Below are 57671 nucleotides of genomic sequence, written 5' to 3' on the forward strand. Positions count from 1 at the left end.
GCACGTCGCCGGGGGCGTAGTTCAGCGGGTCCATGCGCTCGGCCTCGGTGAGGTTGGCGTTTTCCAGCACGACGAGCGGGCGTTCGTCCGTACCCAGCCGGCCGGACTGTTTCAACCGGGCGCGAATCTCGTCGGTGACCCAGGCCCCTTCGAGATGCGTCGGCGCAATCGCCAGGACCGACTGCCCCTCGGCGACGGCGGCGACATAGTCCTCGGCCAGTTGCTGGTAGCGCTCAGTGTCGCCGACCTCGCGTATCCACCCCAGCCGGTCGAGTTGCCTGAACCCATCTTCCGTCCGCCCCTCCGAAAGCGCCCGCACGGCTTCCTTGTAGTCGCCGCGCTGGCGGCGGATGTTGCGTATTTCGGCGGGGACCAGTCCGGCTTCTTCTTCCAACAGCCGCAGCGCCGCGCCTCTTTCAACACTCGAATGCTGTCGCCGGTCGCCCGAGAGAATGACTCGTGCGCCTTTGCGTTCGGCAAGGTCGAAGAGTTGCGCCATCGTGCGCGATGACAGCAGTCCGGCCTCATCGATCCACAGGACCTGACCGGCGACGCGCGCCTGCAATGCTTCATCTACCAGCAACCGCGCCACCGTGTCGGCGTCGGCGAATCCTTCCCGCCGCAGCACGCCGCGGCTGGCGTCGGCCGACGGCGCGAAGGTGAAGACGCGCTTCCCGTTCGATTCGATGCCCTCGACCGCTTCCTGCATGAGCGTCGTCTTGCCGGTCCCGGCGACGCCGCGCACGAGGATGACGCGGTCGGGTGACTCCAGCACGTGCCGCACCGCCCGGCGCTGGTCGTCGCCCAGCCAGTCGCGAGTGAACTGGTGGTCTGCCTTGCCAAGCGGGCGGCACGCCCCGCGTCCCTCGCGCGCGAAGGCGAGCATCCGGTCTTCTTCGGCCAACACCTCGCGCGTCGTGGCGAACCGGCGCCCGTCGCGCTCGGCGACGATGAGTTCCTCGCGTGCCACCGCCTGCGTCACCGCTTCGGGAGTAGCGCGGCCGACGGCGCGCTTCATGGCCTCGGCAAGCACTCGTCGTTCGGGCAGCACGGCGCTCCGCTCGAAACAGTGCTGGATCGCCTGGCGTGCCGCCTCCCTGGCGGCGAGGTTGTCCCTGGCGATGCGTTCGCTTCCGACGCGATCCGCGACGGCCTCAATGGCCCGCGATTCCTCCGGGGTCATGCGCGACCGCCACTCGTCGCGCAGTTCCGGCAGTGTCAGTTGCTTCGCCTTGCGCTCGCGCGTCTTCGCGCCGAGCGCGCCCTTGGCGTCGGGGTCGGTGATGCCGGACTCGCGCGCCAGTTCCTCGATGAGCGCCGTGCGCCGCGAAAGGCGTCGGATGACAGTATCGGGAACACCCGCCAGTTCCCAGCCCTGCTTCGTGCGCACGGTGGGAACGCCCAGTTCCTCCACGCGCCGCGCCAGCCGCGCGTGAAACACTGCCTCGAAATACGGCCCGTCGCGCTTGAGCCCCGCGAACTGCCCGGCCTTCCAGCGAGACTCTGTTTCGTCCCAGGTGGCATTGAAGATAAAGCAGTGACTATGAAGGTGAGGGTCCGGCACGCCGTTTACGGGCCGCGCCGTCGTGTGGATGAACTCGCCCCAGACCATGTTGCCGGTCGTGCGGTCCTGGTTGCGCCCGCCTGCGCGCACGCGCGTCTGCATCTCGGCTTCGATGTCGCGCATGGTGGCGTCCACCGACTCGCGGAAGGCGTCGAGAATGCGCGCGTCACCGGTCAGTCCGTACAGGAGCGACAGGCTCTTGGGGCAGTGGAAGTTGAAGTCGTAACCGACGCGCCGGTCGGACTTGGTGCGCGCCGTCAGCGGCTCGCCGGTCGAAGGATTGCGGTTGTCGCACAGCGCGTCCCAGTCCTCGCGGTGCACCTCGCCGGACAGTCCCAGTCGCGCGGCGGCATGGCCACGCCAGACGCCGGCGAGTTCCTGGCCTTCCGTGTAGTAGTCGGCGGTCGAGTAGTAGCTCTTGGCGCCGGCGGGCGTGCTGTTCTGAATGATGCGCAGCATGGGAGGACACTCTCCTACGCCTCATTCGTCGTGGTCAATCGCCGGTTCGTTGGACGGAGCCGTTTCTTTCACGGGGTTTCACGGCGCGCCTGCGGCCCTGCTGCGGATGGGTCATCCATTCGCGCGCGGACTATCCCGGCCGCGGCACGGACGCCGGTGTTGCATTGCCCCTGAGCCCAGCCAGGCGCGATGCGGACCATTGCCAAATCGCCCTCGTCTGCTTCCCATCGGGCAACGTGGGGTCGCCCGGGCGTTGACGTGCCGGTGCGTCTCTGCTTTTCCCCGGTCTCCTGCGCCCAACACGGCCTGATTGACGGCATCGCTACAGCCGCCGCCGGTCCGGTCAAGCGGAAAACCGGTTCCTCCCAACATCTTCACTGCGTTGCAGACGCGGGTCCCTCCCGTTTTCCGCTGTGACCGGTGCGCTCCGCCCCGGCCTGGAGCGGCTGGTTTCCGCGTGCCATCAGGCCGCGATGGGCGCGGCCGGAAACCTCAGAAAGGAGACTCACATGTCCGACACGAACAACAACGCTTCCAAGGCTCCCACGCACATCGCCTACCAGGTGCGCGACCGGGAGGGCAAGAAGGGCTTCTGGACCCGCATCGGGTCCGCCTGGCCGCACAACGACGGCAAGGGCTTCAACATCCAGCTTGAAGTCGTGCCGCTCGACGGCCGCATCACGCTCCGCGTTGCGAGCGACAAGAAGGACTGACCCATCCGCAACCGGGCGGGCCGCAAGGCCCGCCCTTTCTTCATCGAAAGGAGTACACGACATGACTACCGTCGCTCTCATCAACCCGTTCTTCGCGGCGCGTCTCCGCCGCAAGCCACTCTTGGCCTCCGCCAGGGTCGCTACCGCTCCCATCGAGAAGCGCGTCATCGGCAACGCCACGCTGTATCGTGCCGACTGCTTCGACATCCTGCCGACGCTCTCCGGCATCGGCGCCGTCGTCACCGACCCGCCCTACGGCATCGGCTTCCAGTATCGCAGCTACAACGACGCGCCCGAGAAGTACGACGCGCTGATGGAGCAGCTCGTGCCCGAACTCGTCCGCATTACCGGCAACGGCCCGTGCTTCGTCTGGCAGAGTCCGCTCACGGCCGAGCGATGGCACCACTACTTCCCGAAGGGCTGGCGCATCATCGCCGCCTGCAAGGTCTATCCCGAGCGCGGCCGGCAGCGCTGCCTGAGCTGGGACCCGGTCATCTTCTGGAGCGGCAGGTCGCTGCTCAAGGACGAACTGCCGCGCGACTGGCACGTCGCCGACCTGCGGCCTTGGACGGAGAGCATCAGCGACAACCCCGTGCCCTGCCCGCGTCCGCTTGACCAGATGCGCTGGTTCTGCGACTCGATTCCCGCCGACTCCATCCTCGACCCGTTCATGGGCTCCGGCACCACCGGCGTCGCGGCGGTGCTGGCCGGCAAGCGCTTCGTCGGCATCGAGCGCGACCCGGTCTACTTCGACTACGCCTGCAAGCGCATCGAGGCGGCGTGCGTCGATGCTCCGCTAGTGTCTTAGCGCGAGTCGAACCGAAGGTTCAGCACGCGATTGTCAGCAAGCTCCACTGCATGCTGCGCCGAGCTTCGCTCCGGCCACTGCTCCCGCTTTGCCTGCGGCCACGGCGCCAGCCGGACCGCCGGCGAGCAGGCCGAAGAACCCGCAGATCACGGTACCTGCCACGGTTGCCACGACGACGGCCGCGGCGGCGTCCACAGCCTTTTCTGCGACACGGTCCCCGAATGATTCCGACCCGTTGTTTTCGCTCGATGCCATACTCGCCTCCGTTTGTGGTATGTACACCTACACCGATAATTCATACGGGCACCTGCACTGGTCGGTTCCGCAAGGCCGCACGCATCGTTCAACGGCCGCGGGGTGGTTTGCTCTCCCTTCGTGCCCGCTCGGCCCAATACTCCGCCGCGCCCTCGCGCCGATTCGGGTACGCCATGAGATCCACGCGGAAGAGGGACGTTGAGGTCTTCGACTTGAACTGCTCACCGGAGCGCAACAGCAGAAGCTGGAAGCGTCCCGCTTCCGGGCGATACCCGGAATCCGTCTGCAGCATTGCCGGTTCCCCGGTCCTCGGACACCGGACTGCTAATCCGAGCGCCCGCAGGTCGGCATTGGCTTCGCGCGTCAGATCCCGTTTCTCTGCAAGTGTCTCATGCGGCTGCGCCGCCAGATGCGCGTTGAACGCCGCGGCGAAGCGCTCCGCCAGCGCGTCGTGGAACAGTTCTCGCGCCTCGGTCAGCCGGGCGCGCAGCGACTCGTAGTCGTCACGTTTCCGCTCGGCGAACAGTTGTTCAATGCGACGCAGCTTCGCGTCGATGCCCTTCGGCTCCTTCTCCGTCACGTTCCCCCCGCGTGCGTGATTATTCCTGCCTTTCACCCTACCACTGCGCCGCACCGGGCGCAAGAGCATGTGCCGCGCCGGGCCGGGCATCGCCTCCCTTCCCTGACTCCGGCGTGCTCGCCATGACGCGCGGCTGTGTCTCACGGGTTCCTTTCCGTGGGGTTGACCTGTTTGATGCACATCCTGGCGTCCGCCGCCCCCGCGTACGGCCTGCGGCCTCAAGGGGACCGTGTTGTCGCTTCGCTCCTGCCCGCACCATCCCCTTGACGCGGCGGCTTTCCACGGCCGCCGTCCGGTGTGCATCGGTCAACCAGCCACGAAAGGAGACTCAACCGATGGACACACCGCTCACCCATGCCAACCTCCGCCAGTTCACCGGCGATCTCACCATCCGCGAAGTGCCTCCCTCTCGCCTAGCCACCGGCACATGGTCACACGAACTCGACCGCCAGATCGGCGAGGGCGACATCCATGCCTCCTACAGCGCCGACCGCATCGGGATGGGGCAGCCGATGCGCCGCCCGTTCACATACGAAGGAATCCGCTGGGTCTGCGTAGGCTTCCGCCCCGGCCCGCAAACCGAAGCCTACCGGCTCGTTCATCCGGCGGCCTTCGATGGAACGCCGACTACCTATGCTGAGAAGGTTCGTCCCAATGGCGGCGAGGATGCGCGCTCCGACCCGATGGGCTTCTATCACGGCATGACGGTGTGTTCGGGCGGCGAACAACTCATCCTTTGCGGCCCGCCCGTCCGGTTCGTCCCCGGGCAAGAGGCGCAGCGCTCACTATTCGACTGACCGGCTCACCGCGCAGGGGTTGTCCCTGACTGCGGTGTCGCACGAGGCGAGGCATCGCCGTCGCATCTCGCTGCAAAGCGCGAGCGAGGAACCCTCGGACTCCGGACCATACCGGCAGGCGGGGGCTGGGCGATGGGTGCCCGCCGCCCGTCGCCGTCGTGTCCCAGCCGCCGGTGAGGACCCGACGACGACGGCCGTATACGGCAGGCACAACTTCGCTTGAACGACTGACTCAGTCGTCCAATCTCCGGTGAGCACGAATCCATCCCTGCAAGCATTTGACATGCAGACGCCTCCCCTAAGCGTTGCTTAGGCAGGATTTCACCGTGAAACGGCCTGCTGGTTCTCGTGCAGTCTGCGAAGCCGCTTAGCCTCCTGCTTCTGTTCGTACTCTGCCATGAAGCGGTAGATCTTTCCCACCGTCGCCAGCGAACAGGATCGTCCTCTACGCAGGTCGAACACGAACCGGGAATCGTTCATCGCCCAGAGGCCGAAGGTCGTCGGGGACAGACCGTGGCGGGCGATGAACGCTTCTACCTGAAGTTGAAACTCATCGTCGGTCATGCACTTGCAGATAATGGGCGCGCACCAATCGGTCAACACGATTATTGTTGGACGTTTCCAATGACGTGCCCTCACGTGTGTGGCGCGGAATCCGCGCGCTGGCACGAATTGGATACCGCCAACAAATGAGCTGTTGCATCGTGGGTTTGCATTCCTATCTTTGATGGACTGTCAGTCACGAGGACGCATGCCGACGCCAGAGACACAACGCATCCTGCTCACCAAGGAGGAGGTAAAGAAGCTCCTAGGCATCGGCGACGCCACCTTTTCCGAGCTTGGCGTGGATTACATCCAGCTTGGCCGACGGCGGCGGTACGTCATCGAAGACGTATACAGGGCGATCAATGAACGGAAGCAACCGGGAGCATGTCACTTACCAAAAGGAAGGATTCGCCGTTCTGGTGGTACGACTTCACCGTCCACGGACATCGGTTTCGAGGAAGCACTCAAACGAGCGACCTGAGCCAAGCGAAGGCCATCGAAGCGAAGCTGCGCACTGACGCGCTGATGAGCGGTCACTTTGGAGGGCGGAAGGAGCAGGTAGCGCTCGATGCACTCCTTGGACGCTATTGGCTCGACTACGCACGATATCTCAAGTCGGGCGACACGGCGGTGCGCCACCATTGCCGCCATATCCTCGACCACTTCGGCAAGGCCACGCTCTTGCACGAGATCGACGACGCCGGTATCGCCGCGCTCAAGGCGAAGCTGCGCGGCCGTGTCAGCGACAGCACCGTCAACCGTGTGCTGTCAACGCTGCGGAAGATTATCAACACAGCTACGCAGGAATGGGGCTATGAAGGCCCGGATGTCCGCGTCGGTAGGCACATGCTGCCAGAACCCGAAGCACGCACGCGCTGGCTCACTCCGGCAGAGGCACAGCGACTCATCGCCTGCGCCGCCGAGCATCTGAAACGTCCGATCCGGTTCGCGCTGCTCACTGGCGTCCGGCTGTCCAACATCCTCAACCTTCGGTGGGAGGACGTGAGCTTCGAGCACGGCGAGATTGAGTTCAAGGTGAAGAGCAGCCTTCCAGGCGGCAAGTTGCTTGTTCTGCCGATATCGAGCGAACTGCGGCTGCTGCTGGAGGAGTGCGGACCACAGCCGGAGGGACTCGTGTTTGTCCGCCGTTTCAAGAACGGCAGCAGGGCACCCGAACCGATCCGCAAGTTCCGGCGATCTTTCAAGACCGCCTGCGACCGTGCCGGCATCGCCAACTTTCGGTTTCACGACCTGCGGCATACGGCCGCCACCTGGATGATCCAGCGCGGCGTGCCGATTGACCTGGTGCAGGAAGTGCTCGGTCACAGGGACATCGCCACCACCAAGAAGTACGCCCATCGGGACTTCGCCGACAAGCAGGCGGCCATGGAAAGGCTCGCCTCGACACGAATACGACACGCTGAGCTCTATCGCGGCGGCACGCCGCGGGCTAACCCTTTGAAAATGCTGGTCGGGGCGAGAGGATTTGAACCTCCGACCCCCAGTCCCCCAGCCATGCCGAGGGTGCCGAAAGAGCCTGATGATTCAAGCACATAGCGCGTCATGGCGATCGCCAACGTGCCTCCAAAACCCAAGGTGGGTCGAGCGCCGTTTTTGCCCGGCGGCACGATTGCGACACGCGAACACCCGAGTGTGTCAACCGAGAACAGGCCTGCTCCACAACGGCATATTGCCTTCGTTTCCCAACGTCTCGTCGAAGCCTCCACTGACATCCGACAAGGCCCACCGGAGCGCGCCGAGTTCCTGCACACTGTGCTCTGTCACGTCGGCTTTCCGCGACAAAGGACTGACGCGCGAGTCTTTGAGCGCACCAGCGGCAACGTGAGCGTCCGCCTGGAAGCAGGCACGCTGTACACGGGTGACGGCTGGCGTGCGCAGCCCCTTCCCTACGGCACCGTCCCTCGCCTCATCATGGTCCACCTGTCATCGGAGGCAATCCGCACCAGGCGGCGCACCGTCGAACTCGGCGACAGCGTTCGGCAGTTTCTCGCCAGGCTCGGCATGTCCGCCAGCGGCGGACCGCGAGGGGGATACGCGGCATTGGCCAGGCAGCTTGCGGCGCTGGCCGCGTGCCGGCTCACGCTCGGCATGCAGGAAGCAGGCCGCGTCGTCACGGTGGACGCCAAGCCGATCAAGCGCTTCGAGGCATGGTTGCACGGGGACGGCACGCAGCGGACGCTCTGGCCTGCCGCGCTGGAACTGTCCGAGGACTTCTACGGAACGCTCATCGAACACGCGGTCCCGCTCGACCATCGCGCCCTCGCCGCACTCAAGCACTCGGCGCTCGCCCTCGACGTGTACACGTGGCTCGCTCACCGGCTGTGCCGCGTGCGCGGTCATAGCGTGCGGCTGAGCTGGCAGAATCTTCGCGAGCAGTTCGGCCAGGAGTACCAGGACACCCGCAACTTCAAGCACGCCTTCCGCGCGGCGCTGAGACAGGTGCTCGCGGTGTACCCGGATGCTCGCGTCAGCACGGTCCCCGGCGGACTGGAGTTGCGGCCGTCGCGCCCGCCGCTCAACCCGAAACTGTCGTGATTCGACGCATCCTCGATGCACGCACTGTGAGTAAGTCGGTTGACTTACCGACTTATCCACGCTGAATCACCACCCCCTCATGCGCTGAATCGCCACCCCCTCGCACGCCATTCGTGCGCTGAATCACCACCCCTAACCTGTAGTAGATACCTATAGCTCTTCCTGTAGTTGGCAGGCAGGCGCCTGTGGATAACGGGCAGGAACGGCGCGGGTTCACTTCGTCCGGTCGGCGTGCTCGGCATCCTCCTTCATTTGCAGGTGCAGGCATTCTATCGGATCGAGGACCCGCTTGATCTCGGCATCGGTCAGGCCGGTCTTCTTCAGCCGCCTCCGGTACTCGGCGAGTCTGGACTCGGCCTGTTTGATTCGGGTTCGTGTCGTTCCTTGTTTGCTCATTCGCCGCACTCCATGCGGTGAATACGCCGCCTATTCGCCGCGCTTGTCAAGTTTTACAGCAAGAAAACTTGACAAGCACCACTGCCCGAAAGGGCGCGTCACGCCCGCCGGCGGCGACGCGCCCCGGTCAGGCCCATCAGGGAGAGCAGGGCGAGCGAGCCGGGTTCGGGTACAGCCGTGATGATGCGGATTTCGTCGTAGGCCGCGCCGAACTTGAGGGTGAAGTCCAGCCGCGTCCGGTCCGCGGAAATCTCGAAGGTGTCGAGCGAGCCGGGCGGCAGTTCCAGCCGCCTGCCGGGGCTGTTGCCGTAGGTCACGCCCGGGCGGCCGAGGAAGTCGTCCGTGCCGTTCATCGACGCCGTCTTGATGAGCACGCCGAGAATGGGCGCGTCGAAGACGACGTAGCCCGAGAGCAGCGCGTCGAAGCCGTCCACCGAGTCGGCATGGAACAGGTAGCTCTGCACCGCCGTCCCGGCGGAAACGAAGCCCGGCACGAGCAGCGATTCATGGTCCACCAGCCCGGTGTTGACGTGATCGAGTTCCAGGTCGGCAAGCAGCGTCGTCTGCCGCTCGAAGAAGCCGCGGATCTCCGTGTCGCTCTCCCACTGGTTGAGCGCGATGTTGGCCGGCGGCTCGGCGATGACGGCTGCCCCGCCGACCTCGATGATGTCGGCAAGGGCGGGTGAGGCGGACAGGGCGGCGATGGCGCCGACGACGACTGTGGACAAGGTGGTGTGGTAACGCATGGGCAGAGTGATCCCGTTCTCGTGATGCTGAACAATGCGGCGGAGCGATACGCGCGCTCTCCAACTCCACGCAAACGGTAATTCATGATGGCTTTCCGGCCAGACGGCATTTTCGCTGTCGGTGATCTCGCCGACAGCCGCAGTGCGGGCACGGCTCGTCCATCAGCAGTTCCCACGCCAGCGCGAAGACGCGGCTCGTCACTTCGGCGCGGTTCGCGCCGTCGAGCCCCAGGCGATCGAGCGCGCGCTCGCGGTGCATGCGCACGGTGCCGTACCGGATGCCGAGCTTGGGCCCGATCTGCTTATCGCCGAGGCCGTGCATGATGAGCGCGATCACTTCCGCCTGCCTGTCCGACAGCCCGGCGAACTCGACCACCCGCCGCCAGGTGGCGGCGTCGATGACCGGCGGCGTGAGTGCCGGCAGCGGCTCGGGTTGGATGGGCAGCGCCTTGCGGGCGGCGCGTGCTCGGCGAGGCATGGTCAGCGTCCCGACAAAAAGGGAGCGTCGAACCAAGGACGCCTCGGGAGCCCCCGCCAAGGGGCATGGAGAACGTGCCCTGGCCGACGCCCCTTTGCGGGGCGCGGCCTTCAAGGCACTGCCTCTCCAACTGAAACTTGGCGGTTTTCCCGAGAGCAGCGGCTTGACGCTCGCGCGTCGTTCAGATTGTCGCCGGGGCCACCTTCTGACTCCGGCACAGCTATTCTACGCGGAGAACGGGCCGGGCCGAAGGGCGGACTCCGGCCCTCGACCGGGGCCGTCTCAGGCCCGACAATGACCGCCAGGCTCGTTCGCCGTTGACAGCCACGCGGACGGGTGCTACGCCGGATCAGGCAGAACCACTGGTCGGCGCCGCATCGGCCAATCCCCGCTCAGAACCCGATCCGGGGGCGGTTTGCGGATACCCTTGCGGCAGGAAGCACAAGGTGCCATGACTGAGCCGACAATTGTCTGTCCATCCTGCAAGGCCGAGATCAAGCTGACCGAGTCACTGGCGGCTCCGCTCATCGAGTCCACGCGCCGGCAGTACGAGCAGCAGATCGCCAAGAAAGATGCTGATATTGCGAAGCGAGAGTCTGCACTCAAGGAACAGCAGGCGGCACTTGCGAAGGCCAAAGGGGAGATCGACGATCAGGTTGCTGCCAAGCTGAAAGCGGAGCGCGCCACCATCGCCGCTGAAGAAGCGAAGAAGGCCCGGGTTGCGATCGGCAATGATCTTGAGCAGAAGGCCAAAGAGCTCGCGGAACTCAACGAGGTGCTCAAGCAGCGTGACGAGAAACTCGCCGAGGCGCAGAAGGCCCAGGCCGAGTTGATCCGCAAGCAGCGTGAGCTCGATGACGCCAAGCGCGAAATGGAACTGAACATCGAGAAGCGCGTCCAGGAATCACTCGGCGCAACACGCGAACAGGCGAAGAAGGAGGCCGAGGATTCCCTCAAGATGAAGGTCGCAGAGAAGGAACAGACCATCGCGTCCATGCAGAAGCAGATCGAGGAGCTGAAACGCAAAGCAGAGCAAGGGTCGCAGCAACTCCAGGGCGAAGTTCAGGAGCTTGAACTGGAAGCGATGCTCCGTGAGAAGTTCCCACAGGATTCAATCGAGCCGGTCGCCAAAGGCGAACATGGCGGCGATGCCATCCAGCGCGTCATCGGTCCGATGGGTCAACCGTGCGGGACGATTCTGTGGGAGTCGAAGCGCACCAAGAACTGGACCGACGGCTGGCTGGCCAAGTTGCGCGAGGACCAGCGCGCCGCGAAGGCAGAACTTGCCGTTATCGTCAGCCAGGCATTGCCGAAGGATGTGGAGACCTTCAACCTGATCGACGGTGTGTGGGTCACGTCCTACCGCTGCGCATTGCCGGTCGCTGTGGCGCTCCGTCACTCGATCATCGAACTCGCCGCGACTCGGACCGCCAGCGAGGGACAGCAAACGAAGATGGAGCTTGTTTACCAGTACCTCACCGGTCCACGCTTTCGCCACCGCGTTCAGGCCATAGTCGAGAAGTTCACCGACATGCAGGAGGACCTGGAAAGGGAGCGCAAGACCATGACGCGCCTCTGGGCAAAGCGCGAGGAGCAGATTCGCGGCGTCATCGAATCCACCGCCGGCATGTACGGCGACCTTCAGGGCATCGCAGGGAAGACGCTGCAGGAGATTGAGGGGCTGGATTTGAGAATGCTTGAGAGTAGTGACGGACAGTATGTGGACTGAACGCAGCACTGAACAAGGCTCGAAATAGGAGGCAACGCGACCAGTGCAAATCCAGTCCGTCAATAGCCTGCTCACTCCCGCCGGACTAGGCCCACCGACACTCCGCGCGCTGATTCCCAACGTCGACAACTACACTGTGCTTCTCCTGCAACCAGAAGGACACATCGAGGCCAGTCCCGCCGGTGTGCGCCATCAGGACCGTGCGCTTGCACACAGCCAGTTCCGAGGTTTCTTGAATGATGCTCGCACCAACAACGTCGCACTCGCGGTCACACCTGAGTACTCAATGCCGTGGGAGACTTTGTCGGAGGCACTTCAGACGGGCTGCACCCCTTCGGACGGTTCGCTTTGGGCACTTGGTTGCGAAAGCATCAGATACACCGAGCTTGAGGCTTTGAAGCAGACTCTTGCTCCTCATGCCACTGTTCTCTTTGAGGCACTTCAGGCCGACGACCACCGGTTTGTCGATCCACTCGCATACGTGTTTGTTGCACCTCCGACGAAGCCCAGCGGTGCAAGCAGGGTGGTCCTGCTTGTCCAGTTCAAGACCTGCCCGATGGGGGACGACGGCCACTTCGAGGTCAATGGAATGCAGCGGGGAACCCGCGTCTACCAGTTCGGCGGCGATTCCGGAAATCCACGCCTGCTTTCTCTGATTTGCTCGGATGCGTTTGAGTTCCTGGACCCCGAGGCTGCACAGGTCTATGACCGAGCCCTTGTACTTCACATTCAGCTCAACCGGCAACCACGTCAACATCAGTACCGGCAGTACCGTGATCGGCTCTTCCGATTCCGTGGAGGCGCTACCGAAATACTCTGTCTCAATTGGGCGAAAGATGTACGAGAAGCATGCGGCGGCGCCACCCATTGCTGGAACAACATTTCCGGCTCAGCATGGTATCTCCCGGACACATTTGACGAGCCGGACACGACCCTGTCACTCAACCATCGCAACGGCCTGTACTATACGTGGTTTCAGGCAATGCGATCCCACGCGATGTTCTTCAACTACGAGCCGGCTGCCTATTTTGTCACGGCGAGCAAAGTCGTGCATCGCGGCGTAACCGCCTCACTCTCTCGACGGCGCGGACCTCAACTCACTGCAATGCACACCTGGGATAACCATGCATCGGCCTGGGTGCATCATCCCGGCCCCACAGACGGCTTCGCGACAGTTGTCGCGGAAAGCGGTAACGCGCAACACGACATCGCCCACCTGGCAGATGTCAACCCGTTTAATGCCGAGCGTGTTCTAGCTCTGTGCGCTGGAAGTATCGGCACTAACGCCAATTGGTATCACCTCAGACAACTTGACTCTTGCGGCATCGAGACATCGGAAGTCATACGACGCATGACCTTCTGCCAAGACAACGATCACAGCGCCCAGACGTTTCGTGTACGGCGCCTCAGGCGATGCAGACGGCTATGGGACATCCTGAATACGCCCGACCACCTACCGCCCGCGCTTGACGATCTCAAGAACGGCTTCCGTCTTGATTGGGCTCCGCATCAGAACGTCATATCGTCAGCCGGCCGGCGAGCTACAGCTATCTATATGGGTGAAGACGCCAGCGATGTCGAGATCGAGTCGGTCGGGAAGCGGATGGCCGAATATCTTCACAGGGCGTCACCCGATCCAGACGCAGCAATTGAAGCCCGGCAGCGGCTTCACCTCTGGTATCGCCAGGACGATGGAGCACTCCGGTTATTCGACCGCTCTCGCTACCTGAGAATCGACGAGCCTCGATCTGCTTCGGAATTTGACATCGCGAGGACGTTCTGATGCTCGATATTGGCCAACTGCGCGAGAGACTTGCTCATCGCTTCCCGGATGCAGAACAGGTGGAAGACAGCGTTATCCGTTTCACGCGTAGATCGAATGGCCACCCATACGCCATCTACTACATCGATATCAGCGCGAATCTACCTGCTACACGCGAGGCGATAACGGACTATCAGGATCGCGTGATAGGCAAGCGGTACTTTGATGGCAGGAAGAGCCTGCAATGGAGCAACTATCTCTATTTTGTGGTCAGCGACGAGCTCGCTCGCACCGGTTCGGTTGAACAGGCCAAACAATTGATAGAGCTAGATCGCACCTATGCTCGCAAGTTCGTCATTGCTGAAAGCGAGCTGGATGCTGCGTTCGAGGCTCCTCCGTCGGCATCGCCGGACGCACTGCCAGAAGCCAGCATCCACTCGGTGTGGCTCGCAAAGCTGACGGAGGCTGGTCTTGATAAGGTGGTACTGAGCGACAAATCCCTTCCCAGTCGCTTGTCACTGATTGAGGCGGCATCCAGTACAGCGTCGCCCCAACCCAAGGCGCGACCACCGCATTCATCCGTCAGCCCGCTGCCGTTTCTGAAATCACTTCAGCTTGCGAAGTTCCGTGATTTTCCTCAGCAGCGCAGCTTTGACTTTGGCAAGGTAACTCTTGTCGTGGGCGCCAACGGTTCAGGGAAGACCTCACTCCTTGAAGCCATCGAGCTTCTGTATTGTGGACGGAACAAGCGCAATCCTGACGCGAACGATGCGTACAGCATCGCCGCCGTATTCGCGGACGGCAGCAAGGAGACTGCGACGCGCTCACGACCTCAGAAGATCTTCAGAGAACGGAACCTGAAGTGGTACGGTCAATCAGAGATCAAGACGAACAATCTCTTCATGAGCTTTGGACTGTTCAACTTTCTCGATACCGATGCCGCAGTGGGCCTCGCGGAATCGACGGCACGGCTTGAAGACAATCTCTCCAATCTGCTCGTGGGGTCTGAGGCGTCCAAGACGTGGCGTGAGATCGAGCGAGTACATGACGCCACTACAGCCAAGCTCCGCGAACTGCGGCCTCTTGAAGCCCAAATCAAGAGCGAGCTAGACACGCTTGACGCTCGTCTCAAGGAGTCGGCAGGTGTCAAGCAGGAATCCGACGCGATACTCACGCGGATCGAGGAGATGGTGCGCCGTCTCAAATGGCCTGTGCCCAGCAAGGACAGATCCGCGTATCCCGAACTGCTTCTCGAATCTCTTCCGGAACTTGAATCGCTCGCCCTGCAGGCTGCCGCGTTTGAATGGGCGGAAGCTCCCGTTTCAGTGGACAGACTGAAGAAATACAGCGGCGACGCGACGAAGACATGCGACAGGGTCGAAGCAGAGATGGAGCGCCTGGATGAGCATCGAAAGAAGGAACGGAGACTCGTAGATACGGCCCGCCGTGTCCAGAGCGCCTTGACGTTGATAACTGAGGCGGCGCGCATGGTAGACGCCGGCCTGCCCACTCGCGCGGAGGAACTTCGCACGCTGCAGAACACCGTGACATCCAATGGCGGATTGCTAGCCGGCTGTGCCGACGCGTTTTTGACCGTACTCGCGAAGAGCCACCCTGAGGCGTCAGTTGTCGCACTCACCGCGGCTTCCAAGGAAGCACGCGTGGCTGCACAGAAAGCAGTGAACGCCGCGAAGGAAGAACACGCAAACTTCAGACAGCTTCGCGATCACTCAGTCAACCTGGCGCAACAGCTTCGCGACATCGCAGCCCAGATCCTCAAGGACAGTCCTCTATCCGAAGAGTGTCCCCTGTGCCATACTCAGTTCGCCCCGGGAGAATTGGCCAAGCACATGCAGCTTGGCGTGGATCAGCACGTCGAAGCTCGCGGACAGGCTTTGCTGTCGCAGTTGCGGCAGCGCGAAGAGGCACTGCGCGAAGCCATGGTCGTTGAGAATGCGTCAGCGTGGCTCGGGAAGTTCTGCGAGCGGGCAGCGATCGATAGAGAGGTCACTGTCGTGGCCGCACTGTCGAAGATCAATGGAGCACGGCAGGCGCTTGTCGAGGCACAGCAACGACTTGAGGCATTGAATAAGGAACTTGAAGCTCTGGAATCCCAAGGCCTACCCGTTGCCAGGTTGGATCAACTCCTCGCCGGCTTGCGCGAGTCTGGCTACGCTCTGCCCGATTGGACGAAGCAAAATATCGACCAAGTGCGCGCCACGATTGAGCGGGAACAAGCGAACACCGCCAAAGCGCTGGAGAAGGAACGGGCGAATGCCGACACACTTCGGCGAGCACTTGAGGCAAGCTTGGGATTGCGGGAATCCAATGCAGAGGGCCCGAAGGTAGCCATATCCCAACTCAAGGAGCGCCGCGCGGTTGCAGACAGCCTTCGGGAGAAACTCGGCACTCTGCTCAAGTCGTTTCCCTGGCCGGGAGACAGACCGCTTTCTGAGCTGGTAGTTGAGACCGATTCAATCCGCAAAGTCGCAGCGGAGTTCCAAGCCGCGGTTGGCAGGGAGCAGCAGGCGAAGACCATTGTCGCGGACTCCACAAAGCGGAGGGAGCAACTCGCTAAACAACTGGCGGAAGTGAGCCTCCGCATTGAGCGGTTTGTCAAAGCTGACAAGGCTCTGGAGGTCATCCAGCAGAAGCACTCTCTGACCGGCGCGATGGAAGCGGCGCTCAAGCGGAACCGTGCGCAGATCGAGGCGATCTTTGGCCGTATCCACGCGCCCGCAGAGTTCTCAGGACTTGGGGGGCGTCTTTGCACGCTCGTCAGAAAGAATGGAGCAGCCGAGGCTACGCTGAGTGAGATCAGCACCGGTCAACGCGCCGCCTTTGCCCTGTCGATTTTCTTAGCTCAGAATGCACAGCTTCGAGTGGCCCCGCCTGTGGTTTTGATCGACGACCCGATCGCCCATGTCGATGATCTGAATGCGCTGTCGTTTCTGGACTACTTGCGCGAGCTTGCTTTAGTGGGCGGTAGACAGATCCTGTTTGCAACTGCAAGCGAGAAGCTCGCCGCGCTCTTCGAGCGCAAGTTCGATTTCTTAGGAGATGACTTCCGCCGCCATGAACTTCGCCGGTAAGCTTCGCCGTTGTCTTGATGACACGACACTGTGCTCACCACTCGAAAGGCTGATGCCGCGCCAGCGGTGCAGTCATCACACCAGCTTCACCAGCAGCCGGTACATAACAACCAGTTCCATCCATGGTATTGCGTCCACTTCCAGAGATGCGTCACAACTCGCGTCAGGCAGTGGGTGCAGACCCACATGACGCTCCTGACCATGAGCACGCCAGCACCGGCCGCGTGCAATCACTGTGACCTTTCATCGGCGTTGACGTAGCCCGCACGCGATTCTGCTTGTCCTGGCTTTCATCCGCGGCGCTCCCGGCCGTCACCGCTTCGCTTCCCGCCTCCGAGTCTTGCACGCCTCACGCCGTCGCCGCAGGGCGCCCTGCGGGTGCGCTCCGTCATTCGGCCTGCTCCGCTGACGCGGGACTCTCCGGCGTGCCGCCGGCCTTCGCGCCGCTTGCTCCTTGTCACCCCCGACGTGGTCCCTCGTGCCTGGCGAAGGGACCGCACGTCGCGGGGCCCGACAAGGAGCAGAACCATGAAAGCCGAACATGCAAAGAAGATCGCCGACCAGGCCCTCGAACAACTCGCCGACGCGCTCGCGCACGGCAAGAGCGAAGCGCTCACCCGCTACCTCGCCATGCTGGCCAAGTTCCACAAGTACAGCTTCGGGAACGTGCTGATGATCCTCTCGCAGCGTCCCGATGCCACGCACGTCGCCGGCTTCCACACCTGGCGGCAGATGGGCCGCTTCGTCAAGAAGGGCGAGAAGGGCATCGTCATCATCGCCCCGATGCTCATCCGCAAGCGCGACGAGCAGGCCGACGACGGCGCCGAAGAATCAAAGCCGGTGCTGCGTTTCCGCGGTGTCTACGTCTTCGACGTGTCGCAGACCGACGGCGAGCCGCTGCCCGAGCCGGCGCGCGTCAACGGCGACCCGCGCCACCACACCGACCGCCTCAAGGCGCTCGTCGGCGAGCGCGGCATCACGCTTGACCACATCGACGTGCCCCACGATGCCCTCGGCGTCTCTCGCGGCGGCCGCATCAGCATCCGCCCCGACCTGGAGCCGGCCGTCGAGTTCTCCGTCCTCGCGCATGAGCTGGCCCACGAGCTGCTCCACCGGGGCGAGGACCGCCCGGCCAGCAAAACCGTCCGCGAGACCGAGGCCGAGGCGGTCGCCTTCGTCGTCTGCCAGGCGATCGGCCTGGAGACCGGCACCGCCGCCAGCGACTACATCCAGCTCTTCGACGGCAAGGCCGAAACGCTGGCCGCCTCCCTCGACCGCATCCAGAAGACCGCCGCCGAGATCATCGCGGCCGTCCACGGCGCCGCCGCTGAGCCGGCGGAAGCCGCCTGACCCGGCGTCCGCACCCCGGCGGGTGGCCGCCGGGGTGCTCTGCGGGATTGGCTCAGGGAGTCGCGCAATAACCCAAATCCTGACCCGAATCCGACCGAGGCACGCACCGGAAATGCCGTCTTTTCAGGGAGTTACGGCACGGCCATTTGGGTCGGGGAGTCGCGCCAAAACCCAATTCCGACCCAAAACCTCACCTCGATCGACGGCTGCCGATTGCGGAACTGAGTCAGCCGACCCGCAATCCCTCCCGCAATCCGACCCGCGTCCGGCACCGGCAAGTGCCCGGATTCGCAGTGTCTTCTCGATGTTCCGATTGCGTGGGAGAGTCGCGGGACGCATCCGGCCAGGCCGTCGCACCGGGTCGCCCGGCCACGGCCAGCCAACTCCGGCGTTGACATGTCTATCATGCTCCGATAGACAGGTAGCGGCGGTCAGGAGGCCCCGCGGATGCTGTACGAACGATCCCTCGAAATTGAACGCCGACTGGAAGCCGTGCTCGGCATGATCCGCAAGGGCAGCTATTCAACGCCGCGCATGGCCGAGGAACTCGGCGTGTCCATCCCGACCGTCTCGCGCGACGTGACCGCGCTTCGGCAACGTGGCCACGACATCCGGGCCGAGCGGGGACCCAACGGATGGCGGTACGTGCTTGGGCGTGCAAACCACAATCCCCGCGCCCACGGCGACTCGACGGAGGCGCGCGGCTCATGACGGACTATCACGCGAAATACATCGCCCACGAGCTGACACGGCGCTGCGCGTCCGACAGCGTCGAGAAGCTCACGGCCGTGCTGTCCGACGCGCAGGTGGACCTGAACCCGCACCAGATCGAGGCGGCGCTCTTCGCGTTCCGCAACCCGCTCTCCCGTGGAGCGATCCTTGCCGACGAGGTCGGTCTCGGCAAGACCATCGAGGCCGGCCTGCTCATCGCGCAGAAGTGGGCCGAACAACGTCGGCGCTTGCTCGTCGTCGCACCGGCCAACCTCCGCAAGCAGTGGAGCCAGGAGCTTGCTGACAAGTTCTTCCTGCCGTCCGTGATTCTGGAGGCTCGAACGTTCAATGAGTGTGTCCGCGCCGGGAACCTCAATCCCTTTCGGCAGGATGCCGTCATCGTGTGCTCCTACCAGTTCGCACGAAAGATGGAGCCCTACGTTCGGCAGACGCCTTGGGATCTGGTCGTGATCGACGAAGCCCATCGGCTCCGCAACGTGTACAAACCGACCAACAAGATTGCCAACGCCATCAAGCAGTCCGTCGCGCCGTTCCGAAAGGTGCTGCTCACCGCGACGCCGCTGCAAAACTCGCTGTTGGAACTGTACGGCCTGGTCAGCATCATCGACGAGTACTCCTTCGGAGATATCAAGACGTACCGATCGCGCTTCACTCGGCTTGGAAACGACGAGGACTTCAGCGACCTGAAGGAGCGGCTCAAGCCGATTTGCAAGCGCACGCTCCGAAAGCAGGTTCTGGAGTACGTCAGGTACACCAACCGGCACGCCATCGTGCAGGAGTTCGTGCCCACGCCCGAGGAGCAACGGCTCTATGACCTCGTGACGGAGTACCTCCAGCAGCCGACGCTCTACGCGCTGCCGGCCAGTCAGCGCTCGCTCATGACGCTCATCTTGCGCAAACTGCTCGCCTCTTCGACCTACGCGATCTCCGACACGCTGAACGGTCTCGCGGTCAAGCTGGAGACGGCAGCGCGCGAGGCGGAGGCGATTGATGCGCCGCCTGAGCAACTCATTGACGATTGGGAGGAAATCGACGAGCTCGCAGACGAGTGGGAGCCAGACGAAGACGAAGGTGAACCGTCGGCGAAACCGGAATACACCCCCGAGCAGCTCGCTGACATGCGCAAGGAGATGGCAAAGCTCCGAGAGTTTCATGCGCTGGCCAAGTCGATCGCGAAGAACTCCAAGGGGGAGGTGCTGCTCACGGCGCTTCGCCGTGGCTTCGCCGCCGCCGCCAAAGCCCGCGAAGGCGAATCGGCGATCCAGCAGAAGGCGCTGATCTTCACCGAATCCCGCCGCACCCAGGAATACCTCTTCCGCCTGCTTCAACAGACCGAGTTCGCCGGAAAGGTCATGGTGTTCAACGGCACCAACAGCGACCCGCAATCGAAGGACATCTACCACCGCTGGCTGGAGCGCCACAAGGGAACCGACCGCGTTTCCGGCTCGCCGGGGGCGGACATGCGCGCCGCCCTGGTCGAATACTTCCGCGACGAAGCGTCAATCATGATTGCCACCGAAGCGGCCGCCGAGGGCATCAACCTCCAGTTCTGCAACCTCGTCGTCAACTACGACCTCCCCTGGAACCCCCAGCGCATCGAGCAGCGCATCGGCCGGTGCCACCGCTACGGCCAGAAGTTCGACGTGGTCGTCGTCAACTTCCTGAATAAAGCCAACGCCGCCGACCAGCGCGTCTACCAACTGCTCGACGAGAAGTTCCGCCTCTTCAACGGCGTGTTCGGGGCGAGCGACGAAGTGCTCGGCGCCGTCGAGTCCGGCGTGGACTTCGAGAAACGCATCGCCTCGATCTACCAGAAGTGCCGCACGCCGCAGCAAATCGAGTTCGAGTTCGACCAACTTCAACAGGAACTTGACGCGGAAATCGCCGCCGGGCAGCAGGATGCCCGCGAGAAACTGCTCGACAACTTTGACCAGGAGGTCGTCGAGAAGGTCCGCATCCAGTCCACCGGGCTCCTGGACCGTTTCAACGAACGGCTCTGGCTGCTCACTCGCCACCTGCTCAACGGCTTTGCGAAGTTCGACGAGAACGAATACAGCTTCTACCTGACGCAGAACCCGTTCGCCGGTGAAGCGATCCACCCCGGCCCCTATCGGCTCGGCAAGCACGTCGAAGACGCCAACACCTACCGCGTGGGGCATCCGCTCGCCCAACGAATCCTTGCGCAGGCGAAAGCCCTCTCTGTCGGGCCGGCGGAGGTGACCTTCAACTACACCGAGAGCGGAAAGAACATCGCCATCCTGGAGCCGCTGGTCGGCGCTGGCGGCTGGCTTTCGTGCTTTCGCCTGACGGTCCAGTCCCTGGATGTGGAAGAGCACGTCATGCTCGCCGGAGTGACGGACGCCGGCGGGATCCTGGACGACGCCCAGTGCCGGCGGTTTTTCGATCTGCTCGGTGCCGCGAACGGCCCGATCACGGTCCCGACTGATGTTCACGCGACACTTTCAGAGGCGTTCAGGCGCCGCCAGAACGAGCTGCTTGCCACGCTGGCAACCAAGAGCGGTCAGTGGTTCGACACGGAGATGGACAAGCTCGACCGGTGGGCTGAGGACCGGCGTACGGCGCTCAAGGCCGAACTTGACGAACTGGACGCCAACATCAAGGAGACCAAGAAAGCCGCCCGGCTCGCCCCCAACCTGCCGGAAAAGCTCGAACTTCAGCGCAAGCTGCGCACCCTCGAAACCAAGCGCGATGAGGCATGGCGCGCTTACGACGCCGCCAGCCGCGACGTGGATCGGCAGAAGGACGCTCTGCTCGATGAGATCGGCCGTCAATTGGAGCAGAAAACCGAATGCACCGAGTTGTTCACCCTTCGCTGGAGGGTCGCATGAGCAAATTCGCAAGGCGAGTCCAGCAGACAAAGGACTTGGCGGACGTGCCACAGTACAAGGAGCTTGTCGCCGACATTCTGGCAATGGTAAAGAGGAAGCGTAGAGGACTCGCCGCCGGACGGTTGGAGGCATTTGACACACTCGCAGCCGAAAGCGGCCGGCATTCGCCGCCGGCTCGCAAGCGCCGCACAACCGCGAAGACGCACTTGATGAAGGGACGCAGGAAATGACGCGAGTACAGGTCAGACCTGAGCTGATCCAATGGGCCTGCGATCGCGCCGGCTACGGCGCAGCCGCGCTCTCCAAGCGATTCCCGAAGCTCGAAGCGTGGCAACGGGGTGAGGCCGAACCGACACTCAAGCAATTAGAGACGTTCGCCCTGGCCACGCACACCCCATTCGGATACTTCTTTCTAGCGGAGCCGCCAGTGGAGCAGGTTCCGATCCCGGACTTCCGCACGATCGGCAACGAACTCATTGAGCAGCCCACGCCGAATCTGCTGGACACGATCTATGTGTGCCAGCAGCGGCAGGAGTGGTATCGCGAATACTGCCGAATGACCGGCGAGCAGCCGCTGCCCTTCATCGGTTCCGTCAGCCGGACCGATGACGTTGTGGCTACCGCTGAGCGCATTCGCAGCGCCCTCGGATTCAGCATTGAAGAGCGTCGGCAGATTGGAACCTGGACCGAAGCCCTTCGCCGGTTCATCGAGCAGGCGGACGCGCTCGGCATCCTCGTCATGGTCAACGGCGTCGTCGGCAGCAACAACCGCCGCAAACTCGACCCTGCGGAGTTCCGGGGCTTTGCACTCTCCGACCCGCTCGCCCCCTTGGTTTTTATAAACGGCGCCGACACCAAGGCAGCGCAGATGTTCACGCTCGCCCACGAGCTGGTTCACCTGTGGCTTGCCGAAACGGGTCTTTCCGACGTTGGCCCCGTTACCACCCCGTCGCACGACGTGGAAATCTGGTGCAATCGCGTCGCGGCGGAATTGCTGGTTCCGCTTACGGCGCTGCGCCGGGAGTATCAGCCTCACGCCAACCTCCAGGAGGAAGTCCCCCGGCTCGCTCGCGCGTTCAAAGTCAGCACGCTTGTCATCCTGCGGCGCATACACGATGCCGGTGGACTCACTCGCGAACAGCTTTGGGCCGAATACGAGGCCGAACTCTCGCGCTTGCGCCAAATCGCTCGATCCAGTGGCGGCGACTTCTACCTCACGACCGCGGCACGCGTCGGCAAGCGATTCGCACGCGCCGTCGTCAGCGCGGCATTGGAAGGCCGCTCGTCCTTCACTGAAGCCTTCCGCCTGCTCGGCTTCAAGAAGATGTCCACGTTTCATGAACTGGGCGTGAGCCTGGGGGTGGACGCCTGATGGCCTATCTCCTCGACGCCAATGTGTTCATCAGCGCCAAGCGGCTGCATTACGGCTTCGACTTTTGCCCGGCCTTCTGGGACTGGATCGTTCGCGCTCATCGCGCCGGCACCCTGTTCAGCATTGAGAAAGTGGGCGATGAGTTGTCGATCGGCCAGGACGAACTGGCGCAGTGGGCCGACACGCTGGGCGACGGATTCTTCCTGAGGCCCGACGCGGCCACGTTGCCCGCGTTCAACACGGTCACGACATGGGTGAACGGGCAGGCAACCTACAGCCCCGCGGCTAAGAACACGTTCCTGCAAGTCGCGGATTACTACCTCGTTGCTCAAGCTCTTGCCGGGCAGCATACCGTCGTCACTCACGAGCGACCGAACAACTCGATTCACGTCGTCAAGATTCCGAGCGTCTGTTTGGGCGTCGGCGTGACGTTCATGAATCCCTTTGAAATGCTCCGCCGTGAGCGCGCCCGATTCGTACTCGATGGAGCATGAGCAGACGACAACCGACAGATAGGCTGAAAACCGATGACCGAACCCGAAAAACTTGACCTCCGCTCGCACGACATCGCCGCCGACAGGATGGCGGAGTTGCTGCGCCTGTTCCCGGAGATCCGCACCGAGGGACGTGGGCAAGGAGCGCTACGGAATGAACTGGCCGGGCAAGGCCGAGTGCTTCAGGACGATCCAAACGCCCAGCGTCGCCACGCTCCGCCCCTGCCCCGAGGAGAGCGTCAACTTCGACACAACGGAGAACCTCATCGTCGAGGGCGACAACCTGGAGGTGCTCAAGCTCTTGCAGAAGTCGTATCTCGGCAAGGTCAAGATGATCTACATCGACCCGCCGTACAACACCGGCAACGACTTCATCTACCCGGACGACTACGCCGAGTCGCTGCGGACCTACCTTGAGTACACCGGCCAGGTCGATGCGGAAGGTCGCAGGTTCGGCACGAACACCGACGCCGACGGACGCTTCCATTCCAAGTGGATGAACATGATGTACCCGCGGCTGTACTTGGCAAGGAACTTGCTGCGCGACGATGGCGTGATCTTCATCACGATCGACGATACAGAGGCTGACAATCTGAAGAAGATTGCCAACGAGGTCTTTGGGGAGGAGAACTTCGTTGCAAATGTCGTGTGGCAGAAAAAATACGCCGTGTCTAACGACGATCCCGGTATTGCACCTATGCACGACCATGTTCTCGTCTTCCGGCGCTCCGAGCACTTTGAGCGCAACCTGCTACCGAGAACAGAAAAACAAACGCAGCGATATACGAATCCCGACAACGATCCTCGCGGCCCCTGGAGTTCAGACAACTACATCAGCAACAAGTCACGCCAAGAGCGTCCAACGCTGTGGTACGCAATTCGTCATCCGAAGACGGGTGAGGAAGTGTGGCCGGAAGAAAGCGCTGTATGGCGCTACTCGCGTGAGAGACATCAACAGATCGAGGCGGAGGGACGGCTTTACTGGGGGCCGGATCAAGGCTACAAACGCCCGCGATTGAAGCGGTTTCTTTCAGAGATACAGGATGGTGTGGTGCCATCCACTTGGTGGACCTTTCAAGAGGTTGGTCACAACGACGAAGGGCAAAAGGAAACGGCAGAGCTGATCGGCCCCAAGATCTTCAGCACACCCAAGCCGGTGCGCCTCATCCGGCGGATGATCGAACTTGGCTCAGGCAAGAACGACATTGTCATGGATTTCTTTGCTGGCTCTGGCGCCACCGCCCATGCCGTTCTCAACGCCAATCAGGAGGACGGTGGCACAAGACGATTTATTCTCGTGCAATTGCCGGAAGCATGCGACCCAGACAGTCCAGCAGCAAAGGCCGGTTTCAAGACCATCGCCGACATCTGCAAAGAGCGCGTCCGCCGCGTCATCAAGAAGTTGAACGACGAGGAGGCCGACAAGCTCGACATGAGCGGCGGCTCGACTCCGGATCGCGGCTTTCGCGTCTACAAGCTCGCCGAATCGAACTTCACCGAGTGGGATGCTCGCGTCGAGCACGAGGCCGGGGCGCTGGAGAAGCAGCTTGAGCTCCATGTCGATCACATCCGCGACGGCCGTTCCGCCGACGACATCCTCTACGAACTCCTGCTCAAGAGCGGCTTCCCGCTGACGACCCCCGTCGAGAAGAAGACATTGGCGGGTAAGACCGTCTACTCCGTCGCCGGCGGCGTGCTGATGATCTGCCTCGAGCGGGAACTGACGCTGGAGCTGATCCGCGCCATCGCCGACGCCAAGCCGGAGCGTGTCGTCCTGCTCGATGCCGGGTTCGCCAAGAACGACCAGCTCAAGGCCAATGCCGTGCAGACGTTCCGCACCAAGGGCGTCACCAGCTTCAAGACCGTGTGAGGGAGATGAGCAACGCCATGCCGAGAGCAGGAACAACCAGCCGCCCCTTCGGAACCGCCGAGGGAATCTCATTGGAGTTCAAGCGAGCAACCGACAGGTTGCCGTCGAACCTCTTTGAGACGATCTGCGCGTTTCTCAACATGGACGGCGGCCTGATCCTTCTCGGCGTCGAGGATGACGGCGAGGTGTCGGGGGTTGACCCGACGGCCGTCGAACGATTGAAGGCCGACATCGCCAATCTCTCCAACAACCCGCAGAAGCTCGACCCGCCCTATCTCCTGTTTCCCCAGGAAGAGCAGGTGGCCGGCAAATGGGTCATCAAGGTGCAGGTTCCGGCCAGTTCGCAGGTGCATGAGACGACGGGCGCCGTATTCCTCCGCAGCGAGGACGGCGATTACCGCGTCAAAGGCGTGAATCAGCTCGCTGGCCTTCTCAATCGCAAGCTCGGTATTTTCACCGAGCAGAAGGTGTTTCCCCACCTGGGAATAGCGGACTTCGATCCCGCCCTGTTCGAGAAGGCCAGGCGGCTGATGCTGACCCGCCAGCCGAAGCACCCCTGGGCCGGTCTACCGCCGGAGGAGTTGCTGAAAGTCGCGGGCTTCGTCCGCAAAGACCCCGACACCGGCAAGCCCGCCTTCAACCTCGCAGCAGGCTTGATGTTCGGGTTGGACACGACGATTCAGGAGCTTGTGCCGGGCTACAAATTCGATGCGCTGCTGAGGCGCAAGGACACGGAGCGTTACGACGACCGGCTCATCGTCCGCACGAACCTGATCGACGCCTTCGACCAGCTCATGGGGTTCGTCGAGAAGCACCTCAACGATCCCTTCTATCAGGAGGGCGTGACGAGCATCAGCCTCCGCACCGTCATCTTCCGCGAGTTGGTGGCCAACATCATCGCCCACCGCGAATACACCAGCGCCGCACCGGCCACGATGATCATCTACGCTGACCGCGTGGAGTTCAAAAACCCCAATGTGCCGCACTACTTCGGCCGCATCGACCCGAACCGCTTCACGCCGTATCCGAAGAATCCGACCATCTGCAAGTTCATGCTCCAGTTGGGGCGGTACGACGAGCTCGGCTCCGGCGTCCGGCGGGTCAATCACTACCTGCCGCTCTACGCGCCCGGCGCGGGCAAGCCGGTCTTCGAGGACGGGGAGATGTTCACCGTCATCGTGCCGATTGCGACCGCGGCCCGAAAGACGACCCCCGATGTCGCCCCCGAAGTGACCCCCGAAGTGACCCCCGAAGTCAGGAAGATGCTGACGGTCCTCAAAGGGGACATGGGGCGTCGGGAGATTCAGGCGAAGCTGGGGCTGACGGACGAGAAGCACTTCCGGGAGTTCTACCAGCAGCCCGCCATCGCGCAGGGCTTGATCGAAATGACCATTCCAGACAAGCCCAAGAGCCGACTGCAGAAGTACCGCCTGACCGAGAAAGGCCGTGGATTCCTTGCGCAACATCGGGGGGCCACGCCGTGAAACTCCAGTTCGACGCCAACCAGCCGTACCAGCTCGACGCGATCGACGCTGTCACGTACTTGTTCGACGGTCAGCCGCAGGGCGCGCCGGAGTACTCGGTCATCCAAATGGGCGACTGGGGCGAGATGTTCGCCGGTCAGGAGCGGACCGAGCTTGGCGTCGGCAATCAGATGCTCCTTTCGGCCGACACGCTGTTGGCCAACACCCGTGCCGTCCAGGCTCGCAATGACATCGAGATCGTTGACCCGGCTGCGCCGCTGGAGGCGTGGGATCTGTTCGACGCCCCGGCCAACGCCGCCCGGACCTGTCCGCACTTTTCGGTCGAAATGGAGACCGGTACGGGCAAGACGTACGTCTACCTGCGCACGATCTTCGAGCTATCGCGCCGCTACGGCTTTCAGAAGTTCATCATCGTCGTGCCGAGCGTCGCCATCCGCGAGGGGGTGCTCAAGAACATCGAGATCACGGCAGAACACTTCCGGGCGCTCTACAACAACCTCCCCTTCGAGCACTTCGTCTACGACGCCAAGAAAGTCAATCGCCTGCGGCAGTTCGCCGTCAGCAACACGCTCCAGATTCTCGTCATCAACATCGACGCCTTCCGCAAGAACTTCACCGGCACCGAGGCTGAGCAGAAGAGCAACGTCATCTACAAGGAGAGCGACCGACTCTCCGGCCGGCAACCCATCGAGTTCGTGCAAGCGGCGCGACCGATCGTCATCATTGACGAACCGCAGAGCGTGGACTCCACCGAAAGGGCGCAGGAGGCCATCCGGGCGCTGAATCCCCTCTGTACGCTGCGCTATTCAGCCACGCATCGCAACCCCTACAACCTCGTCTATCGCCTGGACCCCGTGCGGGCGTTCGAGCTTCGACTCGTAAAGCAGATCGTGGTGGGCAGCGCCGTCGCCGACGGCGGCGCCAATGACGCCTTCGTGCGCGTTGAAAAGATCGACTACAAGACCGGGATCAAGGCGAAACTTCGCATCCACGTTCAGACACCGGACGGCCCGAAGGAGAAATCAGTCACGGTGAAGAACGGAGCCGACCTGTTCACGCTTTCCAACGAGCGGGCCGCCTACCGGCAGGGCTTCGAGATTGCCGAGATCAATGCCGAGCCGGAAAACGAGTACATCCGCTTCACCAGCGGCCGCGTCATGCGGCTCGGTGAGGAAATCGGCGGCCTCCGCGACGACGTGTGGCAGGCGCAGATCAAGCACACGGTCAAGAAGCACCTGGAGAAGGAGCTTCAACTGCTCGGCCGCGGCGTAAAGGTGCTGAGCCTGTTCTTCATCGACCGCGTGGCCAACTACCGCGACTACAGCGGCGGTGGGCAGCCGGTGAAGGGTAAGTTCGCCGAAGCGTTCGAGGCTGCGCTTGCCGAGTTTGCCAAGGACGACCGGTACAAGGACCTTCCACTCTTCAAGCACCCGATCGAGAAGCTGCATGACGGTTACTTCGCCGCCGACAAGCCGAGGAAGGGGCAGACGCAGCCGGTCTGGAAAGATACACGCGGCGACACGCAGGCCGACGACGAGGTTTACAACCTTATCATGAAGGAGAAGGAGCGGCTGCTCGCCGAAGATGAGCCGCTGCGGTTCATCTTCAGCCACTCGGCCCTGCGCGAGGGTTGGGACAATCCGAACGTGTTTCAGATTTGCACGCTGAACGAGACGCGCTCCGCGCTCAAGAAGCGCCAGGAGATCGGCCGCGGGCTGCGCTTGCCCGTCAACCAGCACGGGCAGCGGGTCTTCGACGACTCGATCAACAAGCTCTTTGTCATGGCCAACGAGAGTTACGAGGAGTTCGCCCGGGCGCTCCAGACCGAATACGAGGAGGACTGCGGCGTGACATTTGGCAAGGTGCCGATCACGGCCTTTGCCAAGCTGGTTCAGGTGGTTGACGACGAAGAGAGGCCCATCGGGCGCGAGGCGGCCGAGGCGATCAAGAAGGCGCTTGTGGACCAGAAGATGATCGACGCCGAGGGGCGCTTGCAGCCGGCGTTCGACCCGAAGCGGCCGGACTTCAAGATCGAACTTCCCGAGCCGCATAAAGATCTCGCCCCGGCCGTCGTGGACCTGCTCGCCAGCTACCAGATCGAGCGTCACATCCGCAAGGAAAAACAGGAGGGGCCGAACCGGCTGCGCAAGGAGGTCCAACTCAGCCCCGAGTTCATGGCCCTGTGGGATCGGATCAAGCCCAAGACCGTCTACCGCGTCGAGTTCCAGACCGAGGAACTGGTCCGGGTATCGGTCGCCGGGATCAAGAAGATGCCCAAGATCGAGGCCGCGAAGATTCGCGTGACGGCCGGCCAGGTGGGCGTCGTCCGCGGCGGGGTCACGGCCATCGCTATCAGCGCCGCCGAGGAGCAGGTCACGTTCACCCATCGGCCCGTGCCCGACGTACTCGCGTACCTCCAAAACGAGACGGAGCTGACCCGCTCGACACTTGTGCGGATTCTCAAGGAGTCAGGCAGGCTCGCCGAGTTCTTCGTGGACCCGCAGCGCTTCATGGACGCTGTGGCCGCGATCATCAAGCACGAGCTGCATCGCCTGCTCGTGGACGGCATCAAGTACGAGAAGATCGGGGGCCAAGCGCCGGACGCCGAGTGGGAGATGCTGCTCTTCAAGAACGAAGAGCTGATCAACTATCTGACCGCGCTCCAGGTCAACCACTCCGTCTACGAGTACGTCGTCTATGACTCTGAAATCGAACGGGAATTCGCCCGCAAGCTGGACCAGCGCGACGACATTAAGCTGTTCGTCAAGCTGCCCAACTGGTTCGAGATCGACACGCCTGTCGGCAAGTACAACCCGGACTGGGCCATCGTGAAGCACGACGGGGAAGCGCTCTATCTGGTCCGCGAGACGAAGGGGACCAAGGATTTCCTGAAGCTGCGGACCAGCGAGGCGGACAAGGTGCGCTGCGGGCAAAAGCACTTCGAGACGCTCGGCGTGCCGTTCAACGTGGTCGTTTCGGCGGACGAGGTCTAGTCCCGCAATGGCGCACACTTTCTCGATGCACTCGCGGTTGCGTCCCTTTCATCAAGTGCCCGCCTATCTTCGAGCCGGAACGGGCGGCAGGCACAGTGGGCTCCCCCTGCTCCCATCCAAGGCACCAAGCGGCGGCAGAGCTATTTAGTAAGGTCGGCAAGGATGTACTATGGAGATTCTTGGTCATGGTATCGACGTTGTGGATGTCGCTCGGATTGCGAGGTTGCTGCGCCGCGACGATGACTTCCTCTACGGGTGGTTTACGAGCCGGGAAATCGACGCCCTCGGCACAAGGGCCGCAGACTCGCAAGTTGTTGCCGGTAGAGTGGCAGCGAAGGAGGCTGCCGCAAAGGCACTGGGCACTGGGTTTGCTGGCGATGTCTCGTGGCAGGATGTCGAAGTTGTACCTTCGGACAACGGTGCGCCGACGATCATCCTCTCAAAAGGCGCCTTGGCGGTGGCAAGGAAAGCGGGGGTGACGGCGCTGTTCGCCAGCATATCGCACGAGCGGACGTACGCTATTGCGAGTGTCATTGCAGCAGGAACTCGACCTACACCATCCCAAGGTACTTGATGCAGCGTTTGTCGAGATCCAATTCAACCTTGCCGCCCTGGTTGTGTTCCACCTGCTTCCACACCTCGTATCCCATGAGGATCGCCCGTTCCCACTCTCCGGTCGTGCATACTGCAACCTCGAAGCTCGATGTCATGATGCGGATAGCCTTCAAGAGGTCGTAGTCAACCGATTTTACGCCCTCAAGCGATTTGTGATCGCGAGCGTATGCGAAGACCAGTGCCGAGATACCTTCCTCGGTAACGATAGCCCGGCCACCGTCTTCTACTTCGTCGATCTTGGGATTACTGCGCCGCTTCCGCTCAAGGTGCTTCCGGATGACCGGGGACCAGCCAAGAACGGCCGCGCACGCCAGGTGAAACACGTCGTGGAATCGATAACCGTCTGGGGTATGGGCATTGTCAGTCAGGGGGTCGCCCATTTGCTTGCCGTCTACGAAGACGCGCGTCTTCTCGGCACCATTCTCAATCCACGGTCGGAAATCAGCAACAAACTGGCGCGGAAAGCGCTCATGTTCTGGGAAGCCAGCGTCGAACGGTCGTGCTCTCGGCTCAAAGAGGAACCCGTCTTGATCGGTTGCCCCCCAGCGTGCTTGAGTCTTTTGGAGGTTCTGCTCTGCGACCTGATTCAGGTCGAGCCCAAATTTCGTCGCCGTCTCAGCAACGTACCAGAGGATGTCACCGAGTTCCTCCGTCACACGATCAGGAAAGCGCTCATGCGCATCACCATCGCGGAGCTTCTTCTTGTACTCGTTCAGAAGTTCGCCGACCTCGCCCGCGAGGCCGAGGATTGGCACCATGATGTCGGAACCGGCAGCATGGACCTTCTTTTCGGTTCGGTGCGCCTTTCGCTGATACTCATGAAGATCCATGGCTTACTCCTGTTGTGCGATGGGATAGAGGGTTTCGATCTGGGGAACCGCAGCCCGTTGCTGCTGCCAGTCTCCAATCAGCTCGTTGAGTCCCCATTTTGGTGGATACCACGGAGTCGGGAGGGTTGGCTTCGGATCAAGGCGCTGCTTGATGCGCGATCGACCAGACAGCCCCTCGATCTCCGGGTGATGGACGCGCGAGTACTTGTCAACCTCGCAGAACAGATTCTGGCAGTCGATGAGCTGCAAACGGCGCCCCCAAAGCGAGCGAAAGGTCAAGCCCAGCCGCTCAAACTCGCGCTCTTGCCGGTCAGCCATGAACTTGATGACCTCCGGCTCGTTCAACCCACCACAGTCAAGAAAGCACTTGCGGATTCCGTCAAGGGCTCCGGGACCTGGAACGACAAAGTCGGACTCAGGGAAGTCAGTGAGTTCGCTGTAGTTGATATCGGTGACGTACTGGTAGGCGAGGAAGTCACCAATCCCTGGGTACGACTTCAGGAGTTCAAACGCCTGCTGCATGCTCCGGCACTCACCGAGCCGACGCGGCACCGCGTCACCCAGCATGCGCTCCAGCAATACCAGGTGATTGCGGTGCTTTCGTTCGTGACCAAGCTCGCGTCCACCAGACGGCATGATGTACGCGGCAGAGTAGATCGAAATGCCCTTGGCCATAGCGCGGCTGAGTATCCTGTCGTACTCGTCAAAACTGTAATCCTCGAAGGTGAGTGGGCCCAAGGCTGCCTCAAGCGCCGTCCAAGTCTCGATCTTGTTGAACAGTTTGAACAGCATGATTCTAAAAAACACCTCATCTGGCTGCGATGGGAGATCCTTTCGGTAGATCACATTCCGGATAAGGTATTGGCTGACACGGTCAGACGCGCGATAGGCATTAGTGAACTTGTATTGTGTGATGATCGGATCGACCGTCCAGGGACGCCGCTTACCCTCGAGACGGCGGAAGAAGACCTCCTGCCTTTCAGCAGCGAATCGCCAATACGTGTCGTATGCGACGGACGGCTTCAGGGGCGAAATGTGGCTGATTATGGTGGGCGATTTTCGAGACGCTTTCGCCCGCGAAGCGGTCGTGTGCGGCCGTCGAGCAAGGTCGGACTTGGCGACGACTTCCTTCCAAAGCACCGCCAGTGTGTCAGCAGGCGCGTTTGTGTTGTCGATGATTGCGACGGGGTAGAGTCGGCGTTCGCGCTCAGCAAGCCGAACGTACTCGTCCGCGAGTCGGTGCCAGTAGGGTAAGGGCTCGTTACGGTTCATGGGGACGGGCCGACGAACCAGCACAGCCAGAGCGGGGCGCACGTTGCCCCAAGCTGACCGCTCCGCTTCAATCAGTGCTTGGAGTCTGCGCCGATGGCAACCGCCTATCAACCCGTACACCCACGCTGACCACCAGAAGCGGTCAAGGAGAACCACCTTTCCTTGCTCCAAGGCTGGCATTATCTGGCGATCAATCGCATCGATATGCGCAGCCACATGAAGAGCCTGCTTTGCCAACTCGGAAATGTCTCCCACTCGCACAGGCCCCTCATCGTGGTGGACCCGATACACCAACTCCCCAACTGTGCCTGGCTGCTTTCCGGGAAAGGACAGTTGTAGGACATTGTGCCCTTGGTTCAGAAGGTGCTCTGCCAGCGCTCGGCACAGGGTTGTTTTTCCAACGCCGTCCGGCCCTTCAAGCACGAGCAAGCGACCTGAAATCGGGCGGCGGGGCATCAGGCCAGTGCTCCGACTGCGGGCGTTGCGGGGCTCAGCGATGCCTCGCACGCTTTGACGACGGCATCGAGGAGCGGACCTTCATGCGGCTTGGCTTCCATTTTCTCGACGCCGACGAAACAGGTGACTCGCGTAAGCGTGAGGCCGACTTCGTTTGCCACGAAGAGACCAAGGCGAGCGAGGCCGAGATAGTTCCCGTAGCCCTTCTCGAACAGTTGCTGCGTCGCATAGAACGCATTGAGCATGAGCGTCCCATCACCAAAGCAAGGAACGAAGGTCACATGCTGAAGGCATGGGAAACCCAGTCGTGCGGCTTTCGTGTGATCTCTCGCAGGGTCGAACACGGACGCCTGAAACTCGGAGACCCGCACACCCTTCTTGCAGCGCTGGATGATGAACTCAAGTTGGTTCCCATCCTCCGGAATCGCGTCCTCCGGAACATGCGGTAGCCGCTCTCCCGTCTTGTGATCGAGGCCATATGCGATGAGTCGACCGAAGTAGAGCCCCCTCCGGTTCTTGTGCGGCTCCATGGCGACGTACTCAGGCAGATTCTCCCGGTACGCGGCGTAGAACGCCATGCGGTCGCCTTTGGCCTGTCGCCACAACGCCTGGGGAAAGATCGTGTTGGCGACAGTCTGGACCCTTTGCATCGCCGCGTCCACCATAACGGCATCCAGTGCGGATCGGATCGCTGGCTCTTCGATGACCCCTCCGTCATCAAACCCTTGGAAGCTCAACATGAGCGGGGCCAGACGATGGCCTGACGTTGATCGCACAGTGAGGAAGGCCTCGGCCCATGCGCGCGAGAGATTCGGCTGATCGATAAGAATGGGATCACTCACCGTCGGTCTCCTCAAGATGGCGGTATCTCGCTAGCCCGGCGTATTGAAAGCGAGACACCCGAACAACTACGCCCCAATCCGCTCCAGGAACAGACGTACGTGCGAGCCCAGGACGGAGAGCGCGAAACACCCGGCCAGCTGCGACATCCGTATACGGCTCGATGTGATCCGAATCGGTAGCTGCATCGCTGGGCAGCAGAATGAGCGCACCGACTTCGGCGTCCAGCGTGCCGATGACGTGATGGTGATCCGCAATCACGAGGTGATCGTTAGCCGGGAATCCCAGTATCCGCTCGCGAATCTTGGGCAGTTTGGACTTGCGCAAGACATCCGCTCTCGCAGGCGCAATGTACCGTAGCGAATGCGCAAGGTGCCCAATGATGGTCTCGTAGCCCACGCCGAAGGACGACGCGATGGTGTAAATCTCTTCGGGCGTTGCCGAGGAGGGATCCAGGCTGCGGGATGCAAAGGCCCGCTTGATAGCCTGAGCCGGCATGAGCAAAAACCCAGCGAAAGCGTCAACGAGAAACTCATTTGGTGAGAAATGACCCTTGTCGGCATCGTCCTTGAGTTTGTCGATGGTCGTACCATGCCCGAAAAAATGGTGCCCGAGTTCGTGGGCGCAAGTGAATGCACGGCGCGCTAGTGGACGCAGTGACGAGATGAGGATCGTCGGCTTGGCCAGAGCCGCATAGATGCCTTCCATGCTAATATCGTCAACGAACTGGACTTTGATCCCGGCGCGGTCGGCGAGCTCGTAGATGCAGAGAGGTGAGCGGAAGTCGTAACCGTACTCCTCACGCACCTCCAGCGAGCGTTCGAGCGCCTGCTTGGCCAAGTCATTTTGCGTGGCGGCAGTCACGCCTTTCTCTCCTGATCCCGCATGGATGCCAGGATGCTGAGCAGCCGATCCAGATCCTTCGGCTTGAGCTTCTGGAGTTCGCGTGCCGCCAGTTGAAGGCGATCGTCGTGCACATCGAGCCGCGTAGTCCCCTCGCCAAGTAGCCACGCAACGCTCACGTCAAATATCTCGGCGAGTTTGGAAAGCTCTTCGGCAGCCACGGCTCGATTACCCGCCTCCATCTCGGTAACCGAGGGACGCTGGAGACCAAGTAGCTTTGCGACTTGCCCCTGGGAAAGGCCGGCCAATCGCCGTGCTTCTCGAATGCGCGACGCGATGATCTGGCGCTTCTCCTGGTCCGTGGTCATGCTGCCTTACCCTCCTTGCCGTACAGTTCACAGAACCTCTTGGCGACACCGCGAAGCGTGAGCTTGGTCTTCCCATCCGAGCCGACGTACGGATTCCGCAAGCGTTTCCCTTTCGCGAGCGTCACGCCCATTGACTTGGCCAGCCCGCGGATGATGTTGGGGATAAGCGTGCTGTCGAAACCGCCGAGAGCATCGAGCGGGCAGATGTCATCCCCAACGTTGTCAGGGTTTTCACCGGCATCCGACTCGATTTCTCGGTGTAGCTCTTTCAGGCGCTCCAAAGCGGTGTTTTCGTCCATGGTCAGGTTCTCCTACTCATGGTCGGATTATCTTACCACTCGTTGGGGCGACTGTCAAGCGGATCGTGGAGCCCGCTTCCCGCCCGCCCCGGTGGCAGGTCAACACCTTCGAGCGGAGCGGGAGACGCGGCCCCTCTCCCGCTCCAAGCCTCACCCTCCACCCCCCACGAGACTTCTCTCGGTTCCGGGCAAGGTCGATAGACGGCCTCGCCGTGGCGCGGACTGAGCCCCCGTGACCTGTCGGTCCTTGCCCCTGACCAGCCCGGTTTCTCCGTTTCACGCTTTGTCGCCCTACGCCGCCTCGCTGAACCGGAGCCAGAATACCGCTCGCAGGGACTCCCGAATCAGTGTTCTTTCGCTCTCCGCGCGGTTGCGGTGGCGGGCATAGCGGGCCCCCGCTATTCGGTATCCACAAGGCACAACGTTTCGGATTGGTTGACCGAAGTGGTGAGGTGAGGTCGTATTCCGTCGAGTGCGGGCTTGAATGGCTCGGTCATGGAATGCCGAGGCTTGACAGCCGACGACAGTGCGGCTTGCATCCAGGTTGCCATCAAGGCATGATTCTTTCGCTACGCCGCAGGGCCAGTCCGGCCTTGTCTGCTGCGGCTATCCTCATTACCATCCACGATGACACCTTGTCGCGTCCTTGTCGTGAGCGCCACGCCCATCGCACTGGCGATGGCCGTAGGAGTTTTTGCAGGCCCTACCTCACGGCTGGGTGGTGCTGAGTCGGCGCCCAAATCCTGTTTGCCCAACGCGGCAGTCGCACCGGTCCTGCGGCTTGACCTCGACCGTGACACCTCGCGGCAAACCGTGGTTGACAGGGAAGACGGCGTCTATCTCGGCCATGTTTCGACAGTGCGGCTCGAGGACGAGACCATCCTCGCCGTGTATCCCAAGGGGCACGGCAGGGGACCGATTGTGCTCAAGCGCAGCGAGGATGGCGGCAAGTCATGGTCGCCGCGTCTTCCCGTGCCCGACTCGTGGGTAACGAGCCTCGAAACTCCGACGCTTTTTCGGGTTGGCAAGTCGGAGCGAGGCGACTCGCTGATTCTGTTCTCGGGGCTTTACCCCATCCGGGCCGCTCGCTCGACCGATAGCGGCCGGACGTGGACGGAGCTCGAGGCCATAGGCGACTTCGGCGGGATTGTTGCGATGGGTGGGCTGGCGGACCTCGGCGAGGGAAGGTTCGTCGCGTTCTTCCACGACGACGGCCGATTTATCGCCGCGACAGGTAATGCCGCAGGGACGTTCACGCTCTACCAGACCTTCACAGAGGACGCGGGGGCAACATGGTCTGCGCCGCGTGCGATCTGGAGCGGATCGGACGTCCACTTGTGCGAACCAGGTGTGGTCGTGTCGCCCGACGGTTCTATGCTCGCGCTCTTGCTCCGCGAGAACCGACGGACGAAGAACTCGCACGTCATGTTCAGCACGGACAGGGCCTCGACGTGGTCCGCGCCGATCGAACTGCCCGCACATCTCACCGGCGACCGGCACATTGCGACATACGCGAAGGATGGGAGGCTGGTCGTGACCTACCGGTGCATGGCCGCCGACGACCCGTGGAAGGGCGACTGGGTTGCGTGGGTTGGGCCGTGGGAGGAGCTTTCGTGTTTGTCGCCAGATGCTGCTCCGCCGTTGATGCCCAGCGACCTCGGCGCGAAGCGACCGAACGCGAGCGATCATCGCTCGTATCTCGTTCGCCTCAAGGACAACCTGACGCCGTGGGACTGTGCGTATGCGGGCCTCGAAACGCTCGCCGACGGCACTCTTGTGGCGACGACGTACGGTACGTGGACCGCCGGCGAGAAGCCGTACATACTGAGCGTCTGCTTTTCTCTCGCGGAACTGGACGCTATCGCTGACGCGATGCTCGGCCGGTAGTTCACACGCACACGCGAGCCGCCCGACTGGCGGCTCGATGGCACGACCGGGACGCGGCACCGAGCGGAGGGCTGACCGGTCTCCGGGAGGCGCGAAGTCTCCGGCTCATCGGCTTTTTGGGGCGGTGTCCGGGGTATGCCCGATATGCGGAGCATGGCAAAGGCCGGACGGGGATCGGTGCGCCCGCGTGGACGCAAGGAAAAACACGAGGCGGATCGGCTACCGGTCTGGCCTCGGTTGTTGTGGGTTGCCGGGGCGGCGGCGTGGGTGTTCCTGGCTGCGAGCCTGGTGAGTTTCAGCCCGGCGGACCCGCCGTCGAACGCGGTCTATCCGCCGAACGACCCGATCCGGAACTGGTGCGGCCCGGTGGGTGCATGGGTGGCGTACCACGTCCTGCGATTCATTGGGTGGGCCGTCTGGTTGCCGCTCGCGGCGACCGGGGCCGGGCTGGTGTTGCCGCTGTTCGGGCGGCGGGTGAGCTGGTTCGGCTTCCGCGTCGGCGGGGTCGCGGTGGTGACGGCCGCGCTCGCCGGGCTGCTCTCGCTCGCGCTGCCGAAGACGGGACCTGTGGCGGGGATGTCCGGCGGCGCGGTCGGCCTGTGGTTGTCGGCGTGGTTCTCGCAGCGCTTCGGCACGCTCGGCACCGTGCTCTGGCTCGTGCCGCTGGGGATAGTCGGCCTCATCCTCGCGTTCGATCGGATGGTTTTCGCCGTGCCAGGATGGCTCTGGCGGCGGTTCGTACCCGCGGCGCGCACCGCGGGCGAGGCGGCTGGGAGCGCAGCGACGGCGACGGCACGCGCGAGCGGTGGACTGCTCGGGGGGCTGCGCTCGATGCTCCGCGACCGAAGGCCGGTTCGCGTGAAACTCGACGACCTTGGGACCGAGGGGGTGGTGGTGAACGAGGAGGAAGAGGCAGAAGTCGAGGTCGGCAGGGAGGAGAGTGCGAAGCGGAGGCGAGCGAAGCCAGAGCGGGTCGAAACCGAGGACGAGGTTGAGGAAGAAGCCGACGAGGAAGAGGTGGAGGACGAACTGCCCGGTCCGGCGCAGGTCTACAGCGAGGATGCTCTGCGGGAGAAGATCGCCAAGCTGCCGGTCCGGTTCGCGGGCAGCCAGCGCAAGATGGCAACCGACGACGACCTGCGCGACCTCCAGAACATGGGCGAACTGAAGGGGTACCGCTTCCCGGGGCTGGATCTGCTCGAATCGCCGGAGGAGAACTTCTCGGAGCGGCTCGAGAGCCTCGTGCGAGGTCAGGCGCGCGCGCTGGAGCATGCGCTCCAGCAGTACCGCATCGACGGCGAGGTCGTCGGCATCGAGTCCGGTCCTGTCATCACGCAGTACGACGTACGCCTCGCGCCGGGGACGAAGGTGGCGGCGTTGCAGGCGGTGTCGAGCGACGTGGCGCGCGCGCTGAAGGCCGTGAACATACGCATCGTGCCGAACCAGGCGGGGCGCGACACGGTGGGCGTGGAGGTGCCGAACCCGACGAAGGAAAAGGTGCGGCTCAAGGAACTGATGAGCAACACGATGGCGTTCGCGGGGATGAAACTCCCGATGTTCCTGGGCAAGGACGCGTCGGGCGAGCCGCTGATCGCGGACCTGACGCAGATGCCGCACATGCTGATCGCGGGCACGACGGGGTCCGGCAAGAGCGTGTGCATCAACACCATCATCATGGGGTTCCTCTACACGAAGAAGCCGAACGAGCTGAAACTGGTGCTGGTGGACCCGAAGATGGTCGAGCTGAGCCAGTTCAAGGAGATTCCGCACCTGATGTGCCCGGTCATCACCGAGATGTCCAAGGCCGCGGCGATCCTGGAGTGGGCGTGCCGGAAGATGGACGAGCGGTACGAACTGCTCGCGGAGGCGGGCGTGCGCGATATCGCCGGGTACAACGACCTGCCCTGGGAGGAGTTGCGGGACCGGTTCAACCCGCAGAGTCCCGAGGAGGAGGCCCGCATCCCCCGGCGGCTTCCCTACATGGTGTTCGTCATCGACGAGCTGGCCGACCTGATGATGACGAACAAGGAGGTCGAGGGTTCGATCATCCGCATCGCGCAGAAGGCGCGGGCGGTGGGGATCCACCTGATCCTGGCGACGCAGCGGCCGCAGGCGAACGTGGTGACGGGCCTCATCAAGAGCAACATGCCGTGCCGGATCACCTTCAAGGTGGCGAGCGGCATGGATTCGCGGATCGTTCTGGACCAGAAGGGCGGCGAGCTGCTGCTCGGGCAGGGCGACATGCTCTTCCTCTCACCGCGCTCGCACAAGCTGGCTCGCGCCCAGGGCACCTTGGTGGACGACAACGAGATCAGGCGTGTCGTGCGGTTCATGCGGGACGTCGCACGCCCCACCTTCGAGCGTCAGTTGCTGCAGATCCGTTCGGGCGGCGGGCCCGATAGCGACGAGGAGCGAATCCTCCAGAGCCAGAACAACTCGTCGGCGAGCCTTAAGGCCGCCCAGGAAGACCCGATGTTCGACCGCGCGGTCGAGATCGTGCTCGAAACGCAGCGGGGGAGCGTCTCTCTGCTCCAGCGCAGGCTTGCGATCGGGTACACACGCGCCAGCCGGCTCATTGACCTCATGGGCATCGCGGGGATCATCGGCGAGCACAAGGGATCGGTGGCGCGCGAGGTGATGATCACGCCCGAGGACTGGGAGCGGATGAAGCAACTGGCGAACGAGGAGGCTCGCGCCACGGGCCAGACACCCGTGTTCACAGGTGAACGACCGCTCTTCCCTGAGGCGGCAAGCGAGGCGGAGAAGGAATGGGAAGCGGCGAACCCGCCGCCAATCGAAGGGCAAGACGCCGACTCGGACGACGACGACGAGGACCGGGAGGACGAAGAAGACGACGACAGCGAGGATGGGGACTGGGATGACGATGACGAAGATGGTGAGGACGACGAGGATGGTGAAGACTGGGACGAGACGGACGAGGGAGCACAAGAGGAGTCCGAGGGAGAAGACCGGGACGATCAGCCCAGGTCACCGGAGGCATCCGCGGACGAGGAGGAGGACGGCGGTGGCGTCGATTCCGACCGACCGTCCGGGCGGGCTGCCGGGAGTCTGTTCCCCACCTCGTAGTCGGGCAGAGGGCGGGAGTGTGCGATCTACGCAGCCGCGCCGGCGGGCTTCGGTATGACTGACGGCCGCTGAACGGGCATTGCGGTGAAGCCGGACGACCGCCCTTCCGAACCTATACTGCGGCCCTCCGGGATTCGGTCGCCCGTCGTGAGTGCCCACGCGGCCGTGCCCTCCACCGACACATGACCCCTGAGAAAGGAACCGTGATGACCCGAACGCTGCTGACGGCCTGCCTAACCGGCTCCACGCTGTGGTGCCTGCCCGCGTTGGCGGACCTGCCGCCCGTGCTCGACCGTGTCCCGACGGAAGCGTCGATCATCGTCGCCATCGCCAACGTCTCCGAGACGCACGGCGGCATCAAGGGCTACGTTGATCGGTTCGGTGTCGAGGATGCGGCGGCCCAACTCGCCCTTCTCGAAGCCATGCTGACCAGCGACGGCATGAACGCGGCCGGCTCCGCGGCGTTCGTCATGCTCGATCCGGGGACGACCTACATGCTGCTCCCCGTCAGCAACTTCAACGCGCTCATCGCCGGCCTCGGCGGCGAAGTCGCGGACGGCTTCGGCCAAGCCGACGTGATGGGCGAGACGGCGTTCTTCCGCGATCTCGGCGGCGGGTTCGCGGCCGCCGGCCCGGACGAGGGCACGCTGCGCGGCCTGTCCTCCACTTCGGGCAGGATGGACGCGCACACCACGCGGCTCGGCAAGACCGGCATGGCCGTTGCCGAGCAAAGCGACATGGTCGTGATCGCCGACGTGCAAGCACTCCGCCCCCAGATCGAAGAGGGAATGGAGGGCATACGCCAGCAGATGCAGTTCATGGCGATGATGGGCGGCCAGGCCGAGCAGATGGGCGCGGCCATAGGCGTCATTGACGCCCTGTCGGGGGCGATCACGCGCGACGGCCGCGTCGCCCTCATGGGCGTGGACTTCGCTGACGACGGCGTGCGTCTGGACTTCGCCGCCCAGTTCGTCGAGGACTCGCCGACCGCCGCCTTCTTCACCGCGCCGGGCAACGCCGGTTCGATCCTCGGCCGCCTGCCGAATATCCCCTACCTCTTCGCGTACGCGGTGGACTTTTCCAGCCCCGGCCTTCGCAAGGGGCTTTCCGAGATGATGGACCTCGCCGCGCAGGCCGATCCCGAGGCGGTCGGGCTGGTCGGTGTCAACCCCTTCCAGTTCATGGAGAGCATGGACGGTTCCGGCATGGTGCTCGGGCACACGCCCGCGCTGCTGACGGGCGGATTGATGGCAAACACCGTGGCCTACACCAAGACGAAGGATCCGGTCGCGATGCTCGGGTTGATGAAGCAGACCTTCGGCAACATGGACGGGAAGTCCGCCGACGGCGTGATGTACAAGACGGCCTACACGGACGGCGCGGGCGACATCGGCGGCACGAAGTACGACGCCTGGTCCATGACCATGAGCATCGACTTCAACGCTCCGAACGCCATGGAAGCCCAGCAGATGCAACAGGCCATGATGATGATGTTCGGGCCGACCGGCGGGCCGAGCGGCTTCCTCGCCGCAACCGAGGGCGGGTTGGTCCAGACGATGTCCCGCAATACGCAACTCCTTACCAAGGCGATCGAGTCGGCGAAGGGCGGGAACGGGCTTGGCGTGGACAAGAGCGTCGCGTCCGTCGCTGAGCACCTGCCCGCCGGTCGCTCGTTCGAGGCCTACGTCGGCGTGCAGAAGGTCGTGGAATCCGTCGGCTCGGTGATGGCGATGATGGGAGGCTTCCCCATGCCGCGGGTGGACGGCGAACTGCCGCCGATCGGCATCGCCGCGACGACCCACGATGCCGGCCTCCGCGCCACCGTCTACATGCCCAACAAGGTCATGGACGTCTTCAGGCAACTCGGCGAGGCGTTCGGCGGCGAGGAGGACTTCGACGCGCCTCCCGCTGGCGGCCAACGACCACGGTTCTGAACCATCGTCAACCAACCCACGCGGCCCGCGTCCATCAGCGCGGGCCGTTTTTCCTGCGCCGGGCAGTGAGCGTACCCTGCGACCGATGACGCACCAGGTCTGGCGAATGGCGAACGGCCGGTCGATCGTGCTGGATCGGCCGCGCATCATCGCCGTCCTGAATCTCACGCCGGACAGTTTCCATGAGGCGAGCCGCGTGCCTTCGCCGAGTGCGGCGGTCGATGTTGCCCGGCGCGCGTTGGATGAGGGGGCGGATGCGCTCGACCTGGGCGGAGAATCCACTCGGCCGGGCGCCGCGCGCGTGCCCGCGGACGTGCAGATCGAGCGCGTCGTCCCGGCGTTGCGGGCGATTCGTGCGGGGGGGGGGGCGCTCGCTGACGCGCCCGTGAGCGTCGATACGACGCTCGGCGCGGTCGCGCGAGCCGCGCTGGACGCGGGCGCGGACGTGATCAACGACGTAGCCGCGGGGACCGAGGACCCCACCGTGCTCCCGCTCGTGGCTGAGCGCGGGGCAGGCATCATCGTGATGCATCGCCTTGCTCCACCGGACAGGGATTCGTACTCTGATCGCTACTCGACCCCCCCGGTCTATGCCGATGTCGCGGGCGAAGTCGCGGCATTTCTCGGGGAGCGGCTGCGTGCCGCCACGGCCGCGGGCATTCATCCCGATGCCATCGTCCTCGACCCCGGCCTGGGGTTCGGCAAGACGGTGGAGCAGAACGCCGAGTTGATGCGGAAGGTCGGGCATCTGCTTGCCTTCGGGCGACCGGTTCTATGCGCGGTCAGCCGGAAGAGTTTCGTGGGTCGGCTCGCCTCACCCGGCGTCGAGACCGCGCCTGCGGATCGCCTTGCCGGATCGGTCTCGCTCGCGGTCCAGCAGTGCCTTTCGGGCGTTCGTCTGTTCCGCGTCCACGACGTTCGTGCGCACGCGGAGGCCTTGCGGGCGGTGTGGGGGGTGATGCCCCGGGGGTGACGCCCCGCCCTGGGTGCGTCTAGCATGGGAGCAGTCGGGGCTTGGCCTCGGCGGGCAGCCTGAAAGGAGTCTCGATGGCCAGTGCAAACGTTCACGAGTTCACGGATGCCAACTTCGACAAGGCCGTTCTCGGGGCATCGGAGCCGGTGCTCGTGGACTTTTGGGCGGAGTGGTGCATGCCGTGTCGGATGCTGGCTCCGACCATCGATCAGGTCGCGGAGGAGTTCGCGGGCAAGGCGAAGGTGGGGAAGGTAGACACGGACTCGAACCGGGAGATTTCGGTGAAGTACAGCATCTCCGCGATTCCCACCGTGATCCTCTTCAAAGGGGGGGAGCCTGTACGTCGGTTCGTTGGTCTGACGAGCCACGAGGAGCTCGCGGCCGCGATCAACGAGGCTGTCGGGGGTTGACCGCTCAGTCGCGGACGAGATGGCTGCCATGAGCACCGCGTTTCAACAGGGGCGCAGACGGGGCCGGGGGGAGGGCACGCTGCGTTGCGGCGTTGTGGGCGTGGGGCGCATGGGGCAGCACCATGCCCGCATCTACGCGAACGAGCAGGGGTGCGTGCTGGCGGGTGTGGTCGATGTTGACAAGGCGAGGGCCGCGACAATCGCGGAACGGCTCGGGTGCCGTGTCTATCCGACGCCGGAGGCGCTGCTGGAAGCGGGCGTCGATGCGGTGTCGATCGCGGTGCCGACGACGGCGCACGAGGATGCTGCCCGGCCGTTCCTGGAAGCGGGTGTCGCCTGCCTGATCGAGAAGCCGCTCGCCCAGGACGCGGAGACCGCACGGGCGATGAAGGAGGCGGCCGAGCATGGCGGCGCGGTGCTGATGGTGGGGCACATCGAGCGGTTCAACCCCGTGATGCGCGCGATGGCGAAGGCAACCGACAACGGTCGGGGCGTGTCGCCGCGGTTTATCGAAGTTCACCGGGTGAGTCCGATGACGTTCCGTTCGGTGGATGTGAGTGTCGTCATGGACATGATGATCCACGACCTGGACGTGGTTCTGATGCTGATGGGCGGGCACGAGCCGGACGAGATTCAGGCCGCGGGGGTTTCGCTCATCACCGAGCATGAGGACATCTGCAACGCCCGGCTGACGTGGCGGCGTCCCGAGGGCGTGTGCGTGGCGAATGTGACGGCGAGTCGCCTCGCGCTCAAGACAGAGCGTGTTACCCGCATCACGGGCGAGAACGCGTACATCAAGATCGACTACGCGGCCAAGAAGGGGACGATCATCCGCCGAATCGCGAACGAGATTCAGATGCGTGAGGTCCACGAGCAGTTGCGCCAGGGCATGGACCTGACCAGCCTCAACTGGATGGAACTGGTGAATATCGAGCCGCTGGAGATCGACGACGCCGAGCCGCTCGCCCTGGAGATTCGCTCGTTCTTGGAGGCGGTGCGGACGGGCACCCAGCCCCCGATCGACGCCAACGCCGGGTTCGTGAACGTCCGCACGGCGGAGCGGATCATCGAGGCCGTCCGGGAGACCATGGGCACGCCTGCCGCCCGATAGCCATCTGGGCGCACCGGAAATGTGGTGCGCAAGGCAGGGCGCGGTAGACTAGCGAACCGGCCGGAGACCGGTACCCTCCCGGAACCGCCGAAGGAACATCGACGCCAGGCGATCCGCGGTGGCTCGCCCGACCCCTTCAGAGAACCAGTTGCAAAACGACCATGCACCCAGCATCCGAGAACCCGTCCGTGACCGGCCGTTCCGAGCAGCCTGCCGGTGCGCCGATCGAATCGTCCGGCACGCTCAGTCCCGAGTTGAACGCGGAGATCGACGCCGCGATGCGCAACCTGGGGCTGAGCGGCGACAAGCCCTCGCGCCACTCGCGTGAGCGGCACCATGCGGCCGAGCAACCGCTGGAGGGCGCTGCCCCGGCGCCGATCCGGGGGCCTCGCGTGGTGCGAGCGGGGCGTGAGCACCGCACGGGCACGGTCGTCTCCGTCGGGCCGACGGACGTCTTCATCGAGTTCGGGCCGAAGGAACTGGGCGTCGTGGAGCGGTCGCAGTACGCCGAGCACGAACTGCCCAAGGTCGGCGAGCAGACCGAGGTCGTGGTGAACCGCTACGAGGCGGGCGAGTCCATCTATCTCTGCTCGCGCCCGGGCGCGGTGCAGAAGGCCGACTGGGAGATGCTCGAAGCCGGGCAGACCGTCGAGGCCCGCGTCACCGGCGTGAACAAGGGCGGGCTTGAACTCGAAGTCGCGGGACACCGGGCCTTCATGCCGGCGAGCCAGGTCTCGCTCGAACGCATCGAAGACCTCTCCGTGTACGTCGGTGAGAAACTGACCTGTCAGGTCTCGCGTGTAGATCGCGCCGGAAAGGGCAACATCGTTCTCTCCCGGCGGGACATGCTGAAGCATGAACGGGCGGAGCAGGCGAAGCGCCTCCGCGAGACGCTCAAGGAAGGCGACGTGGTCGAGGGCGTGGTGCGTCGCATCGCCGCCTTCGGCGCGTTCGTGGACATCGGAGGCGTGGACGGGCTGGTCCACGTCGAGAACCTCACGCACGAGCGAGTCACGCCGAGCGAAAAGGTCGTCCAGCGCCACGTCAAGGAGGGCGACCGCATCCGCGCCCAGGTGCTGAAACTGGACTGGGAGGCCAAGCGCATCTCGCTCGGCATCAAGCAACTCACGGACGACCCGTTCGCGCTCGCGGCCAACGACATCAGCGAGGGCTCGGACGTTACGGGTCGGGTGACGAAGATCATGGAGTTCGGGGCGTTCGTCGAGGTTGCGCCGGGCGTCGAGGGTCTCGTCCACATCTCTGAGATCGACTGGCGGCGCATCGCCCGCGTTGAGGACGCGGTAAAGCAGGATGAGATCGTGACGGCACGGGTGCTGAAGGTCGATCCTGAGTCGCGCCGCATCTCGCTGAGCATCAAGCAGACCAAGCCGCGCCCCCAACCGGAGCAGCGCGAGGCGGCCGCTCGTGCCGACGAAAAGCCCGCACGGAAGCCCAAGGGCATCATGCCGCGCGAGGGCTTCGGACGTCGCGGCGGGATGGAGCGCGACACCCGCTCGCCCGACGAGATCCTCAAGGAAACGCCCGCCCTGCGCCGCATGCGCGAGAAGGCGAAGATGCACCAGAAGAGCGGCGGACTCGGCGGCCTCGAACACCTCGGCGGCGGGCTGGGCGACCTCAAGCTGTGAGCGGTCACTGCCGCGCCCGGAGCGCTTCCAGCCGCCGCCGGTGAATCTCGCGGTCAGGTTCGAGCACGATCAGCGCTTCGATCTGCGTCCGGGCGGCGGCAAGGTCATTGCGCAGGAGCGCGATGCGTGCCGCCTGCTCGCGCACGGTGGCATCGAACGGAGCAATCCTCGAAGCCCGAACAGCCTTCTCCCACGCTTTGTCGAGGCGATCAGTCTTCGCGTAGCGCTCCGCAAGTTCGAGCGCGTACGCAGGCGATCGCAGTTCACGGGCGTCGAGGTATTCCAGGTGTTCGATCGCACGCTCCGGGGCGCCGGGCAGCGAGCCGTCGATCGCCAGCCTGGCGAGATGGCGGCGGGGGAGCGGGTCCTCCGGCCGCGCCGCGGCGAGGCGTTCGAGCAGCGGCGCCATGTCCGGAGTCGGCCGACCGCGCGAGGAGGCAAGGGCGAGATGCACCGCCGCCGCAAGCGCGTCGGGGTGCTCGGGATGCCGTTCGAGCCACCGTGCCGTCATCGCCGCGTCCGGGGTCGGAAGGATGGTTCTGCCGAAGTCGGGAAGCCCCGGCGGTTCTCCCGCACGTGCCTCGCCGCCTCCGGAGCGTTCCGCCCAGAGTGCATCACGTTCGAGCCGGCGCGCGACCTCGGTCATCAGCAGATCCCGCAGTGTCGGCGTGCCCTCCGGCAGCGCCAGCCCGAGCCGTTCGAGTTCCGCGCGCGCCCACGGCAGAAAGGCCTCGAAGAACTGCTCGGGAGTGATGTCGAGGACGGCCCGCATGGCCGCGCTCTGGCGATCGCCCGCTGCGTAACGGTCCATGAGCGCGAGCGGCGCCTCGTTCCCCCATCGCTCGACCATGAAGCGATACATCCACCACCCCTGCGCGTACGCCTGCGAGCGATCGGTCGGTCGCAGCGGTCGCACGAACCGGAGACTGATCGTGTCCAGGTCGAAGAGTTCATTGCGCTCGTAGGCGCGAACGAGGAGACTCCACCAGCGCGGATCGACCGGCGCGTGTTCGACCCATACCGCCGCGGCCTCGGTGAACCAGTGCGGGATGCGGTTGTTCGTGCGAGAGAGCGTGACCGTGTGGGCGTACTCGTGCTGGAGCGTGCGAGGCCAGTCGTAGGGGCCGATGGTGCTTCGCGGGCCTTCGCGCGGCGCTTCCATCGCGATCACGGGGCCGGTCGAGGCGGCCATGGTGTGGACGCGCGGCATGCCCGTGATGCGCACGCTGAACCACGAATGGTCCGGCATGAGTTCGATCTGCGTGCGCTGGCTCGGCTCGTGATTGAATCCCTCCGGGCCGGCGACGACGGAGTGGATGTGTTCCAGCACCGGAAGCATCTCGCGCGCGAGCATGGCATCCGGGCCGGGGCGGAACCGCACGATGAAGTGATCGCTCTCGAGCGTCTCGTAGGTGAGCAGTTCCTCGATCAGTCGGAGGCTGTTCTCGGCGCGGAGGTTGAAGGGGTCGAGCGAGGCCGCACGGCGGAGGGCGTCTCTGGCGCGCAGGTCGCGCCCTGCCTGCAACTCGAGGAGCCCGAGTTCGATCCAGGGTTCGGGGAGCGTTGGTCGTCGGGCGGCAGCGCGTTCGAGCGCGTCGGCGGCCTGCTGGTACTGGCGGGCCTCGCTGAGTGCACGCCCGACCTCGTAGAGCGCCTCGGCCGACCGCTCGGTGCCGTTCAGCGCATCGAAAGCGGCAAGCGCTCGCTCCAAACCGGCATCATCAAAGCGTGCAGCGGTTGCCGCGGCTTCGAGCGCGAGGAGCGTCCGGTCGCGTGGGAACCGTTCCAGCGCTGGTGCGAGCGCGAGCGACGCCCCTTCAGGGTCGCTCTGGCGCAGGCGTGCCCGCGCGGAGATCGCAGCCCCGTCGGCCGAGAGGCCCGGCCCGGCGAGCGAGTGCAGCCTTTGTGCAATGGACTCCGCTCTATCGAAATCGAAAGAATCGACCGCCATCCGGCCCGCAAGCGACCACGCCGCGGCGCACGATGGATTCAGCCTGAGCGTTTCTTCGACGGCCTTGCCCGCCTCGGGCAGGTTGTCGCGCGAGTAGAGCAGTTCCGCCTCGGCCAGGTGCGCAGTCCACGACAGCCGATCCATCTCGTCGCGTGCCACGGCGAGCATCGACATCAGCGACCGGTATCCGCCCGCGGCATCTGCGGCCCGGGCACTCCCATGAAGGCGAAGCCGGATTGCTAGCCCCCGTACGCCCTCCACCAGTTCGTCCGCATCCGCGACGCGTCGCCCGGCGAGTCGGGCAACGAGCGGCTCAAGCGCGGCATCGGCTTCTTCCAGCCGCCCGAGCGCTTCCAGGGCTTCGGCTCTCAGGCGGATCGCGCGGATGGAGTCGAGGCCGTCGAGGGAGGTCAGGGCATCGTGGAGGTCGCCTCGACGAAGCAACGCCTCGGCACGGTCGAGCGGGTGGCAGTCGGGATCGTTGAACGCAGTGTCGTCCCATGCCCCTCGGACCAGCGCTGCCCGTGCGCGCAAGGCGGGCGAAGCAAGATCCTCGTCGGTCCAGACCCCGTGGCGCAGGCGGAGCAAGCGCCGCTCGTCATCGCTCAGATACTCCGCGCCGAGGAGCCTCGTCACCGCGGCGGCGAGCGGCGGGCCCTGCATCGGCTCGGGTGATGGCGATTGTGCAGGCGAGTCCGCGACTTGCGCCACTCCCGGCAGGGCAAGGAAGTTCACCAGGGCGGCACAGACCGCAAAGAGCAGGGTAAGGCAGCGCGACCCTGATGTCCCGTGCGACGGGTGCAGGGGCTTCACCCCGCAAGAATGAGCGGGCGTCATTTCGCCTGCCATGGCTCGACCTTGATCGCCCAGCCGTCGCGCTTCGCGGGCAGGTCCGTGGACATCGCCCGCTCGTCCACGCGCACGGCGTCATTCGTCCGAACTTCGCGCAGCTGCACGAGCGATTCATCGCCCGAGGGGCTGACCGTCCGTACCACGCGCGGCAGCAGGTCCGTCCTGTCGTACCACACGCGCACCTCTTCGAAGTCGGCGTTGTCCGCCAGTTCGGCGTGAGGCGTCAGGCGCAACTGCCAGCAGTCGGCCGCGTACGCTCGAAGGGCCTCGCTCTCCAGCCCGTCCCCGGCGGGCAGCAGCTCGGCAGAGAACTCGCGCAGCACGTCCTCGCGCCGTTGGCCGACGGGCACTGGGAACGGCCCCTCACCGAGCCGGAGCGGATCCCACCGCTCGCCCGGGGGGACGACCTCGCGCTTCACGATCTGCTTCTCGGAGGGGAGGCGTTCGAGGAGCCAGCGACCATCGAAGACATAGGTCTGCGGCTTTTGCTCGACACGGCGGCCGACCGTGAGCCGATCAAACTCGATGAGGAACCGTCGGCGGGGCGTCGCGCCATCGTCGGCCGGATCGGTCACGAACACCAGCGAGCCGTCGCGTGTCTCCGTATCGCCCGCGATGGCAAAGGTCTTGACGTAGCGCACGGTGGCGGAGAACCGCGTGACGGATTCGCCCGTTCGTTCCAGCTCGCGCAGCAGGTCGTCGGCGGTGCGGATTTCGCCATCCGTCCGCTCAGGCTGCGCCGGCTCAACGGTCGCGAGCGCGGGGTCCGCGCACAGCGCCAATCCCAGCCCCATCGGCAGCACGACCGCACGCATGGCCAGCACGAGCAGGGTCATCAGCGTCATCATCGGTCTGCCCTTCCCCTCGTCCCCATAGTTCAACCCCTGGCGGCGTGTCACGGTTGCGTTACGATCCCCCTGTGGCGTGTCCCGCGCTCCCCGCGGCCCCGGCGGCGAGAAACTCCTTCAGGATCGCTGCGGCCGCCAGAGCATCCCGCCGCTCTTTCTTCTGCTTGTGCGTCATCCCGCTCTGGGCCATCGACCAGTCCGCCGAGGCGGTGGAGAGCCGCTCGTCATGGAGGCGAACGGTTCGGCCGGTTCGCGACGCAATCCGGTCGGCGAAGGCACGCACAAGTGCGGCACGCGGCCCGTCCGTGCCGTCCATGTTCAGCGGCAGGCCGACGACGATCTCGTCGTGTGCGTCCAGGTGTTCTTCCGCCGCGTGAGCGATTTGGTCGAGGAGCGCATCCCCGCCCGACGTGTCGATCGCCGTTTCGAGCACGCCGATGGGCGAGGCAATCCGCGTGGCGTCGTCGCCGACGGCCAGGCCGGTGCGCCGATCGCCGAGATCGATGCAGAGGTAGCGCACGCCGTCATTCTTCGCACGTCGAGGCCGGCACGCTGCCCGTGTCACTCGCGGATGGTGACGCGGCTGACCCCCTCGGCGAGCATCTCGTAGACGAGTTCGACATCGTCGGCGAGCAGGCGGACGCAGCCCATCGACATCTGCCGCCCGATGCTGTGCGGCTCGATGGTGCCGTGCAGGCCGTAGCCCGTCTTCACGGAGTCGTCGCCGAGGCCCTCGATCCCTATCCAGCGCTCGCCGATCGGGTTCATCGGGTCGTCGGCGTCGAACTTCTGGCCGGTGCGCGGGTTTACCCAGTGCGGGTTGATGAGTTTGCTGCCGCGCTTGACGACGAAGCGGCCCACGGGCGTGCTGTCGCCCTCGCCCAGGCCGACCGGGAACGAGCGGATGTAGACCCACGCCGACTCGTCGGCGGGCGGGCCGGCGTAGAGGTCCAGGCGGTACGCGCTCTTCGAGACGACCGCGTGGAACGGCCCGCGCACGAGCTTGAGCGACTGGCCCACCTGGATGCGGTTCGGGTTGCTCAGCCGGTTGACGCGCTGGAGCAGTCGCCAGTCCACGGCCAGATCGTTGCGCCGCGCGATGCGTTCGAGGCTGTCGCCGCTCTGTACGACGTACGACCCGCTCAGCGCGTCGTCCGCGTGGACCTTCGGCGAGAAGACGAGGTCGTCGTTGATCCGCGCGAGCCGGTCGCGGACCGCCGCCCGGTCGGCCGCGCTCAGCGTCGGATCCCGCAGTGCCCGGTTCAGCAGCTCGCGCGCGACGACGGGCTTGTTCTCGGTCAGGCTCCGCTCCGCCGCGCCGAGCAGGTTCCGCGCGGTGTCGGTGACGGACGGCGTGCTCCCCCCTCCCGGCAGCGGCTCGGCCTCGCGCAGCGCGTCGCCCAGACCGGTCGGCGGAGCGGCGGTGTGCGCCTCAGACGGCCGCACGACCGGGGGCGATGCTTCTCGCGCCGGCGCCTGCACGTCCTCGTTCGTGTCCGTCCGCGTCGCGTTCGGACGGCCCTGCCGGATTTCGAGCGGTGCAGGGTTGTTCGTCGCCTGCCGCTCCGGCTCCGGCCGCGCCGGCTGCGCCGCCGGGCGAGCGGTCTCGCGCGTGGGCGTCTGCTCGGGCACGAAGGGGTCGCTGAGCATCGTCTCGGCCGCGCTCGCCCCCGACGGCTCACCGCGGCCGATGCCCATCGCCCAAGCCGATACCACGCCGCCGACGACCACCACGATGACCAGCGCGGCGAGCGGTCGCCGCCCGACCTTCCGCCGGTGGTTGCGGACGTAGGTGCGGCCCATCTTGCCCGGGCGGGGAGATTGCGAGGGGAGCGACATGCAGGACTCCTCCTTCTTGGCGGACTTCGGTACCGGCGTGGTCCGTCACGCCCCGGCCGCCGGACTGGCGATCCGACGTTCGGTCGCGACCGCGTCCAGCGGCACGTCCTGTGCATCGGTCGGGACGCGGGCGACGACCTGCAAATCGAATCCCGCGCCGACCGTGCGTGCCGCCAGACCCGGACGCGAGAGGAACCGATCATAGAAGCCCGCTCCACGCCCGAGGCGGTTGCCCTCGCCATCGAACGCAAGCCCCGGGACGACGACGGCGTTCAGTTCGCCCAAAGGGATCGCGGGTGCATCGGGCGGCGGCTCGCGCAGGCCGTGCCGCGTCTGCGCCAGGCCGTCCCAGGGCCATCCGGCCGCGACAGGTTCGAGGCTGCCCTCGTCCCATCCGACGCGTGGCAGGCAGACCGTTCGCCCGGCACGGTGCAGAGCGGCGGCCACCGCGGACAGATCGACCTCGCCGGGAAGGGCGGCGAAGAGCATCACCGGCCCGTGCTCGCCGAGCAGCCCGGATGCCAGCAGCCTTGCGCAGAGGGCATCGGACCAGGCGGCGGTATCGCTCGCCGCAAGGCCGGCCAGCCGATCCCGCATCTCCCGACGCAGGGCAGCCTTGGCGGCGGCGGTGTCGGGGCCGCTCACGGCGCGCTCCCGGGGTCCGATCCTCGAATCCGCTCACGCAGGCGGCGAAGTTCCGCGAGCCGCTCGCCGAGGCGCCGCTCGTCGCCTCGGTCGGTGGGGCGGTAGTAGCGTTTCTCGACGCCGAGATAGTCCTGCCCCGTGAACGCGCCGGGCGCGCCGTGGCTGTACTGGTACTTTTCGCCTTCGCGGTCGCGCAGCCTGACGCCCTCGCCGATCGGGGACGAGTTCGGGTCGCGCAGGTAGAGCGGCACGGGCACGGTTCGCCCCTCGCGCACGTCGGCGATCGCCTCGTCGATCGCCGCACACGAAGCGTTGCTCTTCGGGGCGAGGGCGAGGTAGATCGCGCACTGGCTCAGGGTCAGGCGGCACTCGGGCATGCCGACGCGCTCGACGAGGTGCCAGCACGCCGCGGCAAGCGGCATGGCGTGGGGATCGGCGTTGCCGACGTCCTCGCTGGCGAGGATGCCGAGACGCCGGGCGATAAAGCGGGGGTCTTCGCCGGCGTCGAGCATCCGGGCGACCCAGTAGACGGCCGCGTCCGGGTCGCTGCCGCGGATGCTCTTGATCATCGCGCTGATCGCGTCGTAGTGCTCGTCGCCGGTGCCGTCGTAGACCGCGGCCTTCTGCTGGATGGAGTCCTCGGCGACGGCGCGGTCGATGAGGACCGAGGGCGGGCGGTCGCTTGCACCTCGTGCTCTGTTCTGTTGCGACAGGACGGCGACTTCGAGGGCGTTCAAGGCCCGCCGCGCGTCGCCGTCGGACTTGACGGCCCAGACGCGGATCGCGTCATCCGTGACGCGCAGGTCGAGCCGGCCGTAGCCCCGCTCCGGGTCGGCGATGGCCCGGCGTACGACGTCCGCGACCTCCTCCTCGCTCAGCGGTTCGAGGCGGAAGAGCGTGCTGCGGCTCACGAGCGCCGAGTTGCAGGCGAAGAGCGGGTTTTCGGTGGTCGCGCCGATGAGCGTGACCAGCCCTCGCTCCACGTCGTTGAGCAGCACGTCCTGCTGACTGCGCGTGAAGCGGTGGATCTCGTCGAGGAAGAGGATTGTTCGCCGTCCTTCGAGTTCGACCGCCCGGGTCGCCTCGTCGATCACCTCGCGGATCCGCTTCACCCCGACGCCGGCCGCGTTCTCCGCCACGAACCGCCTGCGCGTCTGGGCCGCGATCACGCGGGCGAGCGTGGTCTTGCCCGTCCCCGGCGGCCCGTGCAGGATGATGCTCGTGATCGCGTCCGCCTCGATCATCCGGCGCAGCAGACGACCGGGTCCGAGGATGTGCTGCTGGCCGACGAACTCGTCCAGCGTGCGCGGGCGCATCCGCACCGCGAGCGGCTCGACGCGCTGCCTGGCCGCTTCGCGCTTGGGTGCCCACAGGTCGGTCATCACCCCGATTGTACACCCCGGATGTTGGGGATCCGAACGGGTTTCGCGGCCCGATGAAGCCTCGAATCGTTGTAGATTGCATCTTTGCGGACGCTAACATATGCCGTGCCGACCTCACTCTGGCTCATCGCCGTGGCTGTCTGGCTGCTCTGGGCTGCCGCGGCGCGGCGTCTGAACACGGGGCCGCGGGGGGATGTCGAAAGCGGGCTGGTCTGGCGATTCCTTCGCCTGTACGGGCGGCTGATGCACCGCGTCCGGTATGAGGGGCTGGAGAACCTGCCCGACTCGACCGCGCCCGGCCCACTGCTCGTCGTGTCCAACCACACCGCAGGCGTCGATCCGGTCTTGGTGCAGGCTGCCTGCCCGTTCTTCATCCGATGGATGATGGCCAAGGACATGAAGCTCGACGCCCTGGGGTGGCTCTGGGCGTGGACGGAGATCATCACGGTTGATCGGGACGGGCGCGAAGTCGTCGCCGCGCGCGAGGCGCTGCGACATCTTCAGAACGGCGGAGTCATCGGCATCTTTCCCGAGGGTACGCTCGAACGGCCTCCCCGGAGCGTGATGCCTTTCCTGCCCGGTGTGGGGTTGATTGTCAAGCGGGCGGGCGTCCGCGTTCTGCCGGTCATCATCGAGGGAACGCCGCAGGTGGACCCGGCGTGGGGGAGCCTCTGGCGACGAAGCCGATCGGTCGTCGCGTTCAAGCCAGTGATTGACTACACCGGCAGCGGCCTCAAGCCGCACGAGATCGCGGACGACCTGCGTCGTCGCTATGTCGAGTGGACAGGGTGGCCCGCCCGCGACCCGCCGAAGGAACTCTTCCCTGGCGGCAAGGGCAAGTGAGCGTCAATGCCCCCCGGTCGAGCCGAACCCGCCCGCGCCGCGAGCGGTTCCTTCGAGCGAATCGGCTTCGACGACCGTGGCACGAGCGACAGGGGCGATCACCAGCTGCGCGATGCGGGCGCCGTGCTTCACGACATAAGGCTCCGGTCCCAGGTTGATGAGCACGACGAACATCTCGCCCCGGTAGTCCGAATCGACCGTGCCGGGAGCGTTCGGGATTGTCACGCCGTGCTTCGTCGCCAGGCCGGAGCGAGGGCGTACCTGTCCCTCGAACCCCGCAGGAATGGCCACAGCGATGCCGCACGGGATGCGGAGAATCCCGCGCGGCGTGAGCGTGACCGCTTCGTGCTCGAACTCTCCGCGTGGAAGGCAGGCCGCGAGGTCCAAGCCGGCTGCAGCGTCCGATTGGTACGCCGGCAGAACGGCCCGAGAGTCAAGGCGGAGTACTCGGAGGGTGAGGTCGTGTTGCACGACGAAACGATACCGCAGGTCAGCTGTCGCGTGCGCTCGCGCTGTTCAGAACTCGCCAGAGCTTTCGATGAGGACAAGGTCCTCGTCGGTCAACTCCTTCTTGAGCTGGACGAGGCTGCGGTTCAGCGTGTCGATCATCCGCTGGGTGCTGGCGATCGCGTTCTCGATGGAACTCTTGCCGGTCACGGCCTTCATGGCATCGGTCTGGCCGATCTCGCGGAGGTGTCGCTCAGAGCGAGCGCGGGCCTCCTGCAAGCCGCGCAGAAGCGCCTCGGCCTTGTCTCGGGCCGCGGCGGTTTCGATCAGCACCTGGTGACGGTCCGTCATGGTCGCTGGCATGGTTCGGCTCCATCCATCCTTCATCCTTCGGATCACCGACCCGCCCGTCTCACGCTTCGCCCCTCCTAGGGCGTGGGTGCATTGTCGCATCTTCCTGGCGATGGTCAACCGTCCCCTTCTAAATACCGAACATCAGACCGCCTGTCGGAATCGTGTCGTCGGAGCGCTCAGCGTTGGAATGTACCGACGGAGTGCGTCGAGAACGGCACGCCTGTCGGCACTCGACCGGATCCGGGTGAGCCGATCGACGGCTTCGCGAATGTCGATGGGCGCGTCCGCCATGCCGCGCCAGGCCCGGATGCCGGGGTGATCGGTGGGGGCGAGTTCCTCGTTGGAGTATGCGAGTTCCTCGTGGAGTTTCTCTCCGGGGCGGATGCCCGTGCAGAGGATGCCAACCGTTGGGAGTGTGTCGGGAATCGTCGGCGCGTCGGATTGATCCGGCCGGAGGAGGCGAGGTTCGACGCCATGGGCGCGGAGGAACCGCTCGGCGAGGTCGAGGATGCGGACGGGCTTGCCCATGTCGAGGACGAAGACTCCGGGGCGGTCGCACGCGGGGTCGCTCATGGCGGCGGCCTGTGCCACCAGCGACGCGGCCTCCGCGATGGTCATGAAGTAGCGAGTCATTCGCTGGTCGGTGACGGTGAGCGGCCCGCCCTCGGCGAGTTGGGCGGTCCAGATCGTGAGCACGCTGCACGCAGAGCCGAGCACGTTGCCGAAGCGGACCATCGAGAAGCATGTCGGCTCTTCGCTCGCTCGCGCGTCCCGCCGCAGCCGCGCGTGCAGGTCGGTAACGTACAACTCCGCAAGCCGCTTCGTTGCGCCCATGACGCTCGTCGGGTTTACCGCCTTGTCTGTGGAGACCATGACAAACCGCTGCACACCGGCCTCGACCGCGGCGTCCGCGATCGCCCGCGTGCCGAGCAGGTTGTTCGTGATCGCGTGCGCCGGGTGGTCCTCCATCAGGGGCACGTGCTTGTGCGCCGCGGCGTGGAACACGATGTCCGGCGCGAGGTCGGTGACCAGCCGCTGCGTGCTCTCGGCCTCGACGACGTCGTGGAGCACGGCCCGCCTTGGCACGCCCGGGAACCGCTCGCCCAGGCGGCGGTCGATCTCGAAAAGGGCGTTCTCCGAACGCTCCATGAGCACGAGCATCGAGGGCGAGTACGAAGCCACCACGCGGGCGAGTTCCGACCCGATCGACCCGCCTGCGCCCGTGATGAGCACGCGCCGATCCTCGAAGAGCGAGGCGACTCGTTCATGGTCGATCGCGTGGGGCTCGCGCCCGATCAAGGCCGCATAGTCCAGCACCGGCGCGGCGGATGGTCCCCTGTGCGGGGGGACGGGCGGCCGGGTCAGCAGTTCCGTCAGGGGGGGGACGACGCGCTCCGCTATCCCCGCCCGAGCCAACTCCGCCCGCACTCGGCAGGCATGGGACCACATCGCCGCCGGTAGGCAGACCACGGCGACGCGAGCACCCAGCCCATCCCGGGCCTGAACCAGGGCATCCAGCCCCGTGACCGGGGACAGCCCGGGCACGCCGTCGTCTTCGGTGCCATCCTCACTCAGCAGGAGGCACCCGACCGGCAGAACAACACCCGGCGCGGCCTCTAACTGACGGCGCAGGACGGGGACCGTTTCGGGGGTACCGATGAGAATGGCTCGCTCCGCGCCCGGCTTGGGGGTGACCTCAACAACCGGGCGTCCGGCAATGGCGGCTCTGGGCATGGCATCCTCCGGCCCGAGGCGGGCCAGAGGGTTATCGGCTCGACCGGGTCGCATCGTTCGCGCTTCAGCCGCCGGATTGTGCTTCAATGGGGGTGATGATCACCCGCATCGCCGGCACGCTGGTCTCGGTGGACGCTCGTGGCGCGGTGATCCAGCCCGAGGGGACCGGACTCGCCTACGAGGTGATGCTTCCGGCGTATCTCGCGGATCGGCTCGCCGCGGAGGTTGGTCGGCGCGTGGTTCTCCACACGCTCGCGTACCTCGAGGCACAGGGGCAGGGGACGAGTTTCGTGCCGAGGCTGATCGGGTTTGAATCGCGCGACGACCGCCGGTTCTTCGAGGTCTTCACCACGGTGAAGGGGATGGGGAACAAACGTGCGCTGCGCGCCCTCGCCGTGCCGCCGGGCGAGGTTGCGGCGATGGTGGTCTCGAAGGACGCGAAGGGATTGCAGCAACTGCCCGAGATCGGCAAGCGCGTGGCCGATACGGTGATCGTCGAACTGAGCGGGAAACTCGACGCCTTCGTGAACGCCGACGTGCTGGAGCGAAGGGCTGGTTCGCTCGCAGAGCCTTCGATCGG

46 protein-coding genes and 2 pseudogenes (2 of these 48 cut by a window edge) are annotated in these 57671 nt (G+C 64.5%); 27 read left to right on the forward strand and 21 right to left on the reverse strand.

Going from position 1 to position 57671, the window contains the following annotated elements; all coding sequences use genetic code 11:
- Nucleotides 1–2023, reverse strand: the 5' portion of a protein-coding gene (locus FBT69_06880; GenBank protein ID MDL1904522.1) for a conjugative relaxase. Its footprint begins 584 nt before the window's first position; only the first 2023 of its 2607 coding nucleotides appear in the window; its start codon is at nucleotides 2021–2023; its stop codon lies beyond the left edge, outside the window.
- A 473-nt stretch (nucleotides 2024–2496) separates the two neighbouring features.
- On the opposite strand from FBT69_06880, the gene FBT69_06885 reads away from it, so the two are divergent.
- The 3 genes and pseudogenes from FBT69_06885 (at nucleotide 2497) to FBT69_06895 (ending at nucleotide 3677) form a co-directional block, all read left to right on the forward strand.
- Nucleotides 2497–2736, forward strand: a complete 240-nt coding sequence (locus FBT69_06885; protein ID MDL1904523.1) for a hypothetical protein — start codon at nucleotides 2497–2499, stop codon at nucleotides 2734–2736.
- Nucleotides 2737–3049: 313 nt separating this feature from the next.
- Nucleotides 3050–3544, forward strand: coding sequence for a site-specific DNA-methyltransferase (locus tag FBT69_06890; GenBank protein ID MDL1904524.1), 495 nt, complete (start codon nucleotides 3050–3052; stop codon nucleotides 3542–3544).
- Between the two features lie 40 nt (nucleotides 3545–3584).
- Nucleotides 3585–3677, forward strand: a pseudogene (locus tag FBT69_06895) (acetyl-CoA carboxylase, biotin carboxyl carrier protein).
- Between the two features lie 210 nt (nucleotides 3678–3887).
- Here FBT69_06895 and FBT69_06900 read toward each other — a convergent pair.
- Complete coding sequence (locus FBT69_06900) at nucleotides 3888–4379, reverse strand: hypothetical protein (protein ID MDL1904525.1); 492 nt, start codon at nucleotides 4377–4379, stop codon at nucleotides 3888–3890.
- A gap of 335 nt (nucleotides 4380–4714) precedes the next feature.
- Between FBT69_06900 and FBT69_06905 the strand changes: the two genes are divergently transcribed.
- Complete coding sequence (locus FBT69_06905) at nucleotides 4715–5176, forward strand: hypothetical protein (protein ID MDL1904526.1); 462 nt, start codon at nucleotides 4715–4717, stop codon at nucleotides 5174–5176.
- Nucleotides 5177–5497: 321 nt separating this feature from the next.
- Here FBT69_06905 and FBT69_06910 read toward each other — a convergent pair whose 3' ends face one another.
- The gene (locus FBT69_06910; protein MDL1904527.1) at nucleotides 5498–5776 is read right to left on the reverse strand and encodes a hypothetical protein; all 279 of its coding nucleotides are present in this window, start codon (nucleotides 5774–5776) and stop codon (nucleotides 5498–5500) included.
- A gap of 330 nt (nucleotides 5777–6106) precedes the next feature.
- Here FBT69_06910 and FBT69_06915 point away from each other — a divergent pair, with 330 nt between their 5' ends.
- Nucleotides 6107–7279: a site-specific integrase gene (locus tag FBT69_06915; protein MDL1904528.1), complete on the forward strand. Its 1173-nt coding sequence runs from the start codon at nucleotides 6107–6109 to the stop codon at nucleotides 7277–7279.
- 6 nt (nucleotides 7280–7285) lie between these two features.
- On the forward strand, nucleotides 7286–8278 hold the full coding sequence (locus FBT69_06920; GenBank protein MDL1904529.1) for a replication protein: 993 nt from the start codon (nucleotides 7286–7288) through the stop codon (nucleotides 8276–8278).
- Between the two features lie 213 nt (nucleotides 8279–8491).
- Here FBT69_06920 and FBT69_06925 read toward each other — a convergent pair whose 3' ends face one another.
- The 3 genes from FBT69_06925 to FBT69_06935 form a co-directional block, all read right to left on the reverse strand.
- A complete protein-coding gene (locus FBT69_06925; protein ID MDL1904530.1) occupies nucleotides 8492–8674 on the reverse strand; it encodes a hypothetical protein in 183 nt (60 codons plus the stop codon).
- Between the two features lie 98 nt (nucleotides 8675–8772).
- Complete coding sequence (locus FBT69_06930) at nucleotides 8773–9420, reverse strand: PEP-CTERM sorting domain-containing protein (protein ID MDL1904531.1); 648 nt, start codon at nucleotides 9418–9420, stop codon at nucleotides 8773–8775.
- An 82-nt stretch (nucleotides 9421–9502) separates the two neighbouring features.
- The gene (locus FBT69_06935; GenBank protein MDL1904532.1) at nucleotides 9503–9898 is read right to left on the reverse strand and encodes a helix-turn-helix transcriptional regulator; all 396 of its coding nucleotides are present in this window, start codon (nucleotides 9896–9898) and stop codon (nucleotides 9503–9505) included.
- Between the two features lie 451 nt (nucleotides 9899–10349).
- Here FBT69_06935 and FBT69_06940 point away from each other — a divergent pair, with 451 nt between their 5' ends.
- The 13 genes and pseudogenes from FBT69_06940 to acpS all read left to right on the forward strand — a co-directional run bounded on the left by FBT69_06940 (nucleotide 10350) and on the right by acpS (nucleotide 30199).
- The gene (locus tag FBT69_06940) at nucleotides 10350–11627 is read left to right on the forward strand and encodes a DUF2130 domain-containing protein (protein ID MDL1904533.1); all 1278 of its coding nucleotides are present in this window, start codon (nucleotides 10350–10352) and stop codon (nucleotides 11625–11627) included.
- Between the two features lie 43 nt (nucleotides 11628–11670).
- On the forward strand, nucleotides 11671–13410 hold the full coding sequence (locus FBT69_06945; GenBank protein MDL1904534.1) for a hypothetical protein: 1740 nt from the start codon (nucleotides 11671–11673) through the stop codon (nucleotides 13408–13410).
- Entirely contained in the window at nucleotides 13410–16481 is a 3072-nt protein-coding gene (locus FBT69_06950) for a hypothetical protein (GenBank protein ID MDL1904535.1), read from the forward strand. The genes FBT69_06945 and FBT69_06950 overlap by 1 nt, the downstream gene beginning before the upstream one ends.
- Before the next feature lie 528 nt (nucleotides 16482–17009).
- On the forward strand, nucleotides 17010–17831 hold the full coding sequence (locus tag FBT69_06955) for a DUF1738 domain-containing protein (GenBank protein MDL1904536.1): 822 nt from the start codon (nucleotides 17010–17012) through the stop codon (nucleotides 17829–17831).
- Between the two features lie 447 nt (nucleotides 17832–18278).
- A complete protein-coding gene (locus FBT69_06960; GenBank protein ID MDL1904537.1) occupies nucleotides 18279–18542 on the forward strand; it encodes an HTH domain-containing protein in 264 nt (87 codons plus the stop codon).
- Nucleotides 18467–21412, forward strand: a complete 2946-nt coding sequence (locus FBT69_06965; GenBank protein ID MDL1904538.1) for a DEAD/DEAH box helicase — start codon at nucleotides 18467–18469, stop codon at nucleotides 21410–21412. Before FBT69_06960 ends, FBT69_06965 begins: the two co-directional genes overlap by 76 nt.
- The gene (locus FBT69_06970; GenBank protein ID MDL1904539.1) at nucleotides 21409–21642 is read left to right on the forward strand and encodes a hypothetical protein; all 234 of its coding nucleotides are present in this window, start codon (nucleotides 21409–21411) and stop codon (nucleotides 21640–21642) included. Before FBT69_06965 ends, FBT69_06970 begins: the two co-directional genes overlap by 4 nt.
- Nucleotides 21639–22784, forward strand: coding sequence for an ImmA/IrrE family metallo-endopeptidase (locus FBT69_06975; GenBank protein ID MDL1904540.1), 1146 nt, complete (start codon nucleotides 21639–21641; stop codon nucleotides 22782–22784). Before FBT69_06970 ends, FBT69_06975 begins: the two co-directional genes overlap by 4 nt.
- Nucleotides 22784–23278, forward strand: coding sequence for a DUF4411 family protein (locus tag FBT69_06980; GenBank protein ID MDL1904541.1), 495 nt, complete (start codon nucleotides 22784–22786; stop codon nucleotides 23276–23278). The genes FBT69_06975 and FBT69_06980 overlap by 1 nt, the downstream gene beginning before the upstream one ends.
- 33 nt (nucleotides 23279–23311) lie before the next feature.
- Nucleotides 23312–25148, forward strand: a pseudogene (locus FBT69_06985) (site-specific DNA-methyltransferase).
- A gap of 17 nt (nucleotides 25149–25165) precedes the next feature.
- Entirely contained in the window at nucleotides 25166–26632 is a 1467-nt protein-coding gene (locus FBT69_06990; protein ID MDL1904542.1) for an AAA family ATPase, read from the forward strand.
- On the forward strand, nucleotides 26629–29625 hold the full coding sequence (locus FBT69_06995) for a DEAD/DEAH box helicase (protein ID MDL1904543.1): 2997 nt from the start codon (nucleotides 26629–26631) through the stop codon (nucleotides 29623–29625). The genes FBT69_06990 and FBT69_06995 overlap by 4 nt, the downstream gene beginning before the upstream one ends.
- A gap of 169 nt (nucleotides 29626–29794) precedes the next feature.
- Complete coding sequence (gene acpS / locus FBT69_07000; protein ID MDL1904544.1) at nucleotides 29795–30199, forward strand: holo-[acyl-carrier-protein] synthase; 405 nt, start codon at nucleotides 29795–29797, stop codon at nucleotides 30197–30199.
- Here acpS and FBT69_07005 read toward each other — a convergent pair.
- The 6 genes from FBT69_07005 to FBT69_07030 are packed head-to-tail and all read right to left on the reverse strand — an operon-like array spanning nucleotide 30177 to nucleotide 35148.
- Nucleotides 30177–31070: a nucleotide pyrophosphohydrolase gene (locus FBT69_07005; GenBank protein MDL1904545.1), complete on the reverse strand. Its 894-nt coding sequence runs from the start codon at nucleotides 31068–31070 to the stop codon at nucleotides 30177–30179. The two genes, acpS and FBT69_07005, sit on opposite strands and share 23 nt — an antisense overlap.
- 3 nt (nucleotides 31071–31073) lie before the next feature.
- Entirely contained in the window at nucleotides 31074–32798 is a 1725-nt protein-coding gene (locus tag FBT69_07010; protein MDL1904546.1) for a thymidylate kinase, read from the reverse strand.
- Nucleotides 32798–33640, reverse strand: coding sequence for a thymidylate synthase (locus tag FBT69_07015; protein ID MDL1904547.1), 843 nt, complete (start codon nucleotides 33638–33640; stop codon nucleotides 32798–32800). The genes FBT69_07010 and FBT69_07015 overlap by 1 nt, the downstream gene beginning before the upstream one ends.
- The gene (locus tag FBT69_07020; GenBank protein MDL1904548.1) at nucleotides 33633–34502 is read right to left on the reverse strand and encodes an ImmA/IrrE family metallo-endopeptidase; all 870 of its coding nucleotides are present in this window, start codon (nucleotides 34500–34502) and stop codon (nucleotides 33633–33635) included. The genes FBT69_07015 and FBT69_07020 overlap by 8 nt, the downstream gene beginning before the upstream one ends.
- Complete coding sequence (locus FBT69_07025; GenBank protein ID MDL1904549.1) at nucleotides 34499–34849, reverse strand: helix-turn-helix transcriptional regulator; 351 nt, start codon at nucleotides 34847–34849, stop codon at nucleotides 34499–34501. Before FBT69_07025 ends, FBT69_07020 begins: the two co-directional genes overlap by 4 nt.
- Nucleotides 34846–35148, reverse strand: a complete 303-nt coding sequence (locus tag FBT69_07030) for a hypothetical protein (protein MDL1904550.1) — start codon at nucleotides 35146–35148, stop codon at nucleotides 34846–34848. Before FBT69_07030 ends, FBT69_07025 begins: the two co-directional genes overlap by 4 nt.
- 627 nt (nucleotides 35149–35775) lie before the next feature.
- Between FBT69_07030 and FBT69_07035 the strand changes: the two genes are divergently transcribed.
- The 6 genes from FBT69_07035 to FBT69_07060 all read left to right on the forward strand — a co-directional run bounded on the left by FBT69_07035 (nucleotide 35776) and on the right by FBT69_07060 (nucleotide 46196).
- Nucleotides 35776–37035: an exo-alpha-sialidase gene (locus tag FBT69_07035; protein ID MDL1904551.1), complete on the forward strand. Its 1260-nt coding sequence runs from the start codon at nucleotides 35776–35778 to the stop codon at nucleotides 37033–37035.
- 135 nt (nucleotides 37036–37170) lie between these two features.
- The gene (locus FBT69_07040; GenBank protein ID MDL1904552.1) at nucleotides 37171–40122 is read left to right on the forward strand and encodes a hypothetical protein; all 2952 of its coding nucleotides are present in this window, start codon (nucleotides 37171–37173) and stop codon (nucleotides 40120–40122) included.
- A gap of 1803 nt (nucleotides 40123–41925) precedes the next feature.
- Nucleotides 41926–43029, forward strand: coding sequence for a dihydropteroate synthase (folP, locus tag FBT69_07045; protein ID MDL1904553.1), 1104 nt, complete (start codon nucleotides 41926–41928; stop codon nucleotides 43027–43029).
- A gap of 74 nt (nucleotides 43030–43103) precedes the next feature.
- A complete protein-coding gene (trxA, locus tag FBT69_07050) occupies nucleotides 43104–43439 on the forward strand; it encodes a thioredoxin (GenBank protein MDL1904554.1) in 336 nt (111 codons plus the stop codon).
- 19 nt (nucleotides 43440–43458) lie between these two features.
- Nucleotides 43459–44550 carry a Gfo/Idh/MocA family oxidoreductase gene (locus FBT69_07055; protein ID MDL1904555.1) on the forward strand — a complete coding sequence of 364 codons (1092 nt, stop codon included), beginning with the start codon at nucleotides 43459–43461 and terminating at the stop codon, nucleotides 44548–44550.
- A gap of 161 nt (nucleotides 44551–44711) precedes the next feature.
- Nucleotides 44712–46196, forward strand: coding sequence for a S1 RNA-binding domain-containing protein (locus FBT69_07060; protein ID MDL1904556.1), 1485 nt, complete (start codon nucleotides 44712–44714; stop codon nucleotides 46194–46196).
- 4 nt (nucleotides 46197–46200) lie between these two features.
- Here FBT69_07060 and FBT69_07065 read toward each other — a convergent pair whose 3' ends face one another.
- The 6 genes from FBT69_07065 to FBT69_07090 all read right to left on the reverse strand — a co-directional run bounded on the left by FBT69_07065 (nucleotide 46201) and on the right by FBT69_07090 (nucleotide 53713).
- Complete coding sequence (locus FBT69_07065) at nucleotides 46201–48810, reverse strand: hypothetical protein (GenBank protein MDL1904557.1); 2610 nt, start codon at nucleotides 48808–48810, stop codon at nucleotides 46201–46203.
- Nucleotides 48811–48980: 170 nt separating this feature from the next.
- A complete protein-coding gene (locus FBT69_07070) occupies nucleotides 48981–49898 on the reverse strand; it encodes an outer membrane lipoprotein carrier protein LolA (protein MDL1904558.1) in 918 nt (305 codons plus the stop codon).
- 7 nt (nucleotides 49899–49905) lie between these two features.
- Nucleotides 49906–50763: a Holliday junction resolvase RuvX gene (ruvX, locus tag FBT69_07075; GenBank protein MDL1904559.1), complete on the reverse strand. Its 858-nt coding sequence runs from the start codon at nucleotides 50761–50763 to the stop codon at nucleotides 49906–49908.
- Nucleotides 50409–51686: a LysM peptidoglycan-binding domain-containing protein gene (locus FBT69_07080; protein ID MDL1904560.1), complete on the reverse strand. Its 1278-nt coding sequence runs from the start codon at nucleotides 51684–51686 to the stop codon at nucleotides 50409–50411. The genes ruvX and FBT69_07080 overlap by 355 nt, the downstream gene beginning before the upstream one ends.
- 45 nt (nucleotides 51687–51731) lie before the next feature.
- Nucleotides 51732–52331, reverse strand: coding sequence for a 5-formyltetrahydrofolate cyclo-ligase (locus FBT69_07085; GenBank protein MDL1904561.1), 600 nt, complete (start codon nucleotides 52329–52331; stop codon nucleotides 51732–51734).
- Nucleotides 52328–53713 (reverse strand): replication-associated recombination protein A, encoded by a 1386-nt coding sequence (locus FBT69_07090; GenBank protein ID MDL1904562.1) that lies wholly within the window; start codon nucleotides 53711–53713, stop codon nucleotides 52328–52330. Before FBT69_07090 ends, FBT69_07085 begins: the two co-directional genes overlap by 4 nt.
- A gap of 105 nt (nucleotides 53714–53818) precedes the next feature.
- On the opposite strand from FBT69_07090, the gene FBT69_07095 reads away from it, so the two are divergent.
- The gene (locus FBT69_07095; protein MDL1904563.1) at nucleotides 53819–54556 is read left to right on the forward strand and encodes a 1-acyl-sn-glycerol-3-phosphate acyltransferase; all 738 of its coding nucleotides are present in this window, start codon (nucleotides 53819–53821) and stop codon (nucleotides 54554–54556) included.
- Between the two features lie 3 nt (nucleotides 54557–54559).
- Here the strand turns inward: FBT69_07095 and FBT69_07100 are convergent, their stop codons facing one another.
- The 3 genes from FBT69_07100 to FBT69_07110 all read right to left on the reverse strand — a co-directional run bounded on the left by FBT69_07100 (nucleotide 54560) and on the right by FBT69_07110 (nucleotide 57145).
- A complete protein-coding gene (locus FBT69_07100; GenBank protein MDL1904564.1) occupies nucleotides 54560–55027 on the reverse strand; it encodes a dUTP diphosphatase in 468 nt (155 codons plus the stop codon).
- Between the two features lie 45 nt (nucleotides 55028–55072).
- The gene (locus FBT69_07105) at nucleotides 55073–55366 is read right to left on the reverse strand and encodes a hypothetical protein (protein ID MDL1904565.1); all 294 of its coding nucleotides are present in this window, start codon (nucleotides 55364–55366) and stop codon (nucleotides 55073–55075) included.
- Between the two features lie 132 nt (nucleotides 55367–55498).
- Entirely contained in the window at nucleotides 55499–57145 is a 1647-nt protein-coding gene (locus tag FBT69_07110; GenBank protein ID MDL1904566.1) for a polysaccharide biosynthesis protein, read from the reverse strand.
- A 32-nt stretch (nucleotides 57146–57177) separates the two neighbouring features.
- Between FBT69_07110 and FBT69_07115 the strand changes: the two genes are divergently transcribed.
- A protein-coding gene (locus tag FBT69_07115; GenBank protein MDL1904567.1) for a hypothetical protein crosses the window boundary here: on the forward strand, nucleotides 57178–57671 show its 5' portion. Its footprint extends 160 nt past the window's final position; 494 of the gene's 654 nt are visible here — the first part of the coding sequence; its start codon is at nucleotides 57178–57180; its stop codon lies off the right edge, out of view.

Origin of the sequence: Synechococcales cyanobacterium CNB, assembly GCA_030263455.1 — a bacterium.
Classification (GTDB): Bacteria; Planctomycetota; Phycisphaerae; order Phycisphaerales; family UBA1924; genus CAADGN01.

Excerpts from the sequence above, each read along its gene's own strand:
- FBT69_06960 (MDL1904537.1), top strand. The coding sequence starts at position 18,279 with ATGCTGTACGAACGATCCCTCGAAATTGAACGCCGACTGGAAGCCGTG.
- FBT69_06975 (MDL1904540.1), top strand. The coding sequence starts at position 21,639 with ATGACGCGAGTACAGGTCAGACCTGAGCTGATCCAATGGGCCTGCGAT.
- FBT69_07035 (MDL1904551.1), top strand. The coding sequence starts at position 35,776 with ATGACACCTTGTCGCGTCCTTGTCGTGAGCGCCACGCCCATCGCACTG.
- FBT69_06940 (MDL1904533.1), top strand. The coding sequence starts at position 10,350 with ATGACTGAGCCGACAATTGTCTGTCCATCCTGCAAGGCCGAGATCAAG.
- FBT69_06950 (MDL1904535.1), top strand. The coding sequence starts at position 13,410 with ATGCTCGATATTGGCCAACTGCGCGAGAGACTTGCTCATCGCTTCCCG.
- FBT69_06890 (MDL1904524.1), top strand. The coding sequence starts at position 3,050 with ATGGAGCAGCTCGTGCCCGAACTCGTCCGCATTACCGGCAACGGCCCG.
- FBT69_06925 (MDL1904530.1), bottom strand. The coding sequence starts at position 8,674 with ATGAGCAAACAAGGAACGACACGAACCCGAATCAAACAGGCCGAGTCC.
- acpS (MDL1904544.1), top strand. The coding sequence starts at position 29,795 with ATGGAGATTCTTGGTCATGGTATCGACGTTGTGGATGTCGCTCGGATT.
- FBT69_06990 (MDL1904542.1), top strand. The coding sequence starts at position 25,166 with ATGCCGAGAGCAGGAACAACCAGCCGCCCCTTCGGAACCGCCGAGGGA.
- FBT69_06965 (MDL1904538.1), top strand. The coding sequence starts at position 18,467 with ATGGCGGTACGTGCTTGGGCGTGCAAACCACAATCCCCGCGCCCACGG.
- FBT69_06930 (MDL1904531.1), bottom strand. The coding sequence starts at position 9,420 with ATGCGTTACCACACCACCTTGTCCACAGTCGTCGTCGGCGCCATCGCC.
- FBT69_07080 (MDL1904560.1), bottom strand. The coding sequence starts at position 51,686 with ATGTCGCTCCCCTCGCAATCTCCCCGCCCGGGCAAGATGGGCCGCACC.
- FBT69_06885 (MDL1904523.1), top strand. The coding sequence starts at position 2,497 with ATGGGCGCGGCCGGAAACCTCAGAAAGGAGACTCACATGTCCGACACG.
- FBT69_06905 (MDL1904526.1), top strand. The coding sequence starts at position 4,715 with ATGGACACACCGCTCACCCATGCCAACCTCCGCCAGTTCACCGGCGAT.
- FBT69_07010 (MDL1904546.1), bottom strand. The coding sequence starts at position 32,798 with ATGCCCCGCCGCCCGATTTCAGGTCGCTTGCTCGTGCTTGAAGGGCCG.
- FBT69_06980 (MDL1904541.1), top strand. The coding sequence starts at position 22,784 with ATGGCCTATCTCCTCGACGCCAATGTGTTCATCAGCGCCAAGCGGCTG.
- FBT69_06920 (MDL1904529.1), top strand. The coding sequence starts at position 7,286 with ATGGCGATCGCCAACGTGCCTCCAAAACCCAAGGTGGGTCGAGCGCCG.
- FBT69_07040 (MDL1904552.1), top strand. The coding sequence starts at position 37,171 with ATGCCCGATATGCGGAGCATGGCAAAGGCCGGACGGGGATCGGTGCGC.
- FBT69_07060 (MDL1904556.1), top strand. The coding sequence starts at position 44,712 with ATGCACCCAGCATCCGAGAACCCGTCCGTGACCGGCCGTTCCGAGCAG.
- FBT69_07025 (MDL1904549.1), bottom strand. The coding sequence starts at position 34,849 with ATGACCACGGACCAGGAGAAGCGCCAGATCATCGCGTCGCGCATTCGA.
- FBT69_06970 (MDL1904539.1), top strand. The coding sequence starts at position 21,409 with ATGAGCAAATTCGCAAGGCGAGTCCAGCAGACAAAGGACTTGGCGGAC.
- FBT69_06935 (MDL1904532.1), bottom strand. The coding sequence starts at position 9,898 with ATGCCTCGCCGAGCACGCGCCGCCCGCAAGGCGCTGCCCATCCAACCC.
- folP (MDL1904553.1), top strand. The coding sequence starts at position 41,926 with ATGCCGGCCTCCGCGCCACCGTCTACATGCCCAACAAGGTCATGGACG.
- FBT69_07055 (MDL1904555.1), top strand. The coding sequence starts at position 43,459 with ATGGCTGCCATGAGCACCGCGTTTCAACAGGGGCGCAGACGGGGCCGG.
- FBT69_07110 (MDL1904566.1), bottom strand. The coding sequence starts at position 57,145 with ATGCGACCCGGTCGAGCCGATAACCCTCTGGCCCGCCTCGGGCCGGAG.
- FBT69_07005 (MDL1904545.1), bottom strand. The coding sequence starts at position 31,070 with ATGGATCTTCATGAGTATCAGCGAAAGGCGCACCGAACCGAAAAGAAG.
- trxA (MDL1904554.1), top strand. The coding sequence starts at position 43,104 with ATGGCCAGTGCAAACGTTCACGAGTTCACGGATGCCAACTTCGACAAG.
- FBT69_07090 (MDL1904562.1), bottom strand. The coding sequence starts at position 53,713 with ATGACCGACCTGTGGGCACCCAAGCGCGAAGCGGCCAGGCAGCGCGTC.
- FBT69_07030 (MDL1904550.1), bottom strand. The coding sequence starts at position 35,148 with ATGGACGAAAACACCGCTTTGGAGCGCCTGAAAGAGCTACACCGAGAA.
- FBT69_06915 (MDL1904528.1), top strand. The coding sequence starts at position 6,107 with ATGTCACTTACCAAAAGGAAGGATTCGCCGTTCTGGTGGTACGACTTC.
- FBT69_07065 (MDL1904557.1), bottom strand. The coding sequence starts at position 48,810 with ATGCAGGGCCCGCCGCTCGCCGCCGCGGTGACGAGGCTCCTCGGCGCG.
- FBT69_06955 (MDL1904536.1), top strand. The coding sequence starts at position 17,010 with ATGAAAGCCGAACATGCAAAGAAGATCGCCGACCAGGCCCTCGAACAA.
- FBT69_07105 (MDL1904565.1), bottom strand. The coding sequence starts at position 55,366 with ATGCCAGCGACCATGACGGACCGTCACCAGGTGCTGATCGAAACCGCC.